47 protein-coding genes and 1 pseudogene (2 of these 48 cut by a window edge) are annotated in these 56,841 nt (G+C 72.2%); 31 read left to right on the forward strand and 17 right to left on the reverse strand.

Going from position 1 to position 56,841, the window contains the following annotated elements; translation table 11 throughout:
- Positions 1–79 carry the end of a hypothetical protein gene (locus ACIRB7_RS06070; RefSeq protein ID WP_403593026.1) on the forward strand. The gene continues 338 nt to the left of window position 1, outside the view, so the window shows 79 of its 417 coding nt (coding positions 339–417); its start codon lies beyond the left edge, outside the window; it ends in the stop codon at positions 77–79.
- Positions 80–178: 99 nt separating this feature from the next.
- Positions 179–1,657, forward strand: coding sequence for an aminopeptidase (locus ACIRB7_RS06075; protein ID WP_403593029.1), 1,479 nt, complete (start codon positions 179–181; stop codon positions 1,655–1,657).
- A 58-nt stretch (positions 1,658–1,715) separates the two neighbouring features.
- On the opposite strand, the gene ACIRB7_RS06080 is transcribed toward ACIRB7_RS06075, so the two are convergent.
- Complete coding sequence (locus ACIRB7_RS06080) at positions 1,716–3,536, reverse strand: glycoside hydrolase family 3 protein (protein ID WP_403593032.1); 1,821 nt, start codon at positions 3,534–3,536, stop codon at positions 1,716–1,718.
- Positions 3,537–3,957: 421 nt separating this feature from the next.
- On the opposite strand from ACIRB7_RS06080, the gene ACIRB7_RS06085 reads away from it, so the two are divergent.
- The gene (locus ACIRB7_RS06085) at positions 3,958–4,521 is read left to right on the forward strand and encodes an AAA family ATPase (protein ID WP_403593035.1); all 564 of its coding nucleotides are present in this window, start codon (positions 3,958–3,960) and stop codon (positions 4,519–4,521) included.
- Positions 4,522–4,695: 174 nt separating this feature from the next.
- On the opposite strand, the gene ACIRB7_RS06090 is transcribed toward ACIRB7_RS06085, so the two are convergent.
- The gene (locus tag ACIRB7_RS06090; protein WP_403593038.1) at positions 4,696–5,742 is read right to left on the reverse strand and encodes a LacI family DNA-binding transcriptional regulator; all 1,047 of its coding nucleotides are present in this window, start codon (positions 5,740–5,742) and stop codon (positions 4,696–4,698) included.
- 122 nt (positions 5,743–5,864) lie between these two features.
- On the opposite strand from ACIRB7_RS06090, the gene ACIRB7_RS06095 reads away from it, so the two are divergent.
- The 3 genes from ACIRB7_RS06095 to ACIRB7_RS06105 are packed head-to-tail and all read left to right on the forward strand — an operon-like array spanning position 5,865 to position 8,964.
- A complete protein-coding gene (locus ACIRB7_RS06095; protein WP_403593041.1) occupies positions 5,865–7,016 on the forward strand; it encodes a Gfo/Idh/MocA family protein in 1,152 nt (383 codons plus the stop codon).
- Positions 7,013–8,164 (forward strand): dihydrodipicolinate synthase family protein, encoded by a 1,152-nt coding sequence (locus ACIRB7_RS06100; protein ID WP_403593043.1) that lies wholly within the window; start codon positions 7,013–7,015, stop codon positions 8,162–8,164. The genes ACIRB7_RS06095 and ACIRB7_RS06100 overlap by 4 nt, the downstream gene beginning before the upstream one ends.
- Before the next feature lie 26 nt (positions 8,165–8,190).
- Positions 8,191–8,964 (forward strand): sugar phosphate isomerase/epimerase family protein, encoded by a 774-nt coding sequence (locus ACIRB7_RS06105; RefSeq protein WP_403594347.1) that lies wholly within the window; start codon positions 8,191–8,193, stop codon positions 8,962–8,964.
- A gap of 105 nt (positions 8,965–9,069) precedes the next feature.
- Here the strand turns inward: ACIRB7_RS06105 and ACIRB7_RS06110 are convergent, their stop codons facing one another.
- Together ACIRB7_RS06110 and ACIRB7_RS06115 are read right to left on the reverse strand one after the other, a co-directional pair.
- Positions 9,070–9,486 carry a PIN domain nuclease gene (locus ACIRB7_RS06110; RefSeq protein WP_403593046.1) on the reverse strand — a complete coding sequence of 139 codons (417 nt, stop codon included), beginning with the start codon at positions 9,484–9,486 and terminating at the stop codon, positions 9,070–9,072.
- Positions 9,483–9,719, reverse strand: a complete 237-nt coding sequence (locus ACIRB7_RS06115; protein ID WP_403593048.1) for a type II toxin-antitoxin system VapB family antitoxin — start codon at positions 9,717–9,719, stop codon at positions 9,483–9,485. The genes ACIRB7_RS06110 and ACIRB7_RS06115 overlap by 4 nt, the downstream gene beginning before the upstream one ends.
- 165 nt (positions 9,720–9,884) lie before the next feature.
- Here ACIRB7_RS06115 and ACIRB7_RS06120 point away from each other — a divergent pair, with 165 nt between their 5' ends.
- Positions 9,885–10,031: a hypothetical protein gene (locus ACIRB7_RS06120; protein ID WP_403593050.1), complete on the forward strand. Its 147-nt coding sequence runs from the start codon at positions 9,885–9,887 to the stop codon at positions 10,029–10,031.
- 71 nt (positions 10,032–10,102) lie between these two features.
- Here ACIRB7_RS06120 and ACIRB7_RS06125 read toward each other — a convergent pair whose 3' ends face one another.
- Together ACIRB7_RS06125 and ACIRB7_RS06130 are read right to left on the reverse strand one after the other, a co-directional pair.
- Complete coding sequence (locus tag ACIRB7_RS06125; protein ID WP_403593053.1) at positions 10,103–10,327, reverse strand: DUF397 domain-containing protein; 225 nt, start codon at positions 10,325–10,327, stop codon at positions 10,103–10,105.
- Entirely contained in the window at positions 10,314–11,138 is an 825-nt protein-coding gene (locus ACIRB7_RS06130) for a Scr1 family TA system antitoxin-like transcriptional regulator (RefSeq protein ID WP_403593056.1), read from the reverse strand. Before ACIRB7_RS06130 ends, ACIRB7_RS06125 begins: the two co-directional genes overlap by 14 nt.
- A gap of 419 nt (positions 11,139–11,557) precedes the next feature.
- On the opposite strand from ACIRB7_RS06130, the gene ACIRB7_RS06135 reads away from it, so the two are divergent.
- The 3 genes and pseudogenes from ACIRB7_RS06135 to ACIRB7_RS06145 all read left to right on the forward strand — a co-directional run bounded on the left by ACIRB7_RS06135 (position 11,558) and on the right by ACIRB7_RS06145 (position 13,598).
- Positions 11,558–11,839, forward strand: coding sequence for a hypothetical protein (locus ACIRB7_RS06135; RefSeq protein WP_403593058.1), 282 nt, complete (start codon positions 11,558–11,560; stop codon positions 11,837–11,839).
- 131 nt (positions 11,840–11,970) lie between these two features.
- Positions 11,971–13,012: pseudogene (locus tag ACIRB7_RS06140) on the forward strand (RHS repeat-associated core domain-containing protein); the annotation flags it as partial.
- A gap of 250 nt (positions 13,013–13,262) precedes the next feature.
- The gene (locus ACIRB7_RS06145) at positions 13,263–13,598 is read left to right on the forward strand and encodes a DUF6193 family natural product biosynthesis protein (protein WP_403594350.1); all 336 of its coding nucleotides are present in this window, start codon (positions 13,263–13,265) and stop codon (positions 13,596–13,598) included.
- A gap of 185 nt (positions 13,599–13,783) precedes the next feature.
- Here the strand turns inward: ACIRB7_RS06145 and ACIRB7_RS06150 are convergent, their stop codons facing one another.
- Positions 13,784–14,521 carry a hypothetical protein gene (locus ACIRB7_RS06150; protein ID WP_403593061.1) on the reverse strand — a complete coding sequence of 246 codons (738 nt, stop codon included), beginning with the start codon at positions 14,519–14,521 and terminating at the stop codon, positions 13,784–13,786.
- A 109-nt stretch (positions 14,522–14,630) separates the two neighbouring features.
- Between ACIRB7_RS06150 and ACIRB7_RS06155 the strand changes: the two genes are divergently transcribed.
- Complete coding sequence (locus ACIRB7_RS06155) at positions 14,631–16,880, forward strand: ATP-dependent RecD-like DNA helicase (protein WP_403593063.1); 2,250 nt, start codon at positions 14,631–14,633, stop codon at positions 16,878–16,880.
- A 179-nt stretch (positions 16,881–17,059) separates the two neighbouring features.
- Positions 17,060–18,349, forward strand: coding sequence for a citrate synthase (locus ACIRB7_RS06160; RefSeq protein WP_351209775.1), 1,290 nt, complete (start codon positions 17,060–17,062; stop codon positions 18,347–18,349).
- Between the two features lie 381 nt (positions 18,350–18,730).
- Here the strand turns inward: ACIRB7_RS06160 and ACIRB7_RS06165 are convergent, their stop codons facing one another.
- Positions 18,731–20,953, reverse strand: coding sequence for a heavy metal translocating P-type ATPase (locus tag ACIRB7_RS06165; RefSeq protein ID WP_403593067.1), 2,223 nt, complete (start codon positions 20,951–20,953; stop codon positions 18,731–18,733).
- A gap of 72 nt (positions 20,954–21,025) precedes the next feature.
- Positions 21,026–21,250, reverse strand: coding sequence for a heavy-metal-associated domain-containing protein (locus tag ACIRB7_RS06170; RefSeq protein WP_403593070.1), 225 nt, complete (start codon positions 21,248–21,250; stop codon positions 21,026–21,028).
- Positions 21,251–21,420: 170 nt separating this feature from the next.
- On the opposite strand from ACIRB7_RS06170, the gene ACIRB7_RS06175 reads away from it, so the two are divergent.
- Entirely contained in the window at positions 21,421–22,695 is a 1,275-nt protein-coding gene (locus ACIRB7_RS06175; protein WP_403593072.1) for a cation:proton antiporter, read from the forward strand.
- Here the strand turns inward: ACIRB7_RS06175 and ACIRB7_RS06180 are convergent.
- The gene (locus tag ACIRB7_RS06180) at positions 22,673–23,377 is read right to left on the reverse strand and encodes a TetR/AcrR family transcriptional regulator (RefSeq protein WP_403593075.1); all 705 of its coding nucleotides are present in this window, start codon (positions 23,375–23,377) and stop codon (positions 22,673–22,675) included. The two genes, ACIRB7_RS06175 and ACIRB7_RS06180, sit on opposite strands and share 23 nt — an antisense overlap.
- Before the next feature lie 162 nt (positions 23,378–23,539).
- Between ACIRB7_RS06180 and ACIRB7_RS06185 the strand changes: the two genes are divergently transcribed.
- Positions 23,540–25,828, forward strand: coding sequence for an MMPL family transporter (locus tag ACIRB7_RS06185; protein ID WP_403593078.1), 2,289 nt, complete (start codon positions 23,540–23,542; stop codon positions 25,826–25,828).
- 67 nt (positions 25,829–25,895) lie between these two features.
- Here ACIRB7_RS06185 and ACIRB7_RS06190 read toward each other — a convergent pair whose 3' ends face one another.
- Both ACIRB7_RS06190 and ACIRB7_RS06195 read right to left on the reverse strand, forming a co-directional pair.
- Complete coding sequence (locus ACIRB7_RS06190; protein WP_351209787.1) at positions 25,896–26,093, reverse strand: MarR family transcriptional regulator; 198 nt, start codon at positions 26,091–26,093, stop codon at positions 25,896–25,898.
- A gap of 262 nt (positions 26,094–26,355) precedes the next feature.
- On the reverse strand, positions 26,356–27,309 hold the full coding sequence (locus ACIRB7_RS06195) for a sugar phosphate isomerase/epimerase family protein (RefSeq protein WP_403593081.1): 954 nt from the start codon (positions 27,307–27,309) through the stop codon (positions 26,356–26,358).
- A 187-nt stretch (positions 27,310–27,496) separates the two neighbouring features.
- Here ACIRB7_RS06195 and iolC point away from each other — a divergent pair, with 187 nt between their 5' ends.
- The 4 genes from iolC to mmsA are packed head-to-tail and all read left to right on the forward strand — an operon-like array spanning position 27,497 to position 32,797.
- On the forward strand, positions 27,497–28,567 hold the full coding sequence (gene iolC / locus ACIRB7_RS06200; protein WP_403594353.1) for a 5-dehydro-2-deoxygluconokinase: 1,071 nt from the start codon (positions 27,497–27,499) through the stop codon (positions 28,565–28,567).
- Positions 28,568–28,576: 9 nt separating this feature from the next.
- A complete protein-coding gene (gene iolB / locus ACIRB7_RS06205) occupies positions 28,577–29,410 on the forward strand; it encodes a 5-deoxy-glucuronate isomerase (protein WP_403593084.1) in 834 nt (277 codons plus the stop codon).
- A gap of 13 nt (positions 29,411–29,423) precedes the next feature.
- Positions 29,424–31,280: a 3D-(3,5/4)-trihydroxycyclohexane-1,2-dione acylhydrolase (decyclizing) gene (gene iolD / locus ACIRB7_RS06210; RefSeq protein ID WP_403593087.1), complete on the forward strand. Its 1,857-nt coding sequence runs from the start codon at positions 29,424–29,426 to the stop codon at positions 31,278–31,280.
- Between the two features lie 14 nt (positions 31,281–31,294).
- The gene (mmsA, locus tag ACIRB7_RS06215; RefSeq protein WP_351209795.1) at positions 31,295–32,797 is read left to right on the forward strand and encodes a CoA-acylating methylmalonate-semialdehyde dehydrogenase; all 1,503 of its coding nucleotides are present in this window, start codon (positions 31,295–31,297) and stop codon (positions 32,795–32,797) included.
- Between the two features lie 76 nt (positions 32,798–32,873).
- On the opposite strand, the gene ACIRB7_RS06220 is transcribed toward mmsA, so the two are convergent.
- The gene (locus ACIRB7_RS06220) at positions 32,874–34,067 is read right to left on the reverse strand and encodes a S8 family peptidase (RefSeq protein ID WP_403593091.1); all 1,194 of its coding nucleotides are present in this window, start codon (positions 34,065–34,067) and stop codon (positions 32,874–32,876) included.
- 235 nt (positions 34,068–34,302) lie between these two features.
- On the opposite strand from ACIRB7_RS06220, the gene ACIRB7_RS06225 reads away from it, so the two are divergent.
- Positions 34,303–36,990: a CocE/NonD family hydrolase gene (locus tag ACIRB7_RS06225; RefSeq protein ID WP_403593094.1), complete on the forward strand. Its 2,688-nt coding sequence runs from the start codon at positions 34,303–34,305 to the stop codon at positions 36,988–36,990.
- Positions 36,987–37,877 (forward strand): ABC transporter permease, encoded by an 891-nt coding sequence (locus ACIRB7_RS06230; protein ID WP_403593096.1) that lies wholly within the window; start codon positions 36,987–36,989, stop codon positions 37,875–37,877. Before ACIRB7_RS06225 ends, ACIRB7_RS06230 begins: the two co-directional genes overlap by 4 nt.
- A gap of 27 nt (positions 37,878–37,904) precedes the next feature.
- Here the strand turns inward: ACIRB7_RS06230 and ACIRB7_RS06235 are convergent, their stop codons facing one another.
- On the reverse strand, positions 37,905–38,624 hold the full coding sequence (locus tag ACIRB7_RS06235) for a DNA-binding response regulator (RefSeq protein WP_403593098.1): 720 nt from the start codon (positions 38,622–38,624) through the stop codon (positions 37,905–37,907).
- 215 nt (positions 38,625–38,839) lie between these two features.
- Here ACIRB7_RS06235 and ACIRB7_RS06240 point away from each other — a divergent pair, with 215 nt between their 5' ends.
- The 4 genes from ACIRB7_RS06240 (at position 38,840) to ACIRB7_RS06255 (ending at position 44,466) form a co-directional block, all read left to right on the forward strand.
- Positions 38,840–40,474 (forward strand): VWA domain-containing protein, encoded by a 1,635-nt coding sequence (locus tag ACIRB7_RS06240; RefSeq protein ID WP_403593101.1) that lies wholly within the window; start codon positions 38,840–38,842, stop codon positions 40,472–40,474.
- A 33-nt stretch (positions 40,475–40,507) separates the two neighbouring features.
- Complete coding sequence (locus tag ACIRB7_RS06245) at positions 40,508–40,975, forward strand: DUF1772 domain-containing protein (RefSeq protein ID WP_403593103.1); 468 nt, start codon at positions 40,508–40,510, stop codon at positions 40,973–40,975.
- Positions 40,976–41,344: 369 nt separating this feature from the next.
- On the forward strand, positions 41,345–42,229 hold the full coding sequence (locus ACIRB7_RS06250; RefSeq protein WP_403593106.1) for a BTAD domain-containing putative transcriptional regulator: 885 nt from the start codon (positions 41,345–41,347) through the stop codon (positions 42,227–42,229).
- 209 nt (positions 42,230–42,438) lie between these two features.
- Positions 42,439–44,466, forward strand: coding sequence for a helix-turn-helix domain-containing protein (locus ACIRB7_RS06255; protein ID WP_403593108.1), 2,028 nt, complete (start codon positions 42,439–42,441; stop codon positions 44,464–44,466).
- A 75-nt stretch (positions 44,467–44,541) separates the two neighbouring features.
- On the opposite strand, the gene ACIRB7_RS06260 is transcribed toward ACIRB7_RS06255, so the two are convergent.
- Positions 44,542–45,807: an IS701 family transposase gene (locus ACIRB7_RS06260; RefSeq protein WP_403593111.1), complete on the reverse strand. Its 1,266-nt coding sequence runs from the start codon at positions 45,805–45,807 to the stop codon at positions 44,542–44,544.
- Positions 45,808–46,275: 468 nt separating this feature from the next.
- Here ACIRB7_RS06260 and crcB (ACIRB7_RS06265) point away from each other — a divergent pair, with 468 nt between their 5' ends.
- The 6 genes from crcB (ACIRB7_RS06265) to ACIRB7_RS06290 all read left to right on the forward strand — a co-directional run bounded on the left by crcB (ACIRB7_RS06265) (position 46,276) and on the right by ACIRB7_RS06290 (position 51,832).
- Positions 46,276–46,689 carry a fluoride efflux transporter CrcB gene (gene crcB / locus ACIRB7_RS06265; RefSeq protein ID WP_403593113.1) on the forward strand — a complete coding sequence of 138 codons (414 nt, stop codon included), beginning with the start codon at positions 46,276–46,278 and terminating at the stop codon, positions 46,687–46,689.
- Positions 46,686–47,036, forward strand: coding sequence for a fluoride efflux transporter CrcB (gene crcB / locus ACIRB7_RS06270; RefSeq protein WP_403593116.1), 351 nt, complete (start codon positions 46,686–46,688; stop codon positions 47,034–47,036). The genes crcB (ACIRB7_RS06265) and crcB (ACIRB7_RS06270) overlap by 4 nt, the downstream gene beginning before the upstream one ends.
- Before the next feature lie 237 nt (positions 47,037–47,273).
- On the forward strand, positions 47,274–47,363 hold the full coding sequence (gene kdpF, locus ACIRB7_RS06275; RefSeq protein WP_033204243.1) for a K(+)-transporting ATPase subunit F: 90 nt from the start codon (positions 47,274–47,276) through the stop codon (positions 47,361–47,363).
- A 9-nt stretch (positions 47,364–47,372) separates the two neighbouring features.
- Positions 47,373–49,037, forward strand: coding sequence for a potassium-transporting ATPase subunit KdpA (gene kdpA, locus ACIRB7_RS06280; RefSeq protein ID WP_403593119.1), 1,665 nt, complete (start codon positions 47,373–47,375; stop codon positions 49,035–49,037).
- Positions 49,034–51,148 carry a potassium-transporting ATPase subunit KdpB gene (kdpB, locus tag ACIRB7_RS06285; RefSeq protein ID WP_403593122.1) on the forward strand — a complete coding sequence of 705 codons (2,115 nt, stop codon included), beginning with the start codon at positions 49,034–49,036 and terminating at the stop codon, positions 51,146–51,148. Before kdpA ends, kdpB begins: the two co-directional genes overlap by 4 nt.
- Positions 51,149–51,169: 21 nt before the next feature.
- Positions 51,170–51,832 (forward strand): potassium-transporting ATPase subunit C, encoded by a 663-nt coding sequence (locus ACIRB7_RS06290; RefSeq protein WP_403593125.1) that lies wholly within the window; start codon positions 51,170–51,172, stop codon positions 51,830–51,832.
- 78 nt (positions 51,833–51,910) lie between these two features.
- On the opposite strand, the gene ACIRB7_RS06295 is transcribed toward ACIRB7_RS06290, so the two are convergent.
- Positions 51,911–53,062, reverse strand: coding sequence for a winged helix DNA-binding domain-containing protein (locus ACIRB7_RS06295; protein ID WP_403593127.1), 1,152 nt, complete (start codon positions 53,060–53,062; stop codon positions 51,911–51,913).
- A 50-nt stretch (positions 53,063–53,112) separates the two neighbouring features.
- Between ACIRB7_RS06295 and ACIRB7_RS06300 the strand changes: the two genes are divergently transcribed.
- Positions 53,113–54,816, forward strand: a complete 1,704-nt coding sequence (locus ACIRB7_RS06300; protein ID WP_403593129.1) for a DUF2079 domain-containing protein — start codon at positions 53,113–53,115, stop codon at positions 54,814–54,816.
- Positions 54,817–54,843: 27 nt separating this feature from the next.
- Here ACIRB7_RS06300 and ACIRB7_RS06305 read toward each other — a convergent pair whose 3' ends face one another.
- Positions 54,844–56,841, reverse strand: the 3' portion of a protein-coding gene (locus tag ACIRB7_RS06305; RefSeq protein WP_403593132.1) for an FG-GAP-like repeat-containing protein. It continues 219 nt past the right edge of the window; only the last 1,998 of its 2,217 coding nucleotides appear in the window; its start codon lies beyond the right edge, outside the window; its stop codon occupies positions 54,844–54,846.

Genomic DNA, 56,841 nt, shown 5'->3' on the forward strand with positions numbered 1-56,841 from the left:
CCACGCACTCAACCGCTGTGTCCGCGCGACCGGTTCGGTGGCCGGGCGGGGCACTTCCACGGGCTGGATCCTGTGCTGATGTGCGGATAAGTCCAAGAGTAAGGACCAACTGGGTCTGGCGGTCCACACGTTGCCCCCGCTAGGTTCGCGACACCGTTGTGAACCATGGGGAGGACGAATGCGCAAGTCGCTCAGATGGCTGGTGTCGCTCTCGGTGCTCATAGGCACCGTCGGCTCCACGGGCGTGGCCACCGCCGCGGACACGGAGACCGACCGCACCACGTCCGTCGCCGACTCGCAGAGCACGGACACGCAGAGCACGGACACGCAGAGTACGGACATCAAGGACCGCCTCCTGGCGATCCCCGGGATGAGCCTGATCGAGGAGAAGCCGTACGCCGGCTACCGCTTCCTCGTCCTGAACTACGAGCAGCCGATCGACCACCGACGCCCGTGGGCGGGCACGTTCCAGCAGCGGATCTCCGTCCTCCACAAGGACACGGACCGCCCCACGGTCTTCCGCACCAGCGGCTACGGCCTGAGCACCACTCCGAGCCGGGCCGAGCCGACCCGGATCGTCGACGGCAACCAGATCTCCATGGAGTACCGTTTCTTCACGCCGTCCCGCCCGGCGCCGGCCGACTGGTCCAAGCTCGACATCTGGCAGGCGGCCAGCGACCAGCACCGGATCTTCACCGCCCTCAAGAAGATCTACGGCAAGAACTGGCTGTCCACCGGCGGCTCGAAGGGCGGCATGACCGCCACGTACTACGAGCGCTTCTACCCGCGTGACATGGACGGCGTCGTCGCGTACGTCGCCCCGAACGACGTGGTGAACAACGAGGACTCGGCCTACGACCGCTTCTTTGCGAACGTCGGCACCCAGGAGTGCCGCGACCGTCTGAACGGCATGCAGCGCGAAGCCCTCGTCCGCCGCGAGCCGCTGCAGAAGAAGTACAAGGAGTGGGCCGAGACCGAAGGCGCCACCTTCAACACGGTCGGCACGCTCGACAAGGCCTACGAGGCCGTCGTCCTCGACTTCGTGTGGGGCTTCTGGCAGTACTACGGCGAGGGCGTCTGCGACCAGATCCCGGACGCCAGGACGGCGAGCGACGACACCGTCTACGAGACGATCGACGCCTACTCCGGCTGGGCCGCCTACACCGACCAGGGCCTGGAGTACTACACGCCGTACTACTACCAGGCGGCGACCCAGCTCGGCTCGCCCACCATCAAGCAGCCGCACCTCGCGGGTCTCAGCCGTTACGGCTACCAGCCGGCCCGGAACTTCGTGCCGAGCTCGATCCCGATGAGGTTCCAGCCGCAGGTCATGCGGGACGTCGACAACTGGGTCCGGAAGAACGCGAACCAGATGCTCTTCGTCAACGGCCAGAACGACCCGTGGAGCGCCGAGCCGTTCCGCCTCGGCAAGGGTGCGCGCGACAGCTACGTCTACACCGCGCCGGGCGCCAACCACGGCGCGAACGTCGCCGGGCTCGCCGACGCCGAGCGTGAGAACGCCACCGCCCGCATCCTGGCCTGGGCCGGCGTCCCCGCCCCGGCCGTCCAGGCGGCGCAGCCGCTGGCCCGCTTCGACGCCCGCCTCGACAAGGCGGTCGACGAGGACGTGACCAGGGAGCACGGCGTGCGGCCGTAACCGCCTCGCAGGGTGAGGGGGGTGTGCCCGGACCGGGCGCACCCCCCTCGTCCGTCCGTCAGCGGTACGACAGGCCGTGGCCCACCGGATAGAGCACCTTCGCCGGGTCGGCCGCGTCCTGGACCGGGACCGGGAGCCGCCCCCTCGGCCGCGCCCGGCCCGCCAGGACCCGTACGGCGGCCCGGAGTTCGACGTCGGTCCAGGAGTAGGACGCGAGCGTCGCCCGCTGGCCGTCGATCCTGGCGATGTCGTACGGGTTGCGGATCGCGATCGTCACGACGGGCACCCCCGTCGCGACGAGCCGCGCCACGAGCGTGCGCTGCGGGCTGGTCGCGGTGACGTTGTACGTGCCGACGACGACCACGTCCTTGCCGGCGGCCGCCGCCACCGCCTCCTCGATCCTCGCGGCCGTCGGGGTGATCCCGGTGGAGAGCGCGGTCGCGGTGAACCCGAGTTCCCTCAGGGTCGTCGCCAGGGTGGTGGTGGGCGGCCCCGTGGTCCCGGACGGCGAGGCCGGGTCGGCGCCGACGACGAGGACCGAGGGGTGCGAGACCGGGCTGAGCGGCAGGAACTCGTCCTCGTTGAGGAGCAGGGTCGTGGTGCTCTCGGCGATCCGGTCGGCCTGCGCGAGATGGGCGGCGGAGCCGACCACCCGCTCGACGCCGGCCCGGGACACGTACGCGTTCCGGAACAGACCGAGCTTCGACTTCAGCCGCAGGATCCGCAGGATCGATTCGTCGAGCCGGTCCTCCGTCAGCTCGCCGTCCCTGACCGCCCTCAGGACCGCGTTCCACGCCACGTCGAGCTTCGGCGGGTTGAGCAGCTGGTCCACACCCGCCTTCAGCGCGAGGACCGGGACGCGGTCGTCCCCGTACTTGGTGCGCACCCCCTCCATGGCGAGCGAGTCGGTGACCACCACCCCGTCGTAGCCGAGCTGTTCGCGCAGGATGCCGGTGAGGATGGGCCGGGAGAGGGTCGCCGGGTCCTCGCTGGGGTCGAGCGCGGGGACCACGATGTGCGCGGTCATGATCGAGTCGATCCCGGCGGCGATCGCGGACCGGAAGGGCGGGGCGTCGAGCTCCGCCCACTGCGCCCGGGTGTGGGTGATCGTCGGCAGCCCGTAGTGACTGTCGACGGCCGTGTCGCCGTGCCCCGGGAAGTGCTTGGAGGTGGCCGCGACCCCCGCCCGCTGGTACCCCTTGACCTGCGCGGCGACGAGCCCGGCGACCGCCGCCGGGTCGGAGCCGAAGGAACGGACGCCGATGACCGGGTTGGCCGGGTTGACGTTGACGTCCGCGACCGGGGCGTAGTTCTGCCGGATGCCGACGGCCGCGAGTTCGGCGCCCGCGATCTGCGCCGCCCGGCGGGCGTCCGCGTGCGAGCCGCCCGCGCCGAGGGCCATCGCCCCGGGCACCAGGGTCGCGGGCTCGCCGACCCGGCAGACGATGCCGTGCTCCTGGTCGGTGGAGATGAGCACCGGGACCGGGGTGGGCTGCGCGAGCGCCGCCTGCTGGATGCCGTTGGAGAGCTCGGCGATCTGCTGCGGGGCGCGGGTGTTGTGGGCCCAGGTGAAGTAGATGACTCCGCCCACGTGGTAGCGCTCGACCAGCTCGGCGGCCGTACGGACGCCGATCTCCGCCAGGTTGGCGTCGATGTCGGCCTGGTCCGGGTCGGTCGCGGAGTGGCCGTACACCCGCATCACGAAGAGCTGGCCGACCTTCTGCGCGAGGGACATGCGGGCGATGATCCGCCGGAGCTTCCTGTCGTCGTGCCGCTCCTGCTCGGCGAGGGCGGGCGTGCTCACCCCGGTGACGGCGGCCGCTGCGGCGGCGGCGGTCACCGTGAGGAGGGTGCGTCGGGAGGGGGCGCGGTGGTGCACTGATGATGCTCCTTCCGGCCGTGCGAGGTTGTCGGGATCCCGGGAAGCCTCCCGTTGAAGGAAACTTCCAAGGAGTCACGGATAGCCCGAAAGTAACTGCCAGGTCAAGGACCCGCGCACGAATCGCCCACGGCGGCGATCCCGAGCCGGAGTTCCTGGAGCGTACGGACCACCTCCCGGATCGCGGGGCGCCGCGCCGCCCCCGCCTGCCCTGGTCCGCCACATGGAGCCCGGCCGACGCCCGGGGGCGGCCGGGGCCGACGCCCGGGGCGGGCGGCCGGGAATCCGGTGGCGGTTGGGAATCCGGTGCGCCCGGGAACCTCATGGCGGCCCAGGGGCCGGTGGCGCCCGGGAATCCCGTGGCGGTCGAGGAGCCCATCGCCGTATCGTCGTCCGGTCCCGTCCGCGAGGAAAGGCCCGTATGACCTTCGCGCACCTCACCGTCGACGCGCCCGAGCCCGCCCCCGGCGCCGTCCTGCTCGCCGGCATCCCCGGCAGCGGCAAGTCGACGGTCGCGGCGGCCCTCGCGGCCCGCTTCGCCCGCTCGGCGCACATCGAGGTCGACCACCTCCAGGAGCTGATCGTCCAGGGCTGCCACTGGCCCACTCCGGACGGCGACCCGGAGGCGGACCGTCAGATCCTGCTGCGCGCCCGCAACGCCTGCCTCCTCGCGGACAGCTTCACCACGGCCGGCTTCCTCCCGGTGCTCGACGACGTGGTCGTACGCCGCTCCCACCTGGACTTCTACCGCGCCCACCTGAAGGCGGGCCCGCTCCACGTGGTGTTCCTGGCCCCCGCCCCGGACAAGGCCTGGGAACGCAACAACGCCCGCCACAAGCGCCTGACGACGAACTGGTCGTTCCTGGACGAGGCGATGCGCGCCGAACTGTCCGGCGAGGGCGCCTGGATCGACAACACGGACCAGACGGTGGAGGAGACGGCGGAAGCGGTACTCGCGGCGACGGGGCTGACGGCGGGGGAGTAGGGAGCCGCAGCCCTCGGGCGCGGGTGCACCGCCGGACGACGGCGGCCGCTTGAGGCGTGCCGTGCCTGGTCGGGCGAGACGCCCCCGGCACCGGCGGGCCCCCGGGGGGCCTGTCGGGTCAGCAGACACTCCTCGAGAGACCCGAGCGTGCCCAGGGGGACGCCCGGACGCCCCCTACCCCCGAGGCCGCCCCGTCGACCCCCGTACCACCAGCTCCCCCGGGACCGTCTCCACGCCGCCCGTCGGAGGCTCCTCCGTGCCCATCGCCAGGCGGCCCGCGCGGGCCCCCGCCTCGTGGAGCGGGAGGCGTACCGTCGTCAGGGCCGGGACCGCGTCCACCGAGAACGGCAGGTCGTCGAAGCCCGCCACGGACACGTCGCCCGGGATGTCCAGGCCCCGTTCCCGCAGGGCCGCGCAGACGCCGAGGGCCACCGTGTCGTTGGCGGCGACGACCGCCGTGAGGTCCGGGTCGCGGGCGAGGAGTTCGGTCGTGGCCTCGTAGCCCGCCTGCCGGTCGTACGCGCCGTGGACCGTCGGGCCCTCCGCCACGCCCGCCTCCACGAGCGCCGCCCGGTGGCCTTCGAGGCGGTGCCGGGTCGTGGTCCGGTCGGCGGGCCCGGCCGCGTAGCCGATGCGCCGGTGGCCGAGCCCGAGCAGGTGCTCGGTGAGGCGCCGCGCGCCGGTCCTGTTGTCGAAGGCGAGCGCCGCCGCGTTCGCGTCGCCCGGCACCGGCGGCCGCCCGCACAGCACGACCCGCGTCCCCGCCTCCGCCAGCCTGGCGAGCTTGCCGGCCGTCGCCGCCAGGTGCGCGGGGTCCTCGAGCGAGCCGCCCATGAGGATCACGGCCGCGGCCCGCTGCCGCTGGAGCAGGGTGAGGTACGTCAGCTCGCGCGCGGGGGAGCCGCCGGTGTTGCAGACGACGGCGAGCTTCTCGCCGCCGCCCCGCCCCGACGCGCCCTCCCCGATCGCACTCTGCGCCGCGCTCGCCATGATCCCGAAGAAGGGGTCGGCGATGTCGTTGACGAGGACGCCGACCAGGTCGGAGGTGGCGGCGGCGAGGGAGCTCGCCGGGCCGTTGAGGACGTAGTCCAGCTCGTCCACCGCCCGCAGGACCCGCTCCCGGGTCGACTCGGCGACCGGGTAGTTGCCGTTGAGGACGCGGGAGACGGTCGCGGGGGAGACCCGTGCGCGGGCGGCCACGTCCGCCAGGGTGACGGTCATCGTGTGCGTACCTCCAGGGCCCTTGTCGACGGCGATGTCGGCAGGCTAGCGTCATCCTCGATGGAAAGCGCTTTCTATGGATGATCCGTGGGGCGCCGCACAACCGGGAGAGGAACCCTTTCGTGACACGCAGGACAGTCCGCATCGCCATGAACGGCGTCACGGGACGCATGGGATACCGCCAGCACCTCGTCCGCTCGATCCTCGCCCTGCGCGAACAGGGCGGCCTCGACCTCGGCAACGGCGAGACCCTCTGGCCCGAACCCGTCCTCGTCGGCCGTCGCGAGCACGCCCTGCGCGCGCTCGCCGAGCGCCACGGCCTCACCGAGTGGTCCACCGACCTCGACGCCGTCCTCGCCGACGACAGCGTCGACATCTACTTCGACGCCCAGGTCACCTCCGCCCGCGTCGAGGCGCTCACCAAGGCCATCGACGCCGGCAAGCACATCTACACCGAGAAGCCCACCGCCGCCGACCTCGCCGGCGCCCTCGACCTCGCCCGCCGCGCCTCGGAGAAGGGCGTCAAGCACGGCGTCGTCCAGGACAAGCTCTTCCTCCCCGGGCTGCTCAAGCTCAAGCGCCTCATCGACGGCGGCTTCTTCGGCGAGATCCTGTCCGTACGCGGCGAGTTCGGCTACTGGGTCTTCGAGGGCGACTGGCAGGACGCCCAGCGCCCCAGCTGGAACTACCGCTCCGAGGACGGCGGCGGCATCGTCGTCGACATGTTCCCGCACTGGGAGTACGTGCTCCACGAGCTGTTCGGCCGGGTCACCTCCGTCAGCGCCCACGTCGCCACCCACGTCCCGCGCCGCTGGGACGAGCAGGGCAAGCCGTACGAGGCCACCGCCGACGACGCCGCGTACGGCATCTTCCAGCTGGAGGGCGGCGCCGTCGCCCAGATCAACTCCTCCTGGACGGTCCGCGTCAACCGCGACGAGCTCGTCGAGTTCCAGGTCGACGGCACCCACGGCTCCGCCGTCGCCGGACTGCGCGGCTGCCGCGTCCAGCACCGCTCGGCCACCCCCAAGCCCGTCTGGAACCCGGACATCCCGGTCACCGAGTCCTTCCGCGACCAGTGGCAGGAGGTCCCCGACAACGCCGAGTTCGCCAACGGCTTCAAGGCCCAGTGGGAACTGTTCCTGCGGCACGTCACCCTCGGCGAGCCCTACCACTGGGACCTCCTCGCCGGCGCCCGCGGCGTCCAGCTCGCCGAGCTGGGCCTGAGGTCCGCCGCCGAGGGCCGCCGCCTCGACGTCCCTGAGGTGTCCCTGTGATCCGTCTGCCCGGACCCGACGGAGGCGTACGGGAGTACGAGCCGCGCGCCGAGCCCCTCGCGCTCACCACGACCGGCGCCCTGACCTCCCGTACGGTCTTCTCCGCCGCCCACGTCGTCGCCGACCCGTACGCCGACACCACCCCCGACTCCCCGGCCGCCGTCGACTGGGACGCCACCCTCGCCTTCCGCCGCCACCTCTGGTCCCACGGCCTCGGCGTCGCGGAGGCCATGGACACCGCCCAGCGCGGCATGGGCCTCGACTGGGCGGGCGCCGCCGAACTGATCCGCCGGTCCGCGGCCGAGGCCCGGAGCGTGGGCGGTCTGATCGCCTGCGGCGTCGGCACCGACCAGCTCACGGGCCCGGCCGACCTGCCGGCCGTCCGCAAGGCGTACGAGGAGCAGCTCGCCCTCGTCGAGGACACCGGCTCGCAGGCCATCCTGATGGCCTCCCGCGCCCTCGCCGCCGCCGCTTCCGGCCCCGAGGACTACCTCGACCTGTACGGCCACCTCCTCCGCCAGGCGAGCGAGCCCGTCGTCCTGCATTGGCTGGGCCCGATGTTCGACCCGGCGCTCGACGGGTACTGGGGCTCGGCCGACCTCGACACCGCCACCGAGACCTTCCTGGAGGTCATCGCCGCGCACCCCGACAAGGTCGACGGCATCAAGGTCTCCCTCCTCGACGCCCGCCGCGAGGTCGAACTCCGCCGCCGCCTCCCGGAAGGCGTCCGCTGCTACACCGGCGACGACTTCCACTACCCGGAGCTGATCGCCGGCGACGAGCAGGGTTTCAGCCACGCCCTGCTCGGCATCTTCGACCCGCTGGCACCCCTGGCGGCGGAGGCGGTCAGGACCCTGGACACGGGAGACGTCGCGGGCTTCCGCGCGATTCTCGACCCGACGGTCGCCCTCTCCCGGCACCTCTTCCAGACCCCGACCCGCTTCTACAAGACCGGCGTCGTCCTCCTCGCCTGGCTGGCCGGCCACCAGGACCACTTCACGATGGTCGGCGGACTCCACTCCGCCCGCTCGCTCCCGCACCTCGCGAAGGCGTACGAACTGGCGGACGGCCTGGGCCTGTTCCCGGACCCGGCGCTGGCGGAGGCCCGCATGCGATCCCTCCTCACGGTGTACGGAGTCCCGCAGTGAACCTGGACAGCCTCGGCATCAACCAGATGACGGTCAAACAGCTCACCCTGCCCGACCTCGTCGCCCACTGCGTCCGCCTCGGCATCCCGGGCGTGGGCCTGTGGCGCGCGCCCGTCCAGGAGTACGGGGTGGAGGCGGCGGCCGCACTGGTGCGGGACGCGGGCCTCACGGTCACCACCCTCTGCCGGGGCGGCTTCTTCACCGCCGAAGGGTGGGAGGAGGACAACCGCGCGGCGATCGACGAGGCGGCGACGCTCGGCACCGACACCCTCGTCCTGGTCTCCGGCGGCCTCACCCCCGCCTGCCCCGACCTGCCGTCGGCCCGGGAGCGCATCACGGAGGCGATCGGCGAACTGGCCCCGTACGCGGGGGAGCGCGGCATCCGCCTCGCCATCGAACCCCTCCACCCGATGTACGCCTCCGACCGCTGCGCGATCTCCACCCTGGACCAGGCGCTGGCCATCGCCGAGCACTTCCCGCCCGAGCAGGTGGGCGTGGTGGTCGACACGTACCACCTGTGGTGGGACGACCGGGCCCCGGCGGCGGTGGAACGGGCGGGCGCGGCCGGTCGTATCCACTCCTTCCAACTCGCCGACTGGACCACCCCGCTCCCGGCGGGAGTCCTCAACGGCCGAGGCCAACTGGGCACCGGCTGCATCGACCTCCGCGCCTGGGCGGACCTGGTCGAGAAGGCGGGCTACACGGGCCCGGTCGAGGTGGAACTCTTCAACGACGACCTGTGGGCGAGGGACGGCGTGGAGGTCCTGGAGGAGACGCTGAGCCGCTTCCTGACCATCTGAGACCGCGCGGCCCCGGTGCGGAGGGGCCGCGAGGCGAGGCCGCCCGGGCCGTGCGGGACCGGGCGGCTGTGGGCGTACGGGGCCCGGCGCGCTGCCTGTGAGCGGTCACCCACCCAGGTGCCGCACGTCCTGCTGCTCGACCTCCTTGAGGACGCGGGCGACCGTGGCGAAGTCGTTGTCCCGGTGCAGGAGGGTCAGCCCGTGATGGACCGCCGTGGCGCAGAGGAGCAGATCCACCACGCCCGCCGCGCGATGCTGGCCCTTCTGGGTCAGCTTGTACTGGGCGGTTTCCACCCATCGCCACGCGTCCTTCGGAACCCGGACGGCCGTGAACATGGCGGAGAGGTCCTCAGCGGTCTCATCGCGGTCGTCCACGCTGGTGGCGCTGAAGAGGATCTCCGCCCGGGTGGCCTCGCACATGCCGATGGCGCCGGTCTCGATCTCGGCTTCCCAGCGCCGCTGGGCCGCCGGATCGGTGCCGAGGTGGACGTACGCGCTGGTGTCGATGAGGTAGGTGATCACTCGACGTTCCCGCCGCGCTGGGCGGCCTTACGGGCTTCCCAGTGGCGGCGCGTGGGCTCCAGCTCCCCTCGCGCGCCACGCTCCGCGAGACGCTGGAACGCCTCCCGGCGGTGATGGCGCCTGATGACTTCTTCCAGGGCGGTGTTGATCGTGTCCTTCTTCGTGGTCGTACCGAGCAGTTTCGCGGCCTCGGCAAGTACGTCGTCGTCCACATCCACGTTGGTCACGCCCATGATCACCCTCCATGTGGGTCATGTGGGAAGAATGCACACCGCTCATACATCGTAGCCCGGGGCCACCGGAAGCCGCCACAGGCGCGTCTCCCGGCGCCCCGGGCGCCCCGCCGGGGAACCCTCCCGCCCACGCCAGGCGTCCTGGGAGGGTGGGGGGTGGGGAGTGTGCCGGAGTGGCTGTGGGCGGTGTTGATTCCGGCAGGGTTGGCCGGGGTGGGTGTCGGCGGGTTCCTGATCTGGGCGAAGCTCGGGACGGACCGGCCCGTGGAGCATCACAGCGTGGAGCAGAAGGAGTGGAATCCGGGCGGCTGAGCCAGGCGGGGAGAGGCCGAAGCCGGGGCCGGACACCCTCCCGAACCCTCGGGCTCGTGCGGTGCGGAGGGTCAGGCGGAGAAGCGGCCGTCCTTGACGGCGGTGACGAAGGCGGACCAGCCGTGGGCCGAGAAGACTACGGCGGGCCCGGTCACAGCCTTGCTGTCACGGACGGGGACACCGGCGTGGCCGCGGGCGGCCTCAAGGCACTCGCCCTGATCGCCGCCGCTGTAGCTGGACTTGTACCACCCGGTGAGGGCGGACGCGTCGGAGACGGTGTGCTCACTGTGGACCATGTGCGTATTCCTCTGCTGCTGCCCTCACGAGGGCCAGTGACTCCTGTCGCGACAGCGCGTCGCTCAGAGCCAGAGCGTAGGCCGTGCGACTGGCGTTCACCAGGGACGGATCGTCCATCAGGTTGCCCGTGAGGAATGCCTCCACGTAGGCGACCGGGGCAGAGTCCTCGAAGCTCATGAGGGTGAGCAGGCTCTGCTGGAGCGCGTGCGCACCGGCGCTGTTCGGCAGCACGTGCAACCGGATTCGTCCGGCCTCGGCCAAGTCCACGATCCTGCGGAGCTGTTCAGCCATCACCTGACGCCCCCCGACCTCGCGCCGAAGCACGGCCTCGTCGAGCAGCGTCCAGATGACAGGATTCGCCGGTCCTTCGAGGATGCGAGCACGCTTTGTTCGGATGACAACGGCCTCGTCAAGTTCCTCCGCCGTGTGGTTCGGCCGGTACGCCCGAAACAGAGCGCGGGCGTACTCAGGCGTCTGGAGCACACCGGGGACCAGCGACAGCGCGAACTGTTTGATCGTCGAGGCCTGTGGTTCCAGCTCGGCCGCCGCCGCGAAGTGGTCGGCGTACTTGGACTCCAGATCCTGAAGCCAGCGCTCGAAGAACCCGTCCGTCCCCAGCGCCCGGTCGATCCGTCGCGCGTCGTCCGGCTTCGGGAGCCGTCTGCCCGCTTCGAAGTGGCTGATCAGTGTGGGCGAGCACACCACCAGGTCACCCAGCGCCTCCTGCGTGAGTCCGGCGGCGACGCGCCGGAGCCTCAACTCCTCCCCGTACTTCTCGCGTGGCGTACGCGGCTTACGGCGCTGATCCATGCACTCAACTCCCCAACCTGACCGATGCGCTGTCAAGGCTCCACCCCTGGCAGCGTAGTCAGCGGCGACCCCAAGCTGTGAGGGATTCGACACACAAAGCGACGAAAGTGGGTCTCCATGTCCTCTCGCCTCACACAACTGAGGGAGGCACTCACCCGTTGCCTCCGTCCCTTCCGGTGGTGGGACGCGGGCTCTCGGCCGGTCCCGTCCCACCCCACGTACCCGTACTCCTGCGTGTACGTCCACGGGCCGACCGCGCACCGCACCGGGACCGTTCCCCCGCGCGGCGAGGACAGCCCTCTGGTGCGTCCGTACCTGCTCGCTCACGAGCGGCGGACGGTCGCCCGGCGCGCCCTGCGGATCGTCGGGCCGGGGGCGGACGTCGGTGTGCTGCCGACGATCCCCGTCGGGGTGACGCGGTGAGCACCGGAAGGCTGTTGCCCTGGACGGGGGAGGACGGGCGCCCCTGCTATCTGCTGTCGGACGGTTCGGGTCGGGTGGCCCGGCTCGCCGACGACATCGAGGCCCTCCAGCTCGGGATGGCGGGCGACCTCCTTGCCCACGCCGCCGAGCTCCTCGCGGACCGCCGGGCGTCCAGCGGTGAACTGCGCTACCTCGCGCGCTGCCTGATTGGGTCCCTGCGGGACGTGAAGCGGGTCGCGGACAGCCGGGGAGGGCAGCTCGTACGGCAGGAGCGCTGACGGTTTTCACAGGCGGGGCCGGTTGACCGTGAGACGTGTGCTACTGGCTGAGCGAATTTCCTACAGCCGGGACGAGAAGAGTGAGTCCATTGAGGCTCAAGACGCCAGGCTGAGGTCCAGGGCGGCAGAGGGGGCGGGAGACGGGGCGGCAGATCGGCGATTCGCTGTCGATCGAGCACACGTACGACGGCCTGGGTCGCACGACCGGTCAGCGGGTCACCGGTCCCGACGGCCGGACGGTCCAGCAACGGACGTACACCTACCGTGCGGACGGCCGGCTCACCTCCGTGGACGACCAGCTCGCCGGCCGGCGGGAGTTCCGACTGACGGGCGACGGCCGGGTCTCGGCCGTCACGGCGGAGAACTGGAGCGAGCGGTACGCGTACGACGAGGCCGGCAACCAGACCGACGCGGACTGGCCGGGCGCCGGCGAGGCGGCCGGGCCCCGCGTCTACACCGGCACCCGGATCACCTCGGCCGGCCGCACCCGCTACGAGCACGACGCCCAAGGCAGGGTCGTACTCCGCCAGAAGACCCGTCTCTCGCGGAAGCCCGACACCTGGCACTACGGCTGGGACGCCGAGGACCGCCTCGTCTCGGTCACCACCCCCGACGGGACGCGCTGGCACTACGTGTACGACGCGCTCGGCCGCCGCACAGCCAAGCGGCGACTGGCGCCTGACGGGGTCTCGGTCGTCGAGGAGACGACGTTCACGTGGGACGGCGACACGCTCTGCGAGCAGAGCACACGGGTGACGGGCACGCCCGAGACGATCGCCCTGACGTGGGACCACGACGGAACGAGGCCCGCTCACCCAGGTGGAACGGCGCCTCGTGGACCAGGAGGAGATCGACCGCCGCTTCTTCGCCGTGATCACGGACCTGGTCGGCACCCCGCGCGAACTGGTCGACGAGCAGGGCGACGTGACCTGACGCACCCGGACCACGCTGTGGGGCGCCACCACCTGGAACCGGAGCGCCACGGCGTACACGCCCCTGCGCTTCCCCGGGCAGTACTTCGACCCGGAGTCGGGCCTCCACTACAACCGCCACCGGCACTACGACCCGGACACCGGCCGCTACGTGTCGCCGGATCCGCTGGGGCTGAACCCGGCCCCCAACGCGGTCACGTACGTCGACGACCCGACGACGTCGATCGACCCGCTGGGACTCGAGATGTGCCCGCACCGAGGTCCCGACCGGCCGCGGCACAGTGTGGTGCTCGGACTGAACCAGCCGCCCCCCGACGGGGCTGGTCGGCCGGCCGTGGGAGGAGATCCGTTGGTACACGTCCGACGGCCGCGACGGGTTCACGGAGATCAAGGTGCCGACTCCGGACATCCCGGAGATCCAGCTCGGCAGGCCCAAAGGGAAAGGCGACTGAGTGACTGACGAGACACCCGCACAGAGTGCCGCGGAGATCGTGGAGGCCCAATGGCGCACGGTTCTGCCGTACGGGCCGGAGGTGATCGAGCCCGAGATGGTCCGGGCCGCCTTTGCGCAGCCGCGGCTACGGCAGCTCTTTCCCGGCGTGAGCCACGGAATCCTGCTGTTGAGCCGCTGCGTCGGATATCCCCATCCGAGGGACGTACCGGCCGTGTATCCCCTCGGGGAAGGAGGCTACGAGGTGACGAACCGTGCCGGGGCGGAGGAGGTCCACGGCCGATTCGCGACGGCCGAGGAGGCGTTCGCCGAGGTTGCGGCCCACCTGCCCGAAGGCTGCGGGCCGGCCGTCCTGGGGACGGTGGACGACCTGTGAGGCGCGCGGGGTGAGCCGCGTGCGCGCGGGCCGGTGACGGTGACCGCGTTCGCCCGGGCCGCGCTCGCTGTCCGACCGGTTCGCTACCTTCGGGGCATGTCCAACGAAGGTCGCGGGCCGGGGTCGGCAGTGCTCGAAGGTGTCCTTGAGCGCAACCCCACTTCTCCAAACCAAAGTGACTGACGTTACGCCTGGGTCGTGACCTGGTCGGCTACGGAGAAGTCGGTTTCGCAGTCCGGGCAGGTCGCGCTCCCGAAGACGAAGGTCAGCAGGCGTGCGACGTCGTGTTGACCGTCGGTGAGTGCGATGTCGTGAAGACGTCGACCGAGGCCTTCCAGACCTGCGGGGCTCGTCGGTCGCAGCGGCCGGGTCTCGATGCTGTCGTCCGACAGTGCGTAGTCCTCGCCGGTGCAGAAGAACCCGCGTTCACCGAGGACGATGAACAGGTCGGTTTCGCAGCCGGGACAGGAGACTTCGAACTCCTCGTTCCCGAGCCCCCATGCCAGGTCCTCGCTCCATCCCGCGACGCCCTCGAAGCCGAGCATGGACTCCAGGAGATCGATGTACTCCGTGCGATGGGTCGCGGTCCGGAGATGGCGGTTCACCGATGCCAGCAGGGTCGCGATCTCCGCCGAGTGCTGTGTGCGGACATCGCCGGCTCCGTGCGGCTGCTCGGCGCCCGCCATGATGGCGCCCGCCAGGTTCAGAGCGTTCACGGCTTGACCTCGGTCTGCATTGCCAGCCATGTCGGCCAGCCAGGGCAGCGCCGCGAAGCTGGCCGAGTACACGCTGCCCTGATGGCAGAGTGCGGACCACAGGTCGTTCCAGAGCTCTGGCTTGGGCTCGAACGCGATGCGTGCGAGCAGGGCGGGTATGTCTTCGGCGGAGCCGTAGGCGTGGCTGAGTTGCGGCCAATCTGTCATGCCGGGGATCCCATCACACCTGTGGCTGCGAGAAACCACGAGATGGCCGCTCTGTCGGTGGCGGGCGATAGCCTCCCAGGCATCGGAGACGTAGGAAGCCAGGTGGGGCATGCCCGGTAGGGGAGTTGAGTCGCAGCAAGGCAGCCGCCAGGGTGTTTGTGAAGTGACTGGTGTTCTGGAGCGGATCACCTACGCCAATGAGGAGACCGGCTACACGGTCGCCCGCGTCGACACCGGGCGCGGTGGTGGGGATCTGCTCACCGTGGTCGGGGCGCTGCTCGGGGCGCAGCCGGGGGAGTCGCTGCGGATGGAGGGGCGTTGGGGCTCGCACGCGCAGTACGGCAAGCAGTTCACCGTCGACAACTACACGACCGTCCTGCCCGCCACCATCCAGGGCATCCGCCGCTATCTCGGCTCCGGTCTGATCAAGGGCATCGGGCCCGTCTTCGCCGACCGCATCACCTCGCACTTCGGGCTCGACACCCTCGACATCCTCGAAGAGGCCCCCGCGCGTCTGATCGAGGTCCCTGGCCTCGGGCCCAAGCGCACCAAGAACATCACGGCCGCCTGGGAGGAGCAGAAGGCGATCAAGGAAGTGATGGTCTTCCTCCAGGGCGTCGGCGTCTCCACCTCCATCGCGGTCCGGATCTACAAGAAGTACGGGGACGCCTCGATCTCCGTCGTGCGGAACCAGCCCTACCGGCTCGCCGCCGACGTGTGGGGCATCGGGTTCCTGACCGCCGACAAGATCGCCCAGGCGGTGGGGATACCGCACGACAGCTCGGACCGGGTGAAGGCGGGACTTCAGTACGCGCTGTCGCAGTCCAGCGACCAGGGGCACTGCTTCCTGCCCGAGGAGCGGTTGATCGCCGACGCCGTCAAACTCCTCCAGGTCGACACGGGGCTCGTCATCGAGTGCCTCGCCGAGCTGGCCGAGGACCCCGAGGGGGTCGTACGGGAAGTGGTGCCGGGTCCCGAGGGCACGCCCGTCACCGCCGTGTACCTGATCCCCTTCCACCGGGCCGAACTGTCGCTCGCGGGGCAGCTCCGCCGGCTGCTCGGCGCCGACGAGGACCGGATGGCCGGCTTCCGGGACGTGGCCTGGGACAAGGCCCTCGCCTGGCTCGCGGACCGGACCGGGGCCTCGCTGGCGCCCGAGCAGGAGGAGGCCGTGCGGCTCGCCCTCACCCGTAAGGTCGCCGTGCTCACCGGCGGACCAGGCTGCGGCAAGTCGTTCACGGTCCGCTCCATCGTGGAGCTGGCCCGCGCCAAGAAGGCCAAGGTCGTCCTCGCCGCCCCCACCGGCCGGGCCGCCAAGCGGCTCGCCGAGCTGACCGGCGCGGAGGCCTCCACCGTCCACCGGCTCCTGGAGCTCAAGCCCGGCGGCGACGCGGCCTACGACCGGGACCGGCCCCTCGACGCCGACCTGGTCGTGGTCGACGAGGCCTCCATGCTCGACCTGCTCCTCGCGAACAAGCTGGTCAAGGCCGTGGCGCCGGGAGCCCATCTGCTGCTCGTGGGCGACGTCGACCAGCTTCCGTCCGTGGGCGCGGGTGAGGTCCTCGGCGATCTGCTCGCGCCGGGAAGCCCCGTACCGGCGGTCCGTCTCACCCGGATCTTCCGGCAGGCCCAGGAGTCCGGCGTCGTCACCAACGCGCACCGGATCAACGCCGGCGTCCCGCCGAGGACGGAGGGGCTGCCGGACTTCTTCCTCTTCGTGGAGGAGGAGACCGAGGACGCCGCCCGGGTCGCCGTGGAGGTCGCGGCCCGCCGGATTCCGGCCAAGTTCGGGCTCGACCCGCGCCGGGACGTCCAGGTCCTCGCCCCCATGCACCGGGGCCCGGCGGGCGCGGGCTCGCTCAACGGGCTGCTCCAGCAGGCGATCACCCCGGCCCGCCCGGACCTGCCGGAGAAGCGGTTCGGCGGCCGGGTCTTCCGGGTCGGCGACAAGGTCACCCAGATCCGCAACAACTACGACAAGGGCGCCAACGGGGTCTTCAACGGCACGGTCGGCGTCGTCACCGCCCTCGACCTCGTCGAGCAGCGGCTGACCGTGCGGACGGATGAGGACGAGGAGGTGCCGTACGACTTCGACGAGCTGGACGAGCTCGCCCACGCGTACGCGGTCACCATCCACCGCTCGCAGGGCAGCGAGTATCCGGCGGTGGTGATCCCGGTCACCATGAGCGCCTGGATGATGCTCCAGCGGAACCTGCTCTACACGGCCGTGACCCGGGCCCGGAAGCTGGTCGTCCTGGTCGGCTCCCGCCGCGCGATCGCCCAGGCCGTCCGCACGGTCTCGGCGGGCCGGCGCTTTACCGCACTCGCCTTCCGGCTCACAGGTCGCACCCTCGTGTGAAAGATCACGGAGGACTACCAGAACCGGGGCGAAGGGGGCAGGATATGAAGGTTGGCGGCACTGAGTGCCGCCGATTGGCCCAATGGTCGACCCCGAGTGCACTCTCCTGAGCCAAATGGGGGATGGTAGAGACAGTCAGGGCACCTCGAAGAAGAGGCACTACGTCGGTGAGGGATGACGTGAGCGACAACTCTGTAGTACTGCGGTACGCGGACGGTGAATACACCTACCCGGTGGTCGAGAGCACCGTCGGCGACAAGGGCTTCGACATCGGGAAACTCCGAGCCCAGACCGGTCTGGTCACCCTGGACAGCGGATACGGCAACACCGCCGCCTATAAATCCGCGATCACCTACCTCGATGGTGAGCAGGGGATCCTGCGGTACCGCGGCTACCCCATCGAGCAGCTGGCGGAGCGCTCCACCTTCCTTGAGGTGGCGTACCTGCTGATCAACGGTGAGCTGCCCAAGGTCGACGAGCTGGCGACCTTCAAGAACGAGATCACGCAGCACACGCTGGTCCACGAGGACGTCAAGAACTTCTTCCGCGGCTTCCCGCGGGACGCCCACCCGATGGCGATGCTGTCCTCGGTGGTCTCCGCGCTGTCGACGTTCTACCAGGACAGCCACAACCCGTTCGACGAGGAGCAGCGTCACCTCTCCACGATCCGGCTGCTCGCGAAGCTGCCGACGATCGCGGCGTACGCGTACAAGAAGTCGATCGGTCACCCCTTCGTCTACCCGCGCAACGACCTCGGGTACGTCGAGAACTTCCTGCGCATGACCTTCTCGGTCCCGGCGCAGGAGTACGACCTCGACCCGGTCGTCGTCGCCGCGCTCGACAAGCTGCTGATCCTGCACGCGGACCACGAGCAGAACTGTTCGACGTCCACCGTGCGTCTGGTCGGTTCCTCGCAGGCGAACATGTTCGCGTCGATCTCCGCCGGCATCTCGGCCCTCTGGGGTCCCCTGCACGGCGGCGCCAACCAGTCGGTCCTGGAGATGCTGGAAGGCATCAAGGCCAACGGCGGCGATGTCGACTCCTTCATCCGCAAGGTGAAGAACAAGGAGGACGGCGTCCGCCTGATGGGCTTCGGCCACCGGGTGTACAAGTCCTTCGACCCGCGCGCCAAGATCATCAAGGCGGCGGCGCACGATGTCCTCTCGGCCCTCGGCAAGTCCGACGAGCTGCTGGACATCGCGCTGAAGCTGGAGGAGCACGCGCTCTCCGACGAGTACTTCGTGTCGCGCAACCTCTACCCGAACGTGGACTTCTACACGGGTCTGATCTACCGCGCGATGGGCTTCCCGACCGAGATGTTCACCGTGCTCTTCGCGCTCGGCCGGCTCCCCGGCTGGATCGCCCAGTGGCACGAGATGATCAAGGAGCCGGGCTCCCGCATCGGCCGCCCGCGCCAGATCTACACGGGCGAGGTCCTCCGCGACTTCGTCCCGGTCGAGTCCCGCTGACACTTCGCTGAAAAGCAGGAAGCGCCCCGCCGTCGATCCCCCCACGGGTCGACGGACGGGGCGCTTCCCATATCCCGGAGCGGATTCCCCCCACGGGATCCGGGCCGGGCGTCTGCCGGGCGTCAGCAGAAGCTGCGCGGGGCGGGCGCGACGCGGTCTGCCGGGGTACGTACGTACGGGAGGGCCGCTCAAAGCTCCCCGGTGCACGTGCCCCGGCCAACGCTTGCCAATTGGGACGTCCCCCAAGACCTCCCAATGAACGTCCCCCAAGACGTTCTCGGCATCGCCCACTTAGACTCGCGAACAGCCCAGATGGTTACCCCCCAATATCTGTGATCTAGATCTCCTTGTGAAGGTCCTGTGCGTCACGTGTGGGTGAATTCACGTGAAGCGTCGCAGCCGCAGGCTGTTGGACACGACGAACACGGACGAAAGGGCCATGGCCAGGCCCGCGATCATCGGGTTGAGCAGTCCGGCCGCCGCGAGGGGCAGGGCGGCCACGTTGTAGCCGAAGGCCCAGCCCAGGTTTCCCCTGATCGTCGCCAGGGTCCGCCGGGAGAGCCGGATGGCGTCCGCCGCGACCCGCAGATCGCCCCGGACCAGGGTCAGATCGCTCGCCTCGATGGCCGCGTCCGTACCCGTCCCCATCGCCAGGCCGAGATCCGCGGTGGCGAGCGCGGCGGCGTCGTTCACGCCGTCGCCCACCATCGCGACCGTCCGGCCCTCCGCCTGGAGCCGCCGGACCACCTCGGCCTTCTCCTCGGGCAGCACCTCCGCGATCACCTCGTCGATGCCGACCTCGGCGGCCACCGCCTCCGCCACCGCCCGGTGGTCCCCGGTGAGCAGCACGGGCCGCAGCCCCAGGCCGCGCAGCCGGGCGACCGCCTCGGCGCTGGTGTCCTTGACGGTGTCGGCGACGGTCAGGGTGCCCCTGGCCACCCCGTCCCAGGCGACGTGGACGGCGCCGGGCCCGGCGGCGCCCGCCGGGACCTCCACGCCTTCCGCCGTGAGCAGGGCGGCGCGGCCGACGAGGACCAGATGGCCGTCGACCGAGCCGCGTACGCCGAGCCCGGGGACGTTCTCGAAGGTCTTCGGTACGGGGAGCGGACCGCACCGCTCGGCGGCACCGGCCGCGACCGCGCGGGCCACCGGGTGCTCGGAGGAGTGCTCCAGGGCGCCCGCGAGCCGCAGCAGCCGGAGCTCGTCGGTGCCGTCGGTGCCGTACCTCCCCCCGTACACATGGACGCCGGTCAGCCGCATCCGGCCGGTGGTGACCGTCCCGGTCTTGTCGAGGACGACCGTGTCGACGCGGCGGGTGGACTCCAGGACCTCGGGTCCCTTGATGAGGATGCCGAGCTGCGCGCCCCTGCCGGTGCCGACCAGGAGGGCGGTCGGGGTGGCGAGGCCGAGGGCGCAGGGGCAGGCGATGATCAGGACGGCGACGGCGGCGGTGAACGAGGCGGTCGGGTCGTCGGTGACGAGCAGCCAGGTGACGAGGGTGCCGAGCGCGATGAGGAGCACCACGGGGACGAACACGGCGGAGATCCGGTCGGCGAGCCGCTGCACCTCGGCCTTGCCGTTCTGGGCGTCCTCGACGAGCTTCGCCATCCGGGCGAGCCGGGTGTCGGTGCCGACCCGGGTGGCCCGGACGGCGAGCCGTCCGGAGACGTTGACGCAGCCGCCGGTGACGGCGTCGCCCTCGGTGACGTCGAGCGGCAGTGACTCGCCGGTGAGCAGGGAGGCGTCGACCGCCGACGCGCCCTCGGTGACGGTGCCGTCGGTGGCGATCTTCTCCCCGGGGCGTACGACGAAGAGGTCGCCGGCCCGGAGCGCGGTGACCGGGATCCGTACCTCCGTGCCTCGCCGCAGGACGGTCACGTCCTTCGCGCCGAGCTCCATCAGGGCCCGGAGCGCCGCGCCCGCCTTCCGTTTGGCGCGGGCCTCCAGGTAGCGGCCGAGCAGGATGAAGGTGACGACTCCGGCCGCGACCTCCAGGTAGATCGTGGAGGTGCCGTCGGAGCGGTCGGCGGTGAGGTCGAAGCCGTGCCGCATGCCGGGCATGCCCGCGTCGCCGAGGAAGAGGGCCCAGAGCGACCAGCCGAAGGCGGCGAGGGTGCCGACCGAGACGAGGGTGTCCATGGTGGCGGCGCCGTGCAGGAGGTTGGTGCGGGCGGCCCGGTGGAAGGGCAGTCCGCCCCAGACGACGGCGGGGGCGGCGAGCGTGAGGGAGAGCCACTGCCAGTTGTCGAACTGGAGCGCCGGGACCATGGCGAGCAGGACGACGGGGGCGGCGAGGAGGGCGGTGACGTTGAGCCGCTGCCGGAGGGCGGCGAGCTGCGGGTCCTCGTCGGGCTCCGGGGCGAGCTCGGGCTCGGGCCGGGGCTCAGGGGGCGGGGGTTCCTCGGCGGTGTATCCGGTCCTGACGACGGTGGCGATCAGATCGTCGACCGTCAGCTCCGGGGGGTGCTCGACCCGTGCCTTCTCGGTGGCGTAATTGACCGTCGCCATCACTCCGTCCATCCGGTTGAGTTTCTTCTCGACACGGGCGGCGCAGGAGGCACAGGTCATGCCACCGATCGTCAGCTCGGTGATCGTGGACGTCATGAGCGGTTCCAAACGAGAGCAGGGCCGTACCCGGTAACGGTACGGCCCTGCGGGGTGGTGACAGGCGAGTGGTCAGACCAGCTCGTAGCCGGCCTCGTCGACGGCGGCCCGCACGGCCTCCTCGTCGAGCGGGGCGGCGGAGACGACGGTCACCTGACCGGTGGCGGCGACGGCCGTGACCGAGGAGACGCCGGGCAGCTCGGAGATCTCACCGGAGACGGCGCCCTCGCAGTGGCCGCAGGTCATGCCCTTGACCTGGTAGACGGTGGTGAGCTCGGTCTTCGTCTCTGCGGACATGGCGTTCTCCTCGTGGGTGTCAGAGCCGTACACCACCAATTTATACCCCTAGGGGGTATAAATTCCAGTCAGGGTCGGTCGTGGTGCGCGAGCGATCTCGGCCATGGCCCGGAAGGCGGGCCGTCTCCGTCATCGGATCACCCCGCCGACCCCTATGGTAAATACCCCATATGTCGCATTCGGGGACCACGCTCATCCTGATCATGGCGATCGCCGTCCTGGCGCCGCTGCTCGCCTACGCGGTCGGGCGGAAGCTCCCCGTCCCCCTCGTCATCTTCGAGATCCTGCTCGGCATCCTCATCGGCCCCGACGTCCTCGGCTGGGCCCGTCCGAGCGAGCTGATCGACGGACTCTCCGAACTCGGCCTCACCATGCTGATCTTCCTCGCGGGGTACGAGATCGAGTTCGGCAAGGTCCGCGGCGACACCCTCCGGCGCTCCGTCCGGGCCTGGTTGATCGCCCTCGTGCTCGGACTCGCCGCCGGCATCCTGCTCGGCGGCGGATACGCGAAGGGCGTCTTCATCGGCGTGGCGCTCACCAGCACCGCGCTCGGGACCGTCCTGCCGGTGCTCCGGGACGCGGGCGACCTCCACGGGAGGTTCGGCTCGGTCGTCATGGCCTTCGGGGCGGTCGGCGAGTTCGGCCCGATCATCGCCATGGCGCTGCTCCTGAGCGGGCGCGGCGCGGGCGAGTCGACCGCGCTCCTCGCCGCCTTCGCCGCGCTCACGGCGGGGGCCGTCTACTGGGCGCTGCGGCCGCGCCCGCCGTGGTTCTCCAAGGTCATCGCCAGGACCCTGGACAGCAGCGGCCAGTTCGCGGTCCGGTTCGTCTTCCTGCTGCTCGCCCTGATGCTCGGGGCGTCGACGGCCCTCGGGCTCGACGTACTGCTCGGGGCCTTCGCGGCCGGACTCGTCACCCGGCTCGTGCTGACCGGGGCCGCGCCCGAGTCCGGCCCGCGGATCCTGGAGAAGATCGAGGGCGTCGGTTTCGGCTTCCTCGTCCCGGTCTTCTTCGTCGTCACCGGGATCGAGTTCGACCTGGACTCGCTCCTCGACGGCGGCCGGACGTTGCTCCTGCTGCCGGTCTTCCTGCTGCTGTTCCTGCTGGTGCGCGGCGGGCCGATCTGGTTCCTCGCCCCGCGCGACCTCGGCCGCGAGGACCGGACCGGGCTCGTCCTGTACGGCTCCACCGCGCTGCCGCTCGTCGTCGCGATCACCACCATCGGCGTGGACGACGAGACGCTGACGGCGGGCGAGGCGGCGGCGCTCGTGGGGGCGGGGATGGTCTCCGTCCTCGTCTTCCCGCTGCTCGCGCTGAAGCTGCGGGCGCGGGCGAGGACTGGGACTGGGGCGGGGGCTGGGGCGGGGTCGGGGCCGGGGGCGGGGGAGGAGTCGGGAGGTCCGGGCAGGCCCGGGGGCTCCGTCAGTGGGTCCGAGACGTGGTGACCGGCGGCGCCGCGATCGACCCCTCGGTCAGCGGGGCCAGATAGCGCAGGAGGACGGTCTTGAGCTCGACGATCGTCGCGTCCCGCTCGGCCCCCTCGGGCGCGGCGAGTACGAGGCCCAGGCCGCCCTTGAAGGTCGCGAAGGCCATGTCGGCGACGCGGGCGCGGTCCTCGGCGGGTGTGCCGGGGGCGTAGTGGGCGAGGACGTCCTGCACCCGGGCGAGCAGCGAGACGTGCAGGGCGTCGTGCTCCTCGACGATCCGGCCCGGCACCTCGGAGCCGTGCATGAGGGCGAGGAAGGCCGGGTTCTGGCAGTTGAACTCGATCATCGGATCGACCACGGCGTCGAGCAGTTCGGGTAGTGGCAGGGCGAGGTTCGCCGCGGTGAACGCCTGGCCGTGGGCCTCCCGCATCTCGTGCAGGAGGCGCTCGCCGAGCTCTATCGCGATGGCTTCCTTGTTCGGGAAGTACTGGTAGAGCGTGCCGGGTGAGACGTGGGCCTCGCGCGCGATCGCGTTGGTGCTCGCCGCCGTGTAGCCGTTCGCGCAGAAGACGTTCGCGGCGGCCTGGAGCAGCTGCGCGATGCGGCGCTCGCCGCGCGCCTGGCGGCGGCGCGGCCTGGGTTCGCCGGACGCCTCTCCGGACGTCTCTCCGCTCAGGTCTTCGGACACGTCGTCGGACATGACTGTCCCCAGCTTCCTCAACACGTTTGACAAATGCGAGAGGTCGCTCGCATTCTTGAGAAACGCGAGTGATCGCTCGTGTTTGCCAGTCTATGGCAATGGGTGACCCCTGTGACCTGCCGGGAAGCGAGCACAGGGGTCAGGTGAAGGGGACACCTCGTCATGGCCGAAGTCAAGAAGACACCGCCCGGTGGGGGCGCGCGGGGGGCCGGGGGGTGGACGCGGTTCGTGACCGCCCGCCCGCGCCTCACGCTCCTCGTGGCACTCGTCCTCACCGCCCTCGCCGTCCTGGCCGGCGGCGGGGTCGCCGAACGGATGGGCAGCGGAGGCTGGGAGGACCCGGCCGCCGAATCCACGTACGCGACGGAGGCCCTGGAGCGCCGCTTCCCCGGCTCCCAGCCCAATCTGCTCCTGCTCGTCGACGCGGGACCGGCCGGCGTCGACGCCCCGGCGGCGGCCGCCGAGGCCCGCGCGCTCGCCGAGCGGCTCGACGCCGAACCGGGCGTCGACGGCGTCGGCTCCTACTGGTCGACCGGCTCGCCCGCCCTCCGCTCCGAGGACGGCCGGCAGGCCGTCATCGCCGCCCGGATCGCCGGCGAGGAGAAGGACGCCGCCGCCATACTCGACCGGATCGCCCCCGAGTACCGGGGCGCGCACGGCCCCGTCGAGGTCTCCCTCGGCGGCTCCCTCGCCGTCCGCCACGAGATGCAGGTGGTCATCCAGGAGGATCTGCTGCGGGCCGAGCTCATCGCCCTGCCCGTCACCCTCGTCCTCCTCGTCATGGTCTTCGGCAGCGCCGTCGCCGCCCTGCTGCCGCTCGGCGTCGGCATCGTCGCCATCCTCGGCACCAACGCCGTCCTGCGTGGCATCACCGAGTTCACGGACGTCTCCGTCTTCGCGCAGAACCTGACGACGGCCCTGGGGCTCGGACTCGCCATCGACTACGCCCTGTTCGTCGTCCGCCGCTACCGCGAGGAGCTCGCCGCCGGGGCCGACACGTACACCGCCGTGCGCACCACCCTGCGCACCGCAGGCCGGACGGTGCTCTTCTCGGCCCTGACCGTCGCCGTCTCACTCGCCGCGATGCTGGTCTTCCCGCAGTACTTCCTGCGCTCCTTCGCGTACGCCGGGATCGCCGTGGTCCTGCTCGCCGCGACCGCCGCGCTCACCCTGCTCCCGGCGGCCCTCGTCCTGCTCGGCGACCGGGTCAACGCACTCGACCTGCGGCGCCTCCTCCGGCGCGGCCGTCCCCGGAAGGCCGCCCTCGACGCCCTCGACGGAGCCGGAGACGGAGCCGGAGCCGGAGACGGCCGCGAAGACGCCGGCTGGGGGCGGGCCGCCGCGCTCGTGATGCGCAGGGCGCCGGTCTTCGCCGTCCTCACCACCGCGGGACTCGTCCTCCTCGGACTGCCCTTCCTCGGTGTGGAGCTCGGCACCGCCGACGACCGCCAGCTGCCCGCCACCGCCTCCTCCCGGGTCGTCCAGGACCAGCTGCGGGACGGCTTCCCCGGCGACCCGGGCGGCGGGATCACCGTCCTCGCCGAGGGCCCGGCCACGCCCGCGCAGTACGCGGACTACCGGGAGCTGATCGCAGGCGTCGACGGCGTCGTACGGGCCGAAGGGCCGGTGACCGCCGGCAGCGGCCACGCCTACTTCACCGTCGTGCCCGAAGGGGAGGCCGTCGGCGCCGAAGCCCAGCGGACGGTCGACGAACTCCGGTCCGTGCCGGCTCCGTTCGAGACGTCCGTCACCGGGCAGGCCGCCGTCCTCGTCGACTCCAAGGACGCCCTCGCCGAGCGGCTGCCCTGGGCGGCGGCGATCATCGTCCTCGTCACGCTGCTCCTCGTCTTCCTGCTCACCGGCAGCGTCCTCATCCCCGTCCAGGCCGTCGTCCTCAACGCCCTCAGCCTCACGGCGATGTTCGGGGCCGTCGTCTGGGTCTTCCAGGACGGCCACCTCTCCGGCCTCCTCGGCTTCACCCCCACCGGCGACATCGAGACCACCCTGCCGGTGCTCATGTTCTGCGTGGCCTTCGGACTCTCCATGGACTACGGGGTGTTCCTGCTCTCCCGCATCAAGGAGGAGTACGACGCCACCGGCGACCACGAGCACTCCGTCCGCTTCGGCCTGCGCCACACCGGCGGCCTCATCACCGCCGCCGCCGTGATCCTCGCCGTCGTCATGGTCGCCATAGGCACCTCCCGCGTCACCAACACCAAGATGCTCGGCCTCGGCGTCGCCCTCGCCGTCCTCATGGACGCCATGGTGGTCCGCAGCCTCCTCGTCCCCTCCGTGATGAAACTGACCGGCCGCCTCACCTGGTGGGCCCCGGGCCCGCTGCGCCGCTTCCACGACCGGTTCGGGATCAGCGAGTCGGACGGGGCGGGCGAGGACCCCGGGGCGGCCGGCGCGGCCGAGACACCCCGGGAGGCCGTCTCGCTGCGCGGATGAGAAAGCGGGACGCCGGGCCCCGGACGATTCGGGGACCCGGCGTCCTCGTCGGGCAGGCGACGGCACGTCAGTCGCGGCGGCCCCGGTTGCCGGGGCGGCTGGCGACCCAGGCGCGGATCGTGTCCGCGTACCAGTAGGGCTTGCCCGACTCCACCTGGTCGGGGGCCGGCAGCAGTCCGTGCTTCCGGTAGGAGCGGACCGTGTCGGGCTGCACCTTGATGTGTGCGGCGATGTCCTTGTACGACCAGAGCCTCTTGTCCGTCATGCCTGGTACCTCCCTGCTCACCGCGCAGCGGCGGCGGGGGTGCCGTTCGGGGGCGCTGCGGGCGGGCGTTGGCGATCACTGAGCCTGTGCCCCCTGCAACGGCCGCCCCAGACAGGAGGAGAACGCCTGTCGTGCGCCTGTGACGGAAAACCCGCATAACGGAGATATGTGTGACGCCGAAGGGACGCGCGTGACAGAAGTGACGCAACAGGACCCCGGCGTGTCCGCGTGCCTCACCCCTGGTCAGGGAGGTATGCGCCCGTCACACGCCGCAGGAGCGCAGGAAGCGCCGGGTGCGCAGCGCGATCGGGTACGGGACGTCCGGCTCGCACGGGTACATGTCCTGCTCGACGATCGCGAACAGGTCCACGTCGAGCGCCGACGCGGCGGCGAGCACCGGTTCGAGGGCGGGCACCCCCGACGGCGGTTCGCACATCACACCCCGCGCCACGGCCGGCCCGAACGGCACCCCCTCGGCCATCACCCCGGCCAGGACCTCCGGGTCGACCTGCTTGAGATGGAGGTAGCCGATCCGCTCGCCGTACGTCTGGATCAGCTTGACGCTGTCCCCGCCCGCGTACGCGTAGTGCCCGGTGTCCAGACAGAGCGAGACCGCGTCCGGGTCGGTGGCGTCCAGGAACCGGGTGACGCTCTCCTCGCCGTCCAGATGGGTGTCGGCATGCGGATGGACGACGATCCGCAGCCCGTACCGCTCGCGCACCTCCCGGCCCAGACGCTCGGTCAGCCGTGTCAGGTCCCGCCACTGGGCCGGGGTGAGCGTCCGGTCCTCAAGCACCTCGCCCGTGCGGTCGTCCCGCCAGAACGCCGGGATGACGACGAGCTGGTCCGCGCCCATCGCCTGCGCGAGGGCCGCGTTCTCGGCGACGTGCGCCCAGGTGCGGTCCCAGACCTCGGGGCCGCGGTGGAGGCCGGTGAAGACCGTCCCCGCCGAGACCCGCAGGCCGCGCCGGGAGGTCTCCTCCGTCAGGACGGCCGGATCGGTGGGCAGATAGCCGTACGGGCCGAGCTCGATCCACTCGAAGCCCGCGCCGGACACCTCGTCGAGGAAGCGCTGCCAGGGCACCTGCCGGGGATCGTCGGGGAACCACACCCCCCAGGAGTCCGGGGCGGAGCCGACCCGGATACGGGACGGGGAAGGGGACGGGGAAGAGGAAGGGGACAGGGGCGAGGACGGCTGCGGTGACGGCTTCGTCATGCCTGCCACCTTCGCCGGGGCCCGAGAGCAGCGTCAAGCACGCCGCTCCGGCCCGGTACGGCCGGTCCTGTCGTCCGAATGTCCGGACATATCGTTGACACGCCTCCCGGCGGACGGCTAGACCTGGGTGCGGGAAGCCGGACGCGAGAGGTGGCGCGTGGAGACGGAGCCGTACGAACTGATCACCATGGGGCGCCTCGGCGTGGACCTCTACCCGCTCCAGACCGGGGTCGGGCTCGACCGGGTCGAGACCTTCGGCAAGTTCCTCGGCGGTTCCCCGGCCAACGTGGCCGTCGCCGCCGCCCGGCTCGGCCGCCGCACCGCCCTCGTCTCCCGCACCGGCGCCGACCCCTTCGGCACCTATCTGCGCCGTGAGCTCAAGGGCTTCGGGGTGGACGAGCGCTGGGTGGGCGAGGTCGAGGAGTACCCGACACCGGTCACCTTCTGCGCCCTCTTTCCGCCCGACGACTTCCCGCTCACCTTCTACCGGCGGCCCAAGGCGCCCGACCTGGAGATCCATGCGCACGAGCTGGACCTCGACGCGATCCGCGCCGCCCGGGTCTTCTGGGCGACCGGCACCGGCCTGAGCGCCGAGCCGAGCCGCACCGCGACCCTGGAGGCGCTGCGGGCCAGGTCCGGCCGTGAGGTGACGGTCCTCGACCTGGACTGGCGGCCGATGTTCTGGGCGGACCCGGCGGCGGCCCGCCCGTACTACACCGAGGCGCTGCGGCACGCGACCGTCGCCGTCGGCAACCTCGACGAGTGCGAGGTCGCGACGGGGGAGCGCGAGCCGTACGCGGCCGCCCGCGCCCTCCTCGCCTCCGACAGTGGGCGCGGCCTCCGTCTTGCCGTGGTCAAGCAGGGCCCCGGGGGCGTCCTCGCGCTGGCCGCCGACGGGACGTGCGCGGAGGTGCCGCCGCTGCCGGTGGACGTCGTCAACGGGCTCGGCGCGGGCGACGCGTTCGGCGGGGCGCTCGTCGACGGACTGCTCGCCGGGTGGGACCTGGAGACGGTCCTGCGCTGTGCGAACGCCGCCGGAGCGATCGTCGCGGGCCGTCTCGCCTGCTCGTCCGCCATGCCGTACGCCTCCGAGATCACCGAAGCCCTCGCCACGGGCAGCGGCACCCTGCCGGAGGCCCACGCCACGCGCGGCCGCACGTCGCCGGAGACCCTCGCCACCGGCAGCGGCGCCCCACCGGAAACCCCCGGCGGCGCCCCACCGGAAACCGCCGGCCGCACCCCGCCGGAGACCGGGTAGGGATGCGTCATGAGCCCTGATCGACCCCCGCCCCTCCCCTCCCTCCACCTGCCCGCCGGGACCGCCGCCCGAGGCCCGTACGCGGTCGACATCGACCCCGCCCGGGCCGGATGGACGTACTCCGCCCTGCGCGTCCTCGCCCTCGGACCGGGAGAGATCCACTCCTTCGAGAGCGGGGATTCCGAATGGGTCGTGCTTCCCCTCTCCGGTGCCTGTAGCGTGCGCGTCGACGGCGAGATCCTCGAACTCCTGGGCCGCGCGAGCGTGTTCGAAGGAGTGAGCGACTTCGCCTATGTACCGCGCGACGCCCACGCCCAGATCGCCTCCGGTGCGGGAGGCCGCTTCGCTTTGGCAGGAGCGAAGTGCGAGCGACGACTCCCCGCCCGCTACGGCCCCGCGCCGGAGGTTCCCGTCGAGACCCGGGGCAGCGGCAACCGCGCCCGCCAGGTGCGGAACTTCGCCTCGGCGGACGCCTTCGACTGCGACCGGCTCATCGCCGTCGAGGTCGTCACGCCCGGCGGCAACTGGTCCTCCTACCCGCCGCACAAGCACGACGAGCACCGCCCCGGCGCCGAGTCCGTCCTCGAGGAGATCTACTACTACGAGATCGAGGGCCCGAACGGCCTCGCGTACCAGCGGATCTCGCCCTCCCGGCCCGGCGGCGCCGACCTCCTCGCCGAGGTGCGTGACGGTGACGCCGTCCTCGTGCCCGACGGCTGGCACGGCCCCTCGATCGCCCAGCCGGGCCACGCCCTCCACTACCTCAACGTCATGGCGGGCCCCAGCCCCGAGCGCGAGTGGAAGATCTGCTTCCACCCGGACCACACGGAGGGATACGCATGAGCAGGGGATACGCATGAGCATCCGGCTGACCGTCGCCCAGGCGCTCGTCCGCTTCCTCGCCGCCCAGTACACCGAGCGCGACGGAGCCCGGCACCGGCTGATCGCCGCCACCTGGGGCATCTTCGGCCACGGGAACGTCGCCGGGATCGGCCAGGCGCTCCTCGAAGAGCCCCGCATGCCCTTCCACCAGGGCCGTAACGAACAGGCCATGGTCCACGCCGCCGTCGGCTACGCCCGTCAGCGGGGCCGGCTCTCCGCGCACGCCGTCACCACCTCCATCGGCCCCGGCGCCACCAACCTCGTCACCGGCGCCGCCCTCGCCACCGTCAACCACCTGCCGGTCCTGCTCCTGCCCGGCGACACCTTCGCGGGCCGCCCCGCCGACCCCGTACTCCAGCAGCTCCAGGTGCCGTACGCGGGAGACGTGTCGGTCAACGACTGCCTCCGTCCCGTCTCCCGCTACTTCGACCGGGTCACCCGGCCCGAGGCCCTGATCCCGGCCGCCCTCGAAGCCGCGCGGGTCCTCTCCGACCCCGCCGCGACCGGCGCCGTCACCCTCGCCCTGCCGCAGGACGTCCAGGCGGAGGCGTACGACTGGCCCGAGGAGTTCCTCGCCGAGCGGACCTGGCGGGTGCGCCGCCCCCGCCCCGACACGGCCGAACTCGACGCGGCCGTACGGGCCGTGAAGACCGCCGTGCGGCCCCTCATCGTCGCCGGTGGCGGGGTGAGACACAGCGGCGCCGAGGACGCCCTGCGCACCCTCGCCGAGCGGACCGGCATCCCCGTCGCCACCACACAGGCCGGCAAGGGCGTCCTGCCGTACGACCACCCCTGCGAGACCGGAGGCATCGGCCACACCGGCAGCTCCACGGCGAACGCCCTGGCCCGCACCAGCGACCTGATCATCGGCGTCGGCACCCGCTACACCGACTTCACCACCGCATCCGGCACCCTCTTCCCCGAAGGAGCCCGCTTCCTCAACCTCAACATCACCGGCTTCGACGCCCACAAGCAGGGCGCGCTCCCGCTCGTCGCCGACGCCCGCGAGGGCCTCACCGCCCTCGCCGAAGCCCTCGGGGACCACCGCCAGGACATGGTGCAGTGGACCTTCTCCAAGCGGGAGTGGCAGGAGCGGGTCGACGCCGCCTACGCCGTCCCCGACGAGGACGCCCGCCCCACCCAGACCCAGGTCCTCGGCGTACTCGACACTCTGGTCGACGGCAGCGACATCCTGATCAACGCCGCGGGATCGCTCCCCGGCGACCTCCACCAGCTGTGGCGGACCCGTTCGCCGGACCAGTACCACGTCGAGTACGGCTACTCCTGCATGGGCTACGAGATCCCCGCGGCCATCGGCGTCCTCCTCGCCGCGCCCGGCCGGCCCGTCTGGGCGCTCGTCGGCGACGGTACGTATCTGATGAACCCCACCGAAATCGTCACCGCCGTCCAGGAACGCCTGCCTCTGCGGCTCGTCGTCCTCCAGAACCACGGCTACGCCTCCATCGGCGGCCTCTCGGAGGCGGTCGGCGCCGAGCGGTACGGCACCGACTACCGCCACCGTGACCCCGACGGAGGCTTCACCGGCCCACCGCTCCCCGTCGACCTCGGCGCCAACGCCGCCTCCCTCGGCATGCGGGTGCTGCGCCCCCGCACCGTGCGTGACCTGCGGGAAGCCCTCGCGGACGCACGGAAGGCGACGGTTCCCACATGTGTCTACGTCGAGACCGAAACGGCAGACAGAGTGTCGGGCCCGCCCCCGGCCCAGGCGTGGTGGGATGTGCCCGTGGCCGAGACGTCGACCCGCCCGTCGGCGGCCAAGGCCCGCGAGGAGTACGACCGGCACGTCACCGCCCGACGCCGCCATCTCTGAAGGAGTAACTCGTCATGACGAAGACCGTCCACCACTGGATCGGTGGCAAGACCGTCGAGGGCACGTCGGGCAACTGGGGCCCGGTCACCGACCCGGCCACCGGCGCCGTCACCACCCGGGTCGCGCTCGCCTCCGTCGAAGAGGTCGACGCCGCCGTCGCCGCCGCGAAGGACGCCTGGGCGACCTGGGGCACCTCCTCGCTCGCCCAGCGCACCACCATTCTCTTCAAGTTCCGCGCGCTGCTCGACGCCAACCGCGACGCCATCGCCGAGCTGATCGTCGCCGAGCACGGCAAGGTCCACTCCGACGCCCTCGGCGAGGTCGCCCGCGGCCTGGAGATCGTCGACCTGGCCTGCGGCATCACCACCCAGCTCAAGGGCGAGCTCTCCACCCAGGTCTCGAACCGCGTGGACGTGGCGTCGATCCGCCAGCCGGTCGGCGTCGTCGCCGGCATCACGCCCTTCAACTTCCCGGCCATGGTGCCGATGTGGATGTTCCCGATCGCCATCGCGACCGGCAACACCTTCATCCTCAAGCCCAGCGAGAAGGACCCGTCGCCGTCCCTGAAGATCGCCGAGCTGCTCGCCGAGGCCGGCCTCCCGGACGGTGTCTTCAACGTCCTGCACGGCGACAAGGTGGCCGTCGACCGCCTCCTGGAGCACCCGGACGTCTCCGCGATCTCCTTCGTCGGCTCGACCCCGATCGCCCGCCACATCCACACCACCGCCTCCGCCAACGGCAAGCGCGTCCAGGCGCTCGGCGGCGCGAAGAACCACATGCTGGTCCTCCCGGACGCCGACCTCGACGCGGCGGCCGACGCGGCCGTCTCCGCGGCGTACGGCTCCGCCGGCGAGCGCTGCATGGCGATCTCGGCGGTCGTGGCCGTCGGCGCCATCGGCGACGAGCTGGTGCAGAAGATCCGCGAGCGCGCCGAGAAGATCAAGATCGGCCCCGGCAACGACCCCACCTCGGAGATGGGCCCGCTCATCACGGCCGTCCACCGCGACAAGGTCGCCTCCTACGTCCACGGCGCCGCGGACGAGGGCTGCGAGGTCGTCCTCGACGGCACCGGATACACGGTCGACGGCCACGAGAACGGCCACTGGATCGGCCTCTCCCTCCTGGACCATGTGCCGACCACGGCCAAGGCGTACCAGGACGAGATCTTCGGCCCGGTGCTCTGCGTGCTGCGCGCCGAGACGTACGAGGAGGGCCTCGCCCTCATCAACGCCTCGCCGTTCGGCAACGGCACCGCGATCTTCACCCGCGACGGCGGCGCGGCCCGCCGCTTCCAGCTGGAGGTCGAGGCCGGCATGGTCGGCGTGAACGTGCCGATCCCGGTGCCGGTGGGCTACCACTCCTTCGGTGGCTGGAAGGACTCGCTCTTCGGCGACCACCACATCTACGGCAACGACGGCGTGCACTTCTACACCCGCGGCAAGGTCGTCACCACCCGCTGGCCGGACCCGTCCGAGGCCCCGGCGGGCGTGGACCTGGGCTTCCCGCGCAACCACTGATCCACTCGTACGCAGGGCCGGGCCCCGGGGGTGCGTACCCCCGGGGCCCGGCCTCTGTCGTGCGCCGTGCGTGCGTCTACCAGCGCGAGTGCAGGAGCTTGTTCGGGGAGCCGGTCTTCGGGTCCTGGACCTTGCCGCTCGTGGCGTTGTCCACGAGTGCGGTGCTCACCTGGGCCGGGGTGGCCGTGGGGTGGGCCGCCAGGTAGAGGGCGGCGACGCCCGCCGTGTGCGGGGCGGCCATCGAGGTGCCGGAGATGGTGTTGGTCGCGGTGTCGTTGTCCTTCCACGCCGAGGTGATGGAGACGCCCGGCGCGAAGAGGTCCACGCAGGTGCCGTAGTTGGAGAAGGAGGCCCGCTTGTCGGCCGAGTCCGTGGCGCCGACGGTGATCGCCTCGGGGACGCGGGCGGGGGAGTAGCCGCAGGCCTTCGCCGGGAGGCCGAGGAAGTTGCCGTTGCCGGCGGCCACCGCGTACGAGACGCCCGAGGCGATCGAACGCTTCACCGCGCTGTCGAGGGAGGTGTTCGCGCCGCCGCCGAGGCTCATGTTGGCGACGGCGGGCTTGACCGCGTTGGCCGTCACCCAGTCGACGCCCGCGATGACCCCGGCGGTGGTGCCGGAGCCGGCGCAGTCGAGGACGCGGACGGCAACCAGCTTTACGCCCTTGGCCACGCCGTACTTCGCGCCGCCGACCGTGCCGGCCACATGGGTGCCGTGGCCCTGGCAGTCCTGGCCGTTCTGCCCGCCGCCGACCGTGTCGGTGCCGACGGTGGCCCGCCCGCCGAACTCGCCGTGCGAGGTGCGGATGCCGGTGTCGATGATGTACGCCGTGACGTTCGACGCGGTCGTGTCGTAGGTGTACGTCGTCGAGAGCGGCAGATCGCGCTGGTCGACCCGGTCCAGGCCCCAGGTGGCCCCGGTCTGCGTGTCGGCGATCCGTACGGTCGCGTTCTGCTCGACGTACGCGACGCGGGGGTCGGTGGCGAGCTCGGCGGCCCGGGCCATCGACATCGTGGTGGAGAAGCCCTTGAGGGCCGAGCGGTAGACGTGCTGCGGGGTGACGCCGAGGTCGGCGGCGCGGGTCGAGCCGTCCTTGAGGACGACGATCCAGCTGTTCTCGAGCGCGGTGGCGGCCGGGGCGAGCCGCAGATCACCGGGGGAGGGGGCGCTCCGGGCGGTGGGGGAGACGGCGAACTGGAGGCCCGCGGCGAGCGCGAGGACGGGGACGAGCGCCGCGAGGCGGCGGGAGGCGCGGCGGGGGATGTGATTCATGTGGTGGGGCACCTGAACCCTTCGTCGAGCGGGTGTGGTGCCCCACAGGGTGACGTCTTGTCATGAGCGACACAAGGGTGCGGGTCCGTGCGTCCTCCGTCCCCCACCCCTCCTCACCCGGACGGCGTGTACTGCGCCCGCTGTACGAGGACCGCCCGACGTACGACTCCAGGAGGCCGCCGAATCCCTCTGCGGGCAGCCGTGCTCCACAGCGAGCCCGCTTAGGCTCGACACCATGCGACTCCGACTTCCCCGGTGGGCCGCGGTCACCGCCGTCCTCGCCGTCCTCGCGGGTGCCGGCACCCTGACCGCCGTCGCCTCGGACGATCCGCCGCCCGTGCACCGCGCGGACCGGATGCTCGACCTCGACGGGGTACGGCTCGACACCTCGTACTTCACCGGCGACGGCGACGGGCGGCGGCCCGCCGTCCTCCTCGGCCACGGCTTCGGCGGCTCCAAGGACGACGTCCGCGCCCAGGCCGAGCAGCTCGCCCGTGACGGGTACGCCGTCCTCACCTGGTCCGCCCGCGGCTTCGGGGCCTCCACCGGGCAGATCGGCCTCAACGACCCCGACCACGAGGTCAAGGACGCCCGCGGGCTCGTCGACTGGCTCGCCGGCCGACCCGAGGTGCTCCTCGACAAGCCGGGCGATCCGCGCGTCGGCGTCACCGGCGCGTCCTACGGCGGCGCGATCTCGCTGCTCGCCGCGGGCCATGACCCGCGCGTCGACGCCATCGCCCCCCAGATCACCTACTGGAACCTCGCCGACGCGCTGTTCCCCCAGGGTGTCTTCAAGAAGCTGTGGGCCGGCATCTTCTTCTCCGCGGGCAACCAGCCGGGGGGAGCGGCCGGCACGACCGCGACCGGCGACACCGCCGCCGGGAAGACCGACGCGAAGGCCGCCGCCTGCGGGCGTTTCACCCCCGAGCTCTGCGCCCTCTACCAGCGCGTCGCCGTCTCCGGGAAGCCCGACGCCGCCGCCCGCGCCCTCCTCGAAGCCCGCAGCCCCTCCGCCGTCGGCGCCCGCGTCAAGGTGCCCGCCCTCCTCGTCCAGGGCCAGTCCGACTCGCTCTTCACCCTGGCCCAGTCCGACGCCATGGCCAAGGCCCTCACCGCCAACGGCGCCCCCGTCGCCGTCGACTGGATCTCCGGCGGCCACGACGGCGGCGACCGCGAGACCGAGCGCGTCGAGCGCCGCATCAGCACCTGGTTCGACCGCTGGCTGAAGCGCGACACCTCCGTCGACACCGGCCCCGCCTTCCGCGTCAGCCGTACCGGCGGCGTCGACTCCACCGACGGCCGCGCCACCCTGCGCGCCGCGACCGCCGACCGCTATCCGGGCCTCACCGCCGGCACCACGGCCGTCCCCCTCACCGGCCGGCCGTGGACCTTCACCAACCCCGCCGGCGCCTCCCCGCCCGCCGTCTCGGCCCTCCCCGGCCTCGGCGGCTCGGTCGCCGGACTCTCCTCCCTCGGCGTCGGCATCTCCCTCGACTTCCCCGGCCAGCACGCCCGGTTCGACGCGAAGCCCCAGGCCGAACCACTCCGGATCACCGGCACCCCGACCGTCCGCGTCAAGGTCACCTCGACCGCCACCGACGGCTCCGCCGTCCTCTTCGCCAAGGTGTACGACGTCGGGCCCGACGGCCGCCAGCAGATCCTTCCCTCCCAGCTCGTCACCCCCGTCCGCGTCGAAGGCGCCGCCGCCGGGAAGAGCGTCACGCTCACCCTGCCCGCGATCGACCACGAGGTGGAGGCCGGGCACCGGCTGCGGCTCGTCGTCGCCGCCACCGACCTCGGCTACGCCTCCCCGGTGCTCCCCGCCGACTACACCGTCACCGTCGAGAGCCCGCTCACCGTCCCGACCGCACCCGGCGTCGACACCCAGGCCGCCGTCCTGCCCTGGTGGGTCTGGGGCCTGCCGCTCCTCGGCCTCGCCGTGGCCGCCGCGCTGCTGTTCTCGGCCCGGCGCCGCACCGCCGCCCCCGCCCCCGACCCCGCGCTGACCGCCGTACCGCTCCAGATCACCGGGCTCTCCAAGAAGTACAAGGGCGGCGAGCGGTACAGCGTCCGCGACCTCTCCTTCCGCGTCGAACAGGGCCAGGTCCTCGGCCTCCTCGGACCCAACGGCGCGGGCAAGACCACCACCCTGCGCATGCTGATGGGACTGATCACCCCCGACGAGGGCGAGATCCGGGTCTTCGGCCAGGCCATCCGGCCCGGCGCCCCGGTCCTCTCCCGGGTCGGCGCCTTCGTCGAGGGCGCCGGCTTCCTGCCGCACCTCAACGGCCGGGAGAACCTCGACCTGTACTGGAAGGCCACCGGCCGACCCGCCGAGGACGCCCACGCCGACGAGGCCCTGCGGATCGCGAACCTGGGCGGCGCCCTCGACCGCGCGGTGCGCACCTACTCGCAGGGCATGCGGCAGCGCCTCGCCCTCGCCCAGGCCATGCTCGGCCTGCCGGACCTGCTGATCCTGGACGAGCCCACCAACGGACTCGACCCGCCGCAGATCCGCGAGATGCGGGAGGTGATGATCCGGTACGCGGCCGGGGGCCGTACCGTCATCGTCTCCAGCCACCTCCTCGCGGAGGTCGAACAGTCCTGCACCCATCTCGTCGTCATGGACCGGGGACAGCTCGTGCAGGCGGGCCCCGTCGCCGAGATCACCGGCTCGGGCGACACCCTGCTCGTGACGCTGGCCGGGGAGATCGACGACGTGCTCGTGGAGAAGGTCGGCGCCCTGTCGGGCGTCACCACGGCGACCCGTGCCGACGGAGGACTCCTGGTCCGCCTCGACGGCCTCGACCCGACCGCCCTCATCGGCGAACTCGTCGCCCTGGACGTGCCGCTGACCGGTGTCGGACCGCACCGGCGCCTCGAAGACGCGTTCCTGACCCTGATCGGAGGCGGAGCCGCATGAGCACCCCCACCACCACCCGCCCGGCCCCGGAACCGGCTCCCGTGGACTCCGCCCCCGGCTACCGCGCCGGACGCACCCTGCCGCTGCGCGTCGAGGCCCTGCGCCAGTGGAAGCGGCGCCGCACCCTGGTGATGGGCGGGATCCTCGCCGCCCTGCCCTTCGTCCTGGTCGTCGCCTTCGCCATCGGCGGCTCCGACGGCGGTGACCGCGAGGGCAGGATCACCCTGATGGACACGGCGACCGCCTCGGGCGCCAACTTCGCCGCGACCGCACTCTTCGCCTCGGCCGGTTTCCTCCTCGTCGTCCCCGTGGCGCTCTTCTGCGGGGACACGGTCGCCTCCGAGGCGAGCTGGTCCTCACTGCGCTACCTCCTCGCCGCGCCCGTCCCCCGGTCCCGGCTCCTCGCCTCCAAACTGGCGGTGGCACTCGGCTTCAGCGCGGCGGCGATCGTCTTCCTGCCGCTGCTCGCACTCGCCGTCGGCACCGTCGCCTACGGCTGGGGGCCGCTCCAGCTGCCGACCGGCGGCTCCGTGCCCGCCGGTGACGCCGTGCTGCGGCTCGCCGTGGCCGTCGCCTTCGTCTTCGCCTCCCAACTGGTCACCGCCGCGCTCGCCTTCTGGCTCTCCACCCGCACCGACGCCCCGCTCGGCGCGGTGGGCGGCGCCGTCGGCCTGACCATCGTCGGCAACGTCCTGGACGCGGTCACGGCGCTGGGCGACTGGCGCGAGTTCCTGCCCACGCACTGGCAGTACGCCTGGATCGACGCGCTCCAGCCCCAACTGGAGTGGAGCGGCATGATCAAGGGCACGGCGCTCTCCGTGACCTTCGCCCTGATCCTCTTCGCGCTCGCCTTCCGCGGCTTCGCCCGTAAGGACATCGTGTCGTAGGGACGTGACCAGGGGCTCACCGTCTTCTCACAGCCACCCCCTCCGAGCCGCTTCCGCGCCCGCGCGGAAGCGGCTCGTCGTGCCGAGGGCCGCCATCAGTTCGCCCACCCGGCGGCTGTACGTCCGGGCGGACATGCCGAGCCGGGCCGCCGCCGTCTCGTCCGTGAGCCCCGCGAGGAGGGCGTCGAGCACCGGGCGCAGCTGCGACGGCAGATCGCAGGACGGCGCGGAGGGCGGCGGCGCGTACGACAACTCCTCCGCCGCCTCCCAGCAGGCGTGATGGGCCCGCGCGAGAGCCTGCACCACCACCGGGTCGCGGATGAGCAACAGCCCGTTGTAGAGCAGCTCCAGATCGAGCGGGACCGCCGCCACCATGCGGTCGACGACGATCATCTTGAAGGGGATGGCCTCCGCCAGACGGGCCCGGCCGGGAAGCGCCGGGCCGTCTTCGAGCCGGGACAGGGCGTGCCGCGGCACGATCCGTCTGACCTCGGCGGCCCGCTCCGCCGCCGCCCGCATGCACGCCCCCGCCAGTTCGAGGAACGGCCCCGGGATCGCGCAGCCCGCCGAGGCGACCGGGTCGTCGAACGTCAACAGCTCGTACCGGGTGGAGGCGGCAAGCCCGGCGAGCGCCGCGCTGATGCGCCGCGCGCCCCGGACCGGGCGCCCCGCGGGCCGCTGTCCCTCGGTCGCGGCCCGGCTCATCGCCGAACGGGCGAGCATCACGGAGCCCGCGCTCTCTGCCACCGCTGACCACCCCCGCCCGATCGATGTCCACTCCATGTACGCATGCGACTGCACACGGTGACAACCCCTGTTGAGAAGTCTGGCGAATCCATGCCACCCGGCTCCGCCCCGTCCGCCGTTGCCGCATCGAGATCCATCCGCAACTCCTTCGACAGCTCCCCACGGGCCTCTCGTTCGTCACAGTCACAAGTGCCTTACCAAGAGGGGGAGATGACATGGATCGATACGAACGGCGGTCGGCCCGCCGCCGCCGGGCCCGGTTCTCGGCGACGATCGCGGGGCTGCTCGCGGCCGGACTCGCCGTCGGCGGCTGCGGGGCGGGCGGCGGCGGAAGCACCGCCGACCGGGCGTCCCACGACAAGGGCGGGACCGCCCCCGCGGTCCCCGACGGCGGCGGAAGTGCCCGCCCCGACGGCTCCTACGAGGACGGGGCGGACGGCAGGGAGGACGCGGGGCGTTCACCGGCGCCCGCCGCCGACTACCTGTCCACCTTCGCCCTGGACGTGGACACCGCCTCGTACGGCTACGCCCGCCGGACGCTCGCCGAGGGACGGCTGCCCGATCCGGCGACCGTGCGCCCCGAGGAGTTCGTCAACAGCTTCCGACCCGACTACCCGCGCCCGGCGGACGACGGTTTCAGCGTGACGCTCGACGGCGCCCGCGCCGGGGGCGACGGCTGGTCCCTCGTCCGGGTCGGGCTCGCCACCAGGGGCGCGGACCGGGCCGCCGAACGGCCGCCCGCCGCCCTCACCTTCGTCGTCGACATCTCCGGCTCGATGGCCGAGCCCGGGCGGCTCGACCTCGTGAAGGAGTCCCTCGGCCTGCTCGCGGACCAGCTCCGCGACGACGACTCGGTCGCCCTCGTCACCTTCAGCGACGAGGCCGAGACCCGGCTGCCCATGACCCGGGTGGGGGAGGCCCGCGGCCGGATCCGCGAGGTCGTGGACTCGCTCGCGACGACCTCGTCGACCAATGTCGAGGCGGGCGTCCGCACCGGTTACGACGTGGCCGTCGAAGGCCACCGGAAGGGCGCCACCAACCGGGTCGTACTGCTCTCCGACGCGCTCGCCAACACCGGTGCCACCGAGGCCGCGACGATCCTCGAACGCATCGAGGAGGAGCGCAGGGCGTACGGGATCACCCTCTTCGGCGTCGGCGTCGGCAGCGAGTTCGGCGACACGTTCATGGAGCAGCTCGCCGACCGGGGCGACGGCCAGACGACGTACGTCTCCACCTCCGCGCAGGCCCGCAAGGTCTTCGTCGACCAGCTGCCCGCCCATGTCGAGCTGCGCGCCCGCGACGCCAAGGCGCAGGTCGCCTTCGACCGCCGGACCGTGGAGAAGTTCCGGCTGATCGGCTACGAGAACCGGGAGGTCGCCGACGAGGACTTCAGGAACGACCGGGTCGACGGCGGCGAGGTCGGGGCGGGCCACACCGTCACCGCCCTGTACGCGGTCAGGACCAGGCCCGGCATGACCGGCCCGGTCGCCACTGCCACCGTCCGCTGGCTCGACCCCGCCACCCGGGCGCCGCGCGAGCGGTCCGGCACCGTCGCTACCGGCGGGCTCGCCGCCGACGTCTGGGGCGGCGGGCACGACAGTCTCCAGCTGACCGCGGTCACCGCCTACTTCGCGGACGCCCTGCGGGGCGGCGGGCTGCCCGGGGCCCCGGGACTCCCGGCGCTCGCGGAGCGCGCCGACGCGATCGCCGGCCGGTCGGGTTCGGCGGTGGTCAGGGAGCTGGCCGAGGCCGTACGGCAGGCGGAAGGTCTGCTCGCTCCGCGCGGCGAGCAGTCGGGTGAAGGGCCTTCCCGTGAGGGAGAGTTGAGGTCGGGCGACCCGTACAGCTGACGCGTACGGCGGGCAGCGGGACAGAATGGCCCCATGGCTTCCCTGCTGCTCGCCCTCGCCGTCGGATGCGCCGGTCTCTACGCCGGTTTCATGCTGATCTTCCAGACCGGGATCATGCCCGCTCTCGCCCGCCTGACGGACGCCGAGTTCGTCACGGCGGTGCGCCGGATCAACGAGTACGTGCCGAGGGGCGTCTTCCTGACCGTCTTCCTCGGGGTGCTCGCCTTCCCCACCGCCGCGTACTTCGTCCCCGTCGACGGGCGCACGGACACCCAGAAGTGGCTGGTCCTGGCGGGGCTCGTGTGTGCGGCCCTCAACCACGCGGTCACCGTCGGCGGCAACATCCCGCTCAACACCGCGCTCGCCGCGTCGGAGGGCCCGGGCGACGACCCGGCGAAGGTCCGCGGCGCCTTCGAGAAGCGCTGGAACGGTTTCCACCGTGTCCGTACGGCCCTGATCACCGTCGCGTTCGGCCTGCTGACGGCCGCGGCCGTGCTCTAGGTCCGGCCGGGGCCGCTCCAGGCCCCCCGTTCCGGCGCGTCAGGCCCCCGCCCCGACCCGTCGGATCCCCGAACCGTACCGAGCGGCCGGATTCTGGCGTGAACTCGTGCGTGTCGGCGCTTCCCGCATCCGCAAGGACCCTGCGAAAGCGTACCCCCGAGTCCGGAAACAGTCTTCCGAGGTGCGTTCGCCTCTGTCAGTGATGAAATCTTGACACCTCAATACCACCATAAAGGGGGTGAATCACCCCGATATCCCGGGTTGAGATTCCGTACCCTCCGGTTTCTTATTGACATGCCTACGGGGGTCTTTTCTAATCAACGAGAGTCATCCCGCGCGCAGACACCGCACAGGCACTGAGGGGGCAAGGTGGACGTCCGGATCCTGGGGGGATTGTCGGTACGTGAGCACGGGGTGTCGATCACCCCGACGGCCGCCGCGCCCCGGCAGCTCCTCGCCCTGCTCACGGCCAGCGCCGACCAGGTCGTCCCGGTCACGGTGCTGACCGAGGAGCTGTGGCCGTCCGGCGCGCCCCGCGGCGCCCGTACCGAACTCCAGTCCCACATAGCGGAGTTGCGTACCCTCATCGCGGGCGCGCTGCTGCGCGGCGCCGAGCCGGCCGAACCCGGGCCCGGCTGGTCCGAGCGCCGCACCGCCGACGCGATCCTCGTCTCCCAGCCCGGCGGCTACCGTCTCGACACCGGCGGCGGCCCCCACGACGTCTGGCAGTTCGAGCGCGCGGCCGGCGCCGGCTACCGCGCCATGGAGGCCGGCGACCTCCCGCGCGCCGCGCTCCGCCTCGGCGAGGCACTGGCGCTGTGGCGCGGCGAACCCTACGCGGGCGTCGCCGCGGGACCCCGTCTCCGCAGGGAGATCGAGCGCCTCGAAACCTCCCGGCTGAGCGTCCTCGACCAGTGGGTGGAAGCGCAACTGGGCCTCGGCCGGCACGCAGAGCTGCTCTCCGAACTCTCCGGGCTCGTCGCCCGCTACCGCACCAACGAGCCCCTCCACGCCCACTACATGGTCGCCCTGCTGCGCTGCGGACAGCACGAGGAGGCCCGCACCGTGTACGAGCGGCTGCGCGTGGCCCTCAAGGGGGAGAGCGGCATGGAGCCCTCGGCCCGGCTCCGCCGTCTCCAGGGCTCGGTCCTCACCGTGCGGAACTCCGCGGTCCGCCCCGTGTACGCTCCCCGTATCCCCGCCCAGTACAGCCCGGCACGCGCCAGGCTCGTCCCGGCGGGCTCCGTCGGCTGACCATCCGACAGGGCGCAGGGGCACGTGGGGCCCAGGGGACGCACGGGGCTCAGGGGTTACAGGGGGCCCAGGGTCTCCGGGGCGCTCGCCACCGGGAACCAAGTGCGGCAGCTCACCGTTGACCGACTCCCGAAGCCGAATTAGTTTCGGCGACCAGTACGGGTTTCCGCCCAGGTGCCCGATTTCGCTCGACCACGGGGGACGGGACCATGACCTTGCACGGCGCCGACGGAGCCGGTGGTGCCGACGCGCTGCTCACGGTCCTCGAACTGCTCGCCGGGCAGACCCCGCCCGCCCGCTTCGACGCCCTCCTCGACGAGGCCCGCCTCTCCGGACTCGCCGGCGCGGAACTCCACCGCCTCGAACGCGCCGTCGAACTGGCCGGCGAGGTCCACCGGGGGCGCGCGGACGAGACGCGCCGCGAGGCCGGGCTCGCCACGCTCACCGACACCGCCCGCGACCTGACCTCCGCCTACGACCTCGACAGTCTGCTGCGCGTCATCACCCGCCGCGCCCGCCGGCTGCTCGACCTCGACCTGGCGTACGTGACCCTCCGCGGCCCGCACGGAGCCTGCTACGTCCACACGACGGAGGGCTCCCGCGGCGGCCGCGGCGAGGGCCCGCGGCTCGCGCCAGGCCTGAGGATCGCCGAGGGGTACGGGCTCGGCGGCGCCGTCCAGCTCCACGGCGAACCCGTCTGGACCGCCGACTACCTCGCCGACGAGCGCTTCGCCCCCTCCGGCTCCCTCGACGCCGGCGTCCACGCACCGGCCTTCGACGAAGCCGCCGAGGCGGCCCTGCGTGCCGAGGACCTGCACGCGATCATGGCCGCGCCGCTGCGCAGCGGGGACACCGTGATCGGCGCCCTCCACGGCGCCGACCGCCGGGTCCGCCACCACACCTCCGAGGAGATCGGGCTCCTCGCCGCGCTCGCCGACCTCGCCGCCGTGGCCGTCGAGAAGACCGGACTCCTCGACCGCACCCGGGCCGAGGTGACCGAACTGGAACGGGACAGCTCGCGCGTCCGTACGAGCCTCACCCGCATGCGGCACGTCAGCGAGGCCCACGGCCGCATCATGAACCTCGTCCTCGCGGGGGGTGACCTGTGCAACGTCGCCAAGGCCGCCGCCGACGCCCTCGACGCGACCGTGATGATCCGCGACCAGGGCGGCCGCTGCCTCGCCACCGCCGGCGACATCCCCGGACTCGACGAGGAAGCCGTCGCCAAGGCCTCCCTCGACGCGCACGCCCGCCGCCGCCCGGTCCTCGCCGCCGACGACACCTGGGTCGCCCCCGTCATCGCCGGCTCCGAGGACCTCGGCGGACTCGTCATCCGCGCCGCGGGCGGCCTCACCGGCGAGGACGAGCGGCTCCTCGAACTCGCCGCCCAGTCCGTCGCCTTCCTCCTCCTCATGCGGCGCTCCACCGCCGTCGCCGAAGGACCCGTCCGCGACGAGCTCCTCGACGACCTCATCGCCGACCCGCCGCACGCCCCGCAGCAGATCGCCCAGCGGGCCCGCCGGCTCGGCGTCGACCTGCGCAAACCGCACGTCCTCGTGCTCGCGCGGCCCGAGGGCGGCGAACAGGGCAGGGCCGTCGTCTGGGCGTCCTCGTACGCGTACCGCCTCTCCGGTCTGAAGACCGTGCAGGGCGGCTGCATCGTGCTGCTGCTCCCGGGCATCGACGCGTCCGCCGCCGCCAAGGCCGTCGCCGCGGAACTCTCCCCGCTGCTCGGACACCCCGTCTCGGTCGCCGCCGCGGGACCCGGCTGGAGCCCGGACGGCGTCGCCCGCATGCACCAGGAGGCCGGCCGCTGCCTCGACGCGATGAGCGCGCTCGGCGGCACCGGGTCGGCGGCCTCCGTGCAGGACCTGGGGTTCCTGGGGCTGCTGCTCTCCGACGACAACGACGTCGAGGGCTTCGTCGAGGCGGCGATCGGGCCCGTACTCGACTACGACGCCGAACGGTTCACCGATCTCACCCACACCCTGGAGGCGTACTTCGCCTCCGGCGGCAGCCCGACGAACGCGGCGGAGGCGCTGCACGTCCACCCCAACACGGTCTCCCGCCGTCTGGAGCGGATCGGCGAACTCCTCGGACCCGAGTGGCAGAAACCGGGCCAGGTCCTCGAGGTCCAGCTGGCCCTGCGCCTCCAGCGCACCCGGGAGGTCCTGGCCCGGGGCCGCGCCACGACGGACCCGGCCGGCCGACCGGGCCCGCCAGAGCGCGGCAACTGACGGACCGAAGGGCCCGTATACGCGCGTTGCGCGTGCCTCCGCCGGCGGCCTGCCCCCGCCCGGTGGCCTGCCCCGTCAGCTCGCCGTGCGCCCCGACCCGTAGCGGGAGTCGTACGCCGCCTCCCAGTCGGTGGCGGCCATGACCGTCGCCGCGTGGGCCGCCGACGCCAGCGTGATGTGACGGTGCCAGCCACGGAACGAGCGGCCCACGAAGTCGCGCAGCCCCGCACCCTCCCCGACCTCCGCGAAGTCCCGCTCCACCCGGCGCGCCAGCTTCGTCAGCCGCAGCAGGGAACCGACCGGAGAACCGGTCAGGTCGCTGATCCACACCCGGGCAGGGGCCCGCCGGGGATCGTCCCACTCGCCGAGCAGCACGAGCGGCCGCATCCGCTCCCCGCCCGGCGTGGGCAGCGCCACCCGGACGGCCGTGGCGAGCGACGTACGCGAGGTCCGCGCGCCGGCCACGGTGTCCACCCAGCTCACCGGCCTGCGCAGCCCCTTGAGCGACTCCAGGATCTGTACGGCGGTCAGCGGGCCCGCCCCGAAGCCGGGCAGCGACCGGTCGGCGATCGCCAGCCGGGAACCCGGACCGATCCGGGCCACCACCGGCACCCCCGCCCCGGCGAGCCGGGTGAGGGCCGCCCGCCCCGCGCCGCCCCGGATGTCGAGCAGCACCGGCTTGCGGGTGACGTCGGGCCAGCGGGCGGTGTCGAGCGCCGCCGCGACCGCGCACTCCTCCAGGGTCTCCTCGCCGGCCTCCTGGGGAACCTCCGCGCGGTCGCGCCGCGTCCGGTCGTTGACCCAGGGATCCGGCAGGAACAGACGCCAGTTCACGGGGACGCTCAGCTCGTCGCCGGCGAACCACACCCCGAAGGCCTGCTGGCCGTGGAAGACCTGACCGCGCTCCGGGTCGAAACGCCGGTCCACGCCCACCGAATGCTCGCCGGCCTTCGGGATCGGCATGGGACGCACCACCCAGGCCTGCGGGCAGCTGTTCCGCTCCAGGAACCGGGCGAGCGCGGCCCGCATGGGCTGCCAGTCCCAGGTCGAGCTGGACACGAAGTGGTGCAGGCTCTGCTCGGCCGCGGGACCGCCTATCTGCGCGGCGATGTTACGGATGGACTTGCGGCCCTGCGCGGTCAGCAGGCCGTGCAGATACTGCTCGGCCTTCAGACGCTGGTCGCGGCGCGGGAAGCCGGAGAACAGCGCGCCGCACAGCTCGGCGTAGACGTCCTCGCGCGAGCCGGCCGCGCCGACGGACCTGACGACGCCCAGGGGAAGAACGGCCGGCGGAACAGCCCCGGCGACGGCCCTGCGCTTGATTGCGACGGATGTACTCACGACACTCCTGCCCGAAGGTTGCGCAGCTCCCTCCCGCTGCACCACCACCGTCGCCCGTCCCGGCCCCCCGGGACGAGGTGTACCCGGCACCCGAATCGGCCGCCGGATGGTGGCCGGACCACCTCCCCCCGTGTCGTCGCAGGTCGCAGGCGTCTTCGCCCCGTCCGGCCGGCTCCCGCCGAGGCGGTCCCGAGGGCCTCGCCGGGGAATCTGACAGACTCACCGGCCCGGCTTTGACCCGTCGCAGGGCGTGGCCGGACCATCGCAGAGCGAGGCTGCACGGGCCGGTCCCCGGTTAATGCCCCAGGCCGGTGACCGCGCCTGTGCGCCTCGCCTTGAACGGACCCGCGCGCCTTGCCCTGGCCCGTCCGCCAGGCCAAGGCGCGCGGGTCGGACCGAGGCGCACCGGCCCGTCCCGTGCGGCCCGCCGTGAACCGACCCGCGCGCCCCTCCTCGTACCCTTGGGGCATGGGGCTGCGCGCGGAACTGCCGGTCGTCGGGGCGGTGGCCGCCGGCGGCGTCCTCGGCGCGACCGCCCGTTACGGCGCGGCGCTGCTGTGGCCGACCCCCGAAGGCGCCTTCCCCTGGACGACGTTCACGGTGAACGTGAGCGGCTGCGCGCTGCTCGGCCTGCTGATGGTTCTCCTGACGGAGCCTCCCGCCGCCCCGCATCCGCTCCTGCGTCCCTTCCTCGGCACCGGATTCTGCGGCGGGTTCACCACGTTCTCGACGTACAGCCTCGAAACGGAGCGGCTGCTGAGCGCGGGCGATCCGACGCGCGGCCTGCTCTACCTGGGCGCGACCGTGGTGGCCGCGCTCGTCGCCGTCCGGGCCGGGGTCACCGGCACCAGGGCCGTACGCGGACGGATGGCGCGCGCGTGAACTGGCTGCTCGTCGTCGCGGGTGCCGCCGTCGGCGCGCCCCTGCGGTACCTCACGGACCGTGCGATGAAGGCCCGGTTCGGCCCCGGCTTCCCCTGGGGCACGTTCACGGTGAACGTCGTCGGCTCGTTCGTGCTCGGCCTGCTCGCCGGGGTCGCCTCCGCGCAGGCGTATCTGCTGCTCGGCACGGGCCTGTGCGGGGCGCTGACCACGTACTCGACCTTCTCGTACGAGACACATGTGCTGTACGAGAACGGGGCGAGGGGGTACGCGGTGCTGAACGTGGCCGGGAGCCTGGCCGCCGGGCTCGGGGCCGTATGGCTGGGAGTCCGGGCCGCCGGGCTGTAGGAACCCCGGGTCCTCAGGGCCCGCGTAGGGGAAGCGTCAAGACGGGCATTCGGCGCGTCAGAGGCACGTCAACGACGGCGGTGGGCGGCCGGAAGAGAGGTTTCCTCATCTCGTCCGAGAATCCGTTCTTCCTTCTTCCTGCACCCGGGAGCTCACGATGGCCGACCTGGCCTTCGTCGTCACCACGGTCGCGGTCTTCGCGCTGGTGGCCTTCATCGCCAAGGGGGTGGCCAAGCTGTGAGCGCCGAGAACATCGTCGGTCTCCTCGTGGCCGCCGCCCTGCTTGGTTACCTCGTCCTCGCCCTCGTCAAGCCCGAGAGGTTCTGAGGCCGCCCCATGAGTCCCGTCCTCGCCGGCGCCCTTCAGCTCCTCGCCCTGATCGTCGCGCTCGGCCTCTCGTACCGCCCGCTCGGTGACCACATGGCCCGGGTCTACTCCTCCGACAAGCACCTGCGGGTGGAGAAGTGGATCTACCGGGGCATCGGCGCCGACCCCACGGTGGAGATGCGCTGGCCCGCCTATCTGCGCGGGGTCCTCGCCTTCTCCGCCGTCGGCGTCCTCTTCCTCTACCTGCTCCAGCGGGCGCAGGGCGTCCTGCCCGGCTCGCTCGGCTTCGTGTCGATCGACCCGGACCAGGCGTTCAACACCGCCGCCTCCTTCGTGGCGAACACCAACTGGCAGTCGTACTACGGCGAGCAGGCCATGGGCCACGTGGTGCAGACCGGCGGCCTCGCCGTGCAGAACTTCGTCTCGGCGGCGGTGGGCATCGCGGTCGCGGTGGCGCTCGTCCGCGGCTTCGCCCGGTCTCGTACGGGCGAGCTCGGCAACTTCTGGGCCGACCTGGTCCGGGGAGTCGTACGGATCCTGCTGCCGATCGCCGTCGTGGGCGCGCTCGTGCTCGTGGCCTGCGGAGCGATCCAGAACTTCGCCGGAATCCACGAGGTCGGGCAGTTCGGCGGCGGCACGCAGCAGTGGAACGGCGGCGCGGTCGCCTCGCAGGAGGTCATCAAGGAACTGGGCACGAACGGCGGCGGCTACTTCAACGCCAACAGCGCCCACCCCTTCGAGAACCCGAACGCCCTCTCGAACCTCTTCGAGATCTACCTGATCCTCCTCATCCCCTTCGCGCTGACGCGGACCTTCGGCCGCATGGTCGGCAGCGTCCGCCAGGGGTACGCGATCCTCGGCGCGATGGCCGCCATCTGGCTCGGCTTCACCGCGCTGATGATGTGGACCGAGTTCGCCGGGAAGGGACCGGCGTTCGAGCTGGCGGGCGGGGCGATGGAGGGCAAGGAGACCCGGTTCGGCATCGCCGGCTCCTCACTCTTCGCCGTGGCCACCACCCTCACCTCCACCGGCGCCGTGAACTCCTTCCACTCCTCGTACACCGGCTTCGGCGGCGGCATCACCCTGCTCGGCATGCAGCTGGGCGAGATCGCGCCCGGCGGCGTCGGCTCCGGCCTCTACGGCATGCTGATCATGGCCGTCATCGCCGTGTTCATCGCCGGACTGATGGTCGGCCGCACACCCGAGTACCTGGGGAAGAAGATCGGCGTCCGCCAGATCAAGTACGCCGCCTGCTACATCCTCGTCACCCCGGCGCTCGTCCTCGGCTTCACCGCCCTCGCCATGGCCCTCGACACCCCGCCGCAGTCGATGACCAACTCCGGCGCGCACGGCTTCTCCGAGATCCTCTACGCCTACACCTCGGGCGCCAACAACAACGGCTCCGCGTTCGCCGGCCTCAGCGCCGACACCCCGTGGTTCAACTCGACCCTCGGTATCGCGATGCTCCTCGGCCGGTTCCTGCCCATGGTGTTCGTCCTCGCGCTCGCCGGCTCGCTGGCCGAGCAGACGCCCGTACCCGAGACGGCGGGCACCCTGCGGACCGAGAAACCGCTGTTCACCGGCGTCCTCGTCGGCACGATCCTCATCGTCGCCGGACTCACCTACTTCCCGGCCCTCGCCCTTGGCCCGCTCGCCGAAGGACTCGCAGCATGAGCACCCTCACCCCCACCAGGCCCCCGGAGCCCTCGCGGTCCGAGGTGCCCACCGGCCGGCCGGCCGCGACCGGACGCGTCGGCGGCGGACTGTTCGACCCGAAGCAGCTGGTGACGTCCTTCCCCGACGCGATCAGGAAGCTCGACCCCCGGGTCATGGCCAAGTCGCCCGTCATGTTCGTGGTGCTGATCGGCTCGCTGCTCACCACCGTGCTGGCCGTCCTGGACCCGGGGGACTGGTTCGGCTGGGCGATCGCCGCCTGGCTGTGGCTCACCACCATCTTCGCCAACCTGGCGGAGGCGGTGGCCGAGGGCCGGGGCAAGGCGCAGGCCGACACCCTGCGCAGGGCCAGGACGGACACGGTCGCGCGCCGCCTCGGCTCCGATGGCGAGGAGCGGGTCCCGGGGACCGACCTGCGCGTCGGAGACCTGGTCGTCTGCGAGGCCGGCGACGTCGTCCCCGGCGACGGAGACGTCGTCGAGGGAGTGGCGTCCGTCGACGAGTCCGCGATCACGGGCGAGTCGGCGCCGGTGATCCGCGAGTCCGGCGGCGACCGGTGCGCGGTGACGGGCGGCACGAAGGTCCTCTCGGACCGGATCGTCGTCAAGATCACGACGAAGCCCGGCGAGACCTTCATCGACCGGATGATCGGGCTCGTGGAGGGCGCCGCACGGCAGAAGACCCCCAACGAGATCGCGCTCGACATCCTGCTCGCCTCGCTGACGATCGTCTTCCTGCTCGCCGTCGTCACCCTCAAGCCCTTCTCGATCTACGCGGGCGCCAACGAGCAGACGTCGATGATCGTCCTGACGGCCCTGCTCGTGTGCCTGATCCCGACGACGATCGGCGCGCTGCTCTCCGCGATCGGCATCGCCGGCATGGACCGGCTCGTCCAGCGCAACGTCCTCGCGAAGTCGGGCCGCGCTGTCGAGGCGGCGGGCGACGTGTCGACACTGCTGCTCGACAAGACGGGCACGATCACGCTGGGCAACCGGAGGGCGGCGGAGTTCGTGCCGGTCCGGGGCACCACCGAGGCCGAACTCGCCGACGCAGCCCAGCTGTCCTCGCTCGCGGACGAGACCCCGGAGGGTCGCTCGATCACCGCCCTGGCGAAGGAGAGGTACGGGCTCCGCGAACGCCACCAGGGCGAACTCACGGGCGCCGAGTGGATCCCGTTCACCGTCCAGACCCGTATGTCGGGCCTGGACGTCGACGGGCGCAAGGTACGCAAGGGCGCCACCGGTTCGGTCGTGGCGTGGGTGAAGGAGCGGGGCGGCGAGGTCGCCGAGGACGCGCAGGCGCTCACCGACCGGATCGCGCAGGCCGGCGGCACGCCGCTCCTCGTCGCCCTGGAGGACGGCGAGGGCGCCCGGGTCCTCGGGGTCGTCCACCTGAAGGACGTCGTCAAGGACGGCATGCGGGAGCGGTTCGACGAGCTGCGCCGCATGGGCATCCGTACCGTCATGATCACGGGCGACAACCCGCTCACGGCGAAGGCGATCGCCGAGGAGGCGGGCGTCGACGACTTCCTCGCGGAGGCGACGCCCGAGGACAAGATGGCGCTCATCAAGCGCGAGCAGGCGGGCGGGAAGCTCGTCGCCATGACCGGCGACGGCACGAACGACGCCCCGGCGCTCGCCCAGGCGGACGTCGGCGTGGCGATGAACACGGGCACGTCGGCCGCGAAGGAGGCCGGCAACATGGTCGACCTCGACTCCGACCCGACGAAGCTCATCGAGATCGTCGAGATCGGCAAGCAGCTCCTCATCACCAGGGGCGCCCTGACCACGTTCTCGATCGCCAACGACGTGGCGAAGTACTTCGCGATCATCCCCGCGATGTTCACGGTGGCCTACCCGGGCCTCGACAAGCTGAACATCATGGGCCTGGCCTCACCCCAGTCCGCGATCCTCTCGGCCGTCGTCTTCAACGCGCTCGTCATCGTCGCCCTGGTGCCGCTCGCCCTGAAGGGCGTGCGCTACCGGCCGAGCGGCGCGGACGCCATGCTGCGGCGCAACCTCGGGATCTACGGCCTCGGCGGCCTCGTCGCACCCTTCGTCGGCATCAAGATCATCGACCTCCTCCTGTCCCTCGTCCCCGGACTGAGCTGACCCGAAAGCGTGCTGACGCTCATGAACACCTCCACCTCCACCGGAAACACGGGACGCCTGCTCTGGGCGGGACTGCGCGCCCTCCTCATCCTCACCGTCGTGTGCGGTGTCCTCTACCCGCTCGCCGTCACCGGCGTCGCCCAGGTCGCCTTCCCGGCCGAGGCGGACGGCTCCGAGATCAAGGACGCGCGCGGGAAGGTCGTCGGCTCGGAACTCATCGGCCAGACGTATCCGACCGACGACGGTAAGCCGGACCCGCGCTGGTTCCAGCCGCGACCGTCCAACGGCCTGGGCACCAACACGAGCAACACCCACCACAAGCTCATCCTCTCCGGTGCGACCAACCGCTCCGGTGACAACGCCGAACTGATCCAGTGGGTCAAGGACGCCAAGGCCGCCGTGATCAGGGGCAACTCGGTCCCCGGCCACCCCGTCAGGCCCTCCGACGTGCCGGCGGACGCCGTCACCTCCTCCGGCTCCGGCCTGGACCCGCACATCTCCCCGGCGTACGCGAAGCTCCAGGTCCACCGGGTCGCGGCCAGGAACCACCTCACCGCCGCCCAGGTCGACCGGTTGGTCGCCGACCACACCGAGGACCGGATCCTCGGCTTCATCGGCGAGCCCCGGGTCAACGTCCTGCGGCTCAACATCGCGCTGCGGGAGCTGGCGGCGGGGGAGAGCTGAAGGAGCGCGCGGCAGGGCGACCGGCGGCTGGAGGACCGTCCGTCAGGCGGCGGCCGGCACCCGTGTCCCGACCGCCCGTCAGACCGCGGCCGGCAGCACCCGTGTCTCGACCGTCGGGAGGCCCTTCGCCCACCAGTGGTCGTAGCGGCGGTAGACCCACGGGTCCCGGGCCGCGAGGAAGGCGCCGAGGGCCCCGGCCTCGGCCGCGAGGCCCTCCCAGGCGTCGGCGGGCAGCGGGTGGAAGGCCGAGGCCTCGATGCCGCCCGCGACCGGCCGCCAGACCCCGGCGACGTACCCGTCGACGAGGAGCGTCGGCAGCGTGTCGCCGTTCACCCGGATCACATGCTTGCGGTACGCGGCCGGCAGGACGCGCCCGCGATCCGCGTAGGCCAGCAGGACGCTGTCCCACATGGCCATGAGACGCGGCGGCGCGGGGACGTCCTCGGCGGGGCGTGGCGCGCCGGGGACGTCGTACAGCACCGTCCCGTCGGGCCCCTCCACCTGGTCGAGCCGGCCGTCGAGCGCCCGTACCGCCTCGCGCACCTTGCCCCGGGGCGCGAGCGTGAACTGCGCCATGTCGGGGACGGACGCCGGTCCGAAGCCCTCCAGATAGCGGTGGATCAGGGCGGCGAGCCCCGCCGTCGCGGCCTCCGGGTCGGCCAGGACCGGCAGCGCGCTCGCCGTCACGAACGCCTGCGCCGTCCCGTACGACCACGGCGGCCCCGTCGGCGCGTGCCACAGCGGCGCGTACTGGCGGATCATCCGCCATACCACCGCCTCCACCGGCCCGCCCCGCGCCTCCTCGATACGGGACCGCAGCTGGGCGCCGGTCCGTGCCTCACCGGCGTACGCGAGCAGATCGGGCAGCAGCGCGTCGGCGTCGGCGGCCGTGAACCCCGCCGCCTTGTACCGCGGGTCGTGGAGCCGCGAGCCGCGCAGCGTCGGCTCCATGCCCTCCCGGAACGCCCGGTAGTCCTCGGCGTGCACCAGGTGCAGCGTGAGCCGCATCAGGGTCGACCTGACCAACTCGAAACCGCCGACGGCCTCGTCGAGCCGCGCCGGGTCGAAGCCCGCGACCCGGTTCCACAGGGCGACGTACGGCGAGCCCGGTTGCTGCGCCTGGAGCGCCACCACCCGCCGTACGGCCTCCTCGACGCCGATCGGAGCCCGGTCGAGGAGCAACTGCCGGGCGAGAGTGGAGCGGTTGAGGGCGCGCGCGGTGATCACCATGGTGCGATTGTCCTCCGTCCTCGGGCGGCTGAGCGACGCACCGTAGGGTCATGGCCATGGAAGCCACGCCGACCCGCACACCCCCACGACGCCCGGACGAGGAACGGGAGGCGGTGACGGCCACCCCGGTGACCTCTCCGCCCGGCGGCGTGGGGATCGAGTCGGGCGCCCGGGAGGCCACGGAAGCCGAGAGGCGGTCGAACGCGCAGGATCCCGGCCCGCGGTCACGGCGCCGCGGTCTCGCCCTGACCCTGCTGTGCTTCCTCGTCTGCTGCGCTCTCGGTATGCAGTCCTGGCTCGCCCTGCGGCACACCGGTTTCGACCTCGGCATCTTCGACCAGGCGGTCCGCGCGTACGCGCACTTCGAGCTGCCGAGGTCGCCGATCAAGAACGTGCACCACGAGTTCCCGCCCGGCTTCTCGCTCCTCGGTGACCACTTCACCCCGGCCCTGGCGCTGCTCGCGCCGCTGTACTGGCTGTGGGACGACCCGCGGGTGCTCGTGCTCGCGCAGGCCGCGCTGTTCGCGGCCGGCGTGCCGGTGGTCCGGCGTATCGCACGGCACTGCTTCGCGGACGCCGACCCGCTCACCGCACGCCGGGCGGCGGACCTCGGCGGGTTGGTGTACGGGCTCGGCTGGCCGCTTCTGAACTCCTCGTACAACGGCTTCCACGAGGTGGCCTTCGCGGTGCCGTTCACCCTCCTCATGCTGGAGCGCGGCCTGGCCCACCGGTACGGCGCGGCGGCCGGCTGGGCGGCCCTGCTGTGCACGGCGAAGGAGGACATGGGGCTCGTCGTGGGCGCCTTCGGCCTGGTCCTCGCGGTACGGGCCCACCGCGCGGGCCACCGGAGCGGCCGGACCACGGGGATCGCGCTCGCGCTCGCAGGACCGCTGGTCTCCGCCGCCGTCATCGTGTGGTTCCTGCCGGCGATGGGCGGACCGGAGGGCTACTACTGGTCGTACGGGCGCCTCGGCGCCGACCCGGGCTCGGCGCTCGCCCATGTCGTCACGGCTCCCTGGGTGCTGCTCCAGGTCGCCGTGACGCCGATCGTGAAGGTCGCCATGGTGGCCTGGATCCTCGGCAGCCTGGCCCTGCTGCCGCTCGGCTCACGGACGTTCCTGCTCGCCGTGCCCCTCCTCGCGGAACGGGTCCTCTCGGACAACCCGAACCACTGGCCGGTGATCAACCACTACGACGCCTTCCTGTGGCCGATCCTGGTGACGGCGGCCCTGGAGACGGCGGCCCGGCTGCACCGCCGCAGGAACCGGGCGGTGTTCCGCCGGTGGGCGGTGGCCGCGGTCGCGCTGGCCTCGGCGGCGGCCGTCGCCCTTGGCCTCAACCTCCTCTTCCGCCCGGACTTCTGGCGCCCGTCGCCGGACAAGAGCCCCCTCGCGACGGCCGCCGCGCTCATCCCGGACGGCGCGACGGTGGAGGCGGACAACGCGATCGCGCCCCGCCTCACCGCCCGTACCCATGTGGTCATCGCCGACGCGACGCCACGCGGGGCCGACTGGGTCCTCCTCCGCACGCGGGACCGGACGTTCCCCTTCGCCTCGACCGAGGACCAGCGGGAGCGCGTCCAACTCCTCCTCGCCCACGGCTACACCCGCGTCTGGGACCACGACGGAACGGTCCTGCTCCACCGCACCGACCGCACCGCCACCGTCCCCGGCACGCGCCTGCCGGGCCCCGACAGCACTCCGGTCCGCGAGGCCGTCCCCACGGACGTGGGGGCGAACCTGCTGCTGCGGTAGGGGGCGCGTCGGGGGTCGGCGGGGCCGCTAGGCGACGCTGTTGAACGTGGAGCCCTCGCCCGCGTACAGCGACGTCGACTGACGGACGAAGGGACTGAGGGCGGAGCCGGTCGAGCGGTACACGTACGTGCCGCCCGCCCCGTACGCGATCAGGTCCGGGCGCCCGTCGTTGTCGACGTCACCGGCGCCGACGAGCTGGGTGAAGGCCCCCCAGCCGCCGCCGACCCGCACGCGGGTGGCGAAGTTGCCGCGGCCGTCGCCCTGGTAGAGCCAGAGGATGCCGGCGGTGTCGCGGGCGACCAGGTCCCCCGCGGCCGTACCGGCGATGTTCCCGACGGCGGTGAGCTGGTTGTAGGCGCCCCAGCCGCCGCCGACCCGCACGCGGGCGGCGTAGGGGGAGGTGGCGGAGCCCGTGCCCTTGTAGAACCACAGCACGCCTGCGGTGTCCGCGGCGAGGAGGTCGGCGCGGCCGTCGCCGTTGAGGTCCGAGCCGCCGGTCAGCTTGGTGTAGGCACCCCAGCCGCCGCCGATCCTCGCCCGGGTCGCGAAGGTGCCGTCGCCCTTGCCGAGGTAGTGCCAGAGCACACCAGTACCGTCGAGGGCGATCAGGTCACCGACCCCGCTGCCCGCGAGGTCCCCGGCGGCCTCGATCTGCTTGTACGCCTGCCACCCCGGGCCGACCCGGTCGCGGCGGGCGGTCTCGACCCGGCCGTTCACCGGCCGGTCCCGCAGGTCGTCGCGCCACAGCACACCGGCGGCGTCCCGCGCGAGGACGTCGGTGGAGCCGTTGTTCGTGTAGTCGTGCGGGTTGCCCGTGCGGGTCACGTTCATGAGCCAGCCCTGGTGGACCGACTCGCCGACACCGTCGTCCGGCGTGGCCTCGGCCTCCACCGCGTACGAGCCGTTCGGCGCGTCCGTGCCGTCGTCGGCGCGGCCGTCCCACTCGAAGGAGAAGAGCGTGCTGCCGGCGGACGCGTGCGCGTACTGCTGGTACTCCTTGCCCGTGACCATGTGCGTGACCGTGACGAGCAGGGAGACGTCGGCGCGCGACAGCGTCCAGCCGAGCGTCACCTTGCCGCCGGTCCTGTCGAGGTTCACCGAGTCGGGGACATGGACCTGGTCGATCGTCAGCGGCGTCGGCTCGTCCATGTCCGCCACCTTGGTGACGGCCGGGGTGCCGTCCCCGGCCGTCGTGATCCGGAACAGGCCGTCACCGTCGGCGGCCCGCTTGCCGCTGAACACCGCGCTGCCGTCGGCCGCGGCCGACGCACCGGTCATGGTCTCGGCGAGGTCGTGGAGCTCGCCGCTGATCAGGGAGAGGGCCTTGACCGGCCTCCAGGCGTTGCCGTAGACGAGCCAGCCGTCCACGAGTTCGGCCGACCACTCGTCGTCGGCGGCCAGGGCGGTGCGCTTCTGGGTGCGCGTGGAGCGGTCGACGGACGTGATGAACGGGCCGATGCCGCTCTCCCGGTCGAGCCAGGCCACGTGCGAACCGGAGAACATGAGGTCGCTGGAGCCGTAGCCGGACTCGGCGGAGGCGTAGGTCTCGGAGACCGTCCCCGCCCCGACGTCGATCAGGGCCCGGCCGCCGGTCCGTGCGCCCTCGGGACCCGTCTCGTACCCGACGAAGACGATGCCGTCCCTGACCGGCGTGCTGGTGAAGAAGTGGTCGGCGTCCGCGGGCAGCCCGGACACCTTCCGGCTGGACAGCGCGGCGCCGTCCTTGGTCACGACGTGCAGTTCCGCCGTGCCGTCCTCCTTCGTGATCTGCGCGAGCACGCTCGTCGGGCTCAGCACGGCGACGTAGTTGCCGTTCAGCTCGCGGAGATCGAGGGCGACGGCCGGGGCGGACGGTGTGGCCATGTTCCGCAGGGTGAGCGACCGCATCTCGGAGATGAAGCCGTTGTCACCGAGGACGAGGACGTCGCCGCCCATCGCCCTCCCGGTGCCGTCGGTGCGCGGGAGCGGGGCCGGCTCCCCGCCGTCGTACGGCGTCCAGAGGAACTCCCTCGACTCGTCCGAGGG

It is taken from the genome of Streptomyces sp. NPDC093795 (assembly GCF_044764665.1).
Lineage (GTDB): Bacteria > Actinomycetota > Actinomycetes > Streptomycetales > Streptomycetaceae > Streptomyces.

Bases quoted from the DNA above. Each gene is read 5' to 3' on its own strand.
- ACIRB7_RS06075 (WP_403593029.1), top strand. From the start codon at position 179: ATGCGCAAGTCGCTCAGATGGCTGGTGTCGCTCTCGGTGCTCATAGGC.
- ACIRB7_RS06085 (WP_403593035.1), top strand. From the start codon at position 3,958: ATGACCTTCGCGCACCTCACCGTCGACGCGCCCGAGCCCGCCCCCGGC.
- ACIRB7_RS06090 (WP_403593038.1), bottom strand. From the start codon at position 5,742: ATGACCGTCACCCTGGCGGACGTGGCCGCCCGCGCACGGGTCTCCCCC.
- ACIRB7_RS06105 (WP_403594347.1), top strand. From the start codon at position 8,191: ATGACGGTCAAACAGCTCACCCTGCCCGACCTCGTCGCCCACTGCGTC.
- ACIRB7_RS06115 (WP_403593048.1), bottom strand. From the start codon at position 9,719: ATGGGCGTGACCAACGTGGATGTGGACGACGACGTACTTGCCGAGGCC.
- ACIRB7_RS06125 (WP_403593053.1), bottom strand. From the start codon at position 10,327: ATGGTCCACAGTGAGCACACCGTCTCCGACGCGTCCGCCCTCACCGGG.
- ACIRB7_RS06130 (WP_403593056.1), bottom strand. From the start codon at position 11,138: ATGGATCAGCGCCGTAAGCCGCGTACGCCACGCGAGAAGTACGGGGAG.
- ACIRB7_RS06150 (WP_403593061.1), bottom strand. From the start codon at position 14,521: ATGACAGATTGGCCGCAACTCAGCCACGCCTACGGCTCCGCCGAAGAC.
- ACIRB7_RS06155 (WP_403593063.1), top strand. From the start codon at position 14,631: ATGCCCGGTAGGGGAGTTGAGTCGCAGCAAGGCAGCCGCCAGGGTGTT.
- ACIRB7_RS06165 (WP_403593067.1), bottom strand. From the start codon at position 20,953: ATGACGTCCACGATCACCGAGCTGACGATCGGTGGCATGACCTGTGCC.
- ACIRB7_RS06170 (WP_403593070.1), bottom strand. From the start codon at position 21,250: ATGTCCGCAGAGACGAAGACCGAGCTCACCACCGTCTACCAGGTCAAG.
- ACIRB7_RS06175 (WP_403593072.1), top strand. From the start codon at position 21,421: ATGTCGCATTCGGGGACCACGCTCATCCTGATCATGGCGATCGCCGTC.
- ACIRB7_RS06180 (WP_403593075.1), bottom strand. From the start codon at position 23,377: ATGTCCGACGACGTGTCCGAAGACCTGAGCGGAGAGACGTCCGGAGAG.
- ACIRB7_RS06185 (WP_403593078.1), top strand. From the start codon at position 23,540: ATGGCCGAAGTCAAGAAGACACCGCCCGGTGGGGGCGCGCGGGGGGCC.
- ACIRB7_RS06190 (WP_351209787.1), bottom strand. From the start codon at position 26,093: ATGACGGACAAGAGGCTCTGGTCGTACAAGGACATCGCCGCACACATC.
- ACIRB7_RS06195 (WP_403593081.1), bottom strand. From the start codon at position 27,309: ATGACGAAGCCGTCACCGCAGCCGTCCTCGCCCCTGTCCCCTTCCTCT.
- iolC (WP_403594353.1), top strand. From the start codon at position 27,497: ATGGGGCGCCTCGGCGTGGACCTCTACCCGCTCCAGACCGGGGTCGGG.
- iolB (WP_403593084.1), top strand. From the start codon at position 28,577: ATGAGCCCTGATCGACCCCCGCCCCTCCCCTCCCTCCACCTGCCCGCC.
- iolD (WP_403593087.1), top strand. From the start codon at position 29,424: ATGAGCATCCGGCTGACCGTCGCCCAGGCGCTCGTCCGCTTCCTCGCC.
- mmsA (WP_351209795.1), top strand. From the start codon at position 31,295: ATGACGAAGACCGTCCACCACTGGATCGGTGGCAAGACCGTCGAGGGC.
- ACIRB7_RS06220 (WP_403593091.1), bottom strand. From the start codon at position 34,067: ATGAATCACATCCCCCGCCGCGCCTCCCGCCGCCTCGCGGCGCTCGTC.
- ACIRB7_RS06225 (WP_403593094.1), top strand. From the start codon at position 34,303: ATGCGACTCCGACTTCCCCGGTGGGCCGCGGTCACCGCCGTCCTCGCC.
- ACIRB7_RS06230 (WP_403593096.1), top strand. From the start codon at position 36,987: ATGAGCACCCCCACCACCACCCGCCCGGCCCCGGAACCGGCTCCCGTG.
- ACIRB7_RS06240 (WP_403593101.1), top strand. From the start codon at position 38,840: ATGGATCGATACGAACGGCGGTCGGCCCGCCGCCGCCGGGCCCGGTTC.
- ACIRB7_RS06245 (WP_403593103.1), top strand. From the start codon at position 40,508: ATGGCTTCCCTGCTGCTCGCCCTCGCCGTCGGATGCGCCGGTCTCTAC.
- ACIRB7_RS06255 (WP_403593108.1), top strand. From the start codon at position 42,439: ATGACCTTGCACGGCGCCGACGGAGCCGGTGGTGCCGACGCGCTGCTC.
- crcB (WP_403593113.1), top strand. From the start codon at position 46,276: ATGGGGCTGCGCGCGGAACTGCCGGTCGTCGGGGCGGTGGCCGCCGGC.
- kdpA (WP_403593119.1), top strand. From the start codon at position 47,373: ATGAGTCCCGTCCTCGCCGGCGCCCTTCAGCTCCTCGCCCTGATCGTC.
- kdpB (WP_403593122.1), top strand. From the start codon at position 49,034: ATGAGCACCCTCACCCCCACCAGGCCCCCGGAGCCCTCGCGGTCCGAG.
- ACIRB7_RS06290 (WP_403593125.1), top strand. From the start codon at position 51,170: ATGAACACCTCCACCTCCACCGGAAACACGGGACGCCTGCTCTGGGCG.
- ACIRB7_RS06295 (WP_403593127.1), bottom strand. From the start codon at position 53,062: ATGGTGATCACCGCGCGCGCCCTCAACCGCTCCACTCTCGCCCGGCAG.
- ACIRB7_RS06300 (WP_403593129.1), top strand. From the start codon at position 53,113: ATGGCCATGGAAGCCACGCCGACCCGCACACCCCCACGACGCCCGGAC.